The organism is Geobacillus proteiniphilus (assembly GCF_001908025.1).
GTDB classification, from domain to species: domain Bacteria; phylum Bacillota; class Bacilli; order Bacillales; family Anoxybacillaceae; genus Geobacillus; species Geobacillus proteiniphilus.
The window spans coordinates 1-57485 of sequence record NZ_MQMG01000005.1 but is presented as its reverse complement, the minus strand read 5'-3'; the positions used below and the strand labels follow the sequence as shown (position 1 = coordinate 57485).

Annotated in this window: 59 protein-coding genes, 2 pseudogenes and 1 riboswitch (1 of these 62 running past the window's edge); of the genes and pseudogenes, 54 read left to right on the top strand and 7 right to left on the bottom strand. The window is 52.4% G+C overall.

The genetic code is table 11. The features are described from left to right. The 12 genes and pseudogenes from flgL to BRO54_RS19290 form a co-directional block, all read left to right on the top strand. A protein-coding gene (gene flgL, locus BRO54_RS03230; protein WP_074043113.1) for a flagellar hook-associated protein FlgL crosses the window boundary here: on the top strand, positions 1–38 show its 3' end. It extends 856 nt beyond the left edge of the window; only the last 38 of its 894 coding nucleotides appear in the window; its start codon lies beyond the left edge, outside the window; the stop codon is at positions 36–38. A 123-nt stretch (positions 39–161) separates the two neighbouring features. Beyond that, on the top strand, positions 162–716 hold the full coding sequence (locus BRO54_RS03225; protein ID WP_074043112.1) for a DUF6470 family protein: 555 nt from the start codon (positions 162–164) through the stop codon (positions 714–716). A gap of 21 nt (positions 717–737) precedes the next feature. Beyond that, positions 738–1172 (top strand): flagellar assembly protein FliW, encoded by a 435-nt coding sequence (fliW, locus tag BRO54_RS03220; protein ID WP_074043111.1) that lies wholly within the window; start codon positions 738–740, stop codon positions 1170–1172. Positions 1173–1185: 13 nt separating this feature from the next. Further along, positions 1186–1425, top strand: a complete 240-nt coding sequence (gene csrA / locus BRO54_RS03215) for a carbon storage regulator CsrA (RefSeq protein WP_062898962.1) — start codon at positions 1186–1188, stop codon at positions 1423–1425. A gap of 189 nt (positions 1426–1614) precedes the next feature. Continuing rightward, positions 1615–2676, top strand: a complete 1062-nt coding sequence (locus BRO54_RS03210; RefSeq protein WP_074043110.1) for a flagellin N-terminal helical domain-containing protein — start codon at positions 1615–1617, stop codon at positions 2674–2676. A gap of 346 nt (positions 2677–3022) precedes the next feature. Further along, positions 3023–3136: a flagellin gene (locus tag BRO54_RS20380; protein WP_074043108.1), complete on the top strand. Its 114-nt coding sequence runs from the start codon at positions 3023–3025 to the stop codon at positions 3134–3136. Between the two features lie 412 nt (positions 3137–3548). Continuing rightward, the gene (darT, locus tag BRO54_RS03195) at positions 3549–4181 is read left to right on the top strand and encodes a type II toxin-antitoxin system toxin DNA ADP-ribosyl transferase DarT (protein ID WP_074043107.1); all 633 of its coding nucleotides are present in this window, start codon (positions 3549–3551) and stop codon (positions 4179–4181) included. After that, positions 4135–5241, top strand: a complete 1107-nt coding sequence (gene darG, locus BRO54_RS03190; protein WP_420809663.1) for a type II toxin-antitoxin system antitoxin DNA ADP-ribosyl glycohydrolase DarG — start codon at positions 4135–4137, stop codon at positions 5239–5241. Before darT ends, darG begins: the two co-directional genes overlap by 47 nt. Positions 5242–5440: 199 nt before the next feature. Further along, positions 5441–6096 (top strand): annotated as a pseudogene (locus BRO54_RS19115) (RNA-guided endonuclease TnpB family protein). Between the two features lie 165 nt (positions 6097–6261). Next, positions 6262–6609, top strand: coding sequence for a hypothetical protein (locus BRO54_RS03175; RefSeq protein WP_074043105.1), 348 nt, complete (start codon positions 6262–6264; stop codon positions 6607–6609). After that, positions 6606–7202, top strand: coding sequence for a hypothetical protein (locus tag BRO54_RS03170; RefSeq protein WP_074043104.1), 597 nt, complete (start codon positions 6606–6608; stop codon positions 7200–7202). The genes BRO54_RS03175 and BRO54_RS03170 overlap by 4 nt, the downstream gene beginning before the upstream one ends. After that, positions 7165–7539 (top strand): hypothetical protein, encoded by a 375-nt coding sequence (locus BRO54_RS19290; RefSeq protein ID WP_139268034.1) that lies wholly within the window; start codon positions 7165–7167, stop codon positions 7537–7539. The genes BRO54_RS03170 and BRO54_RS19290 overlap by 38 nt, the downstream gene beginning before the upstream one ends. Before the next feature lie 53 nt (positions 7540–7592). On the opposite strand, the gene BRO54_RS19990 is transcribed toward BRO54_RS19290, so the two are convergent. Continuing rightward, entirely contained in the window at positions 7593–8141 is a 549-nt protein-coding gene (locus tag BRO54_RS19990) for a hypothetical protein (protein ID WP_167367368.1), read from the bottom strand. A 166-nt stretch (positions 8142–8307) separates the two neighbouring features. On the opposite strand from BRO54_RS19990, the gene flaG reads away from it, so the two are divergent. The 6 genes from flaG (at position 8308) to BRO54_RS03135 (ending at position 11900) form a co-directional block, all read left to right on the top strand. After that, positions 8308–8667 (top strand): flagellar protein FlaG, encoded by a 360-nt coding sequence (gene flaG / locus BRO54_RS03160; protein ID WP_074043102.1) that lies wholly within the window; start codon positions 8308–8310, stop codon positions 8665–8667. Positions 8668–8682: 15 nt separating this feature from the next. Further along, positions 8683–10284, top strand: coding sequence for a flagellar hook-associated protein 2 (locus tag BRO54_RS03155; RefSeq protein ID WP_074043101.1), 1602 nt, complete (start codon positions 8683–8685; stop codon positions 10282–10284). Positions 10285–10485: 201 nt separating this feature from the next. Further along, positions 10486–10887, top strand: coding sequence for a flagellar export chaperone FliS (gene fliS / locus BRO54_RS03150; RefSeq protein ID WP_062898939.1), 402 nt, complete (start codon positions 10486–10488; stop codon positions 10885–10887). Beyond that, entirely contained in the window at positions 10887–11240 is a 354-nt protein-coding gene (fliT, locus tag BRO54_RS03145) for a flagellar protein FliT (protein ID WP_023633666.1), read from the top strand. The genes fliS and fliT overlap by 1 nt, the downstream gene beginning before the upstream one ends. Before the next feature lie 11 nt (positions 11241–11251). Then, positions 11252–11638: a DUF8042 domain-containing protein gene (locus BRO54_RS03140; protein ID WP_074043100.1), complete on the top strand. Its 387-nt coding sequence runs from the start codon at positions 11252–11254 to the stop codon at positions 11636–11638. Positions 11639–11678: 40 nt separating this feature from the next. Continuing rightward, entirely contained in the window at positions 11679–11900 is a 222-nt protein-coding gene (locus tag BRO54_RS03135) for a hypothetical protein (RefSeq protein ID WP_074043099.1), read from the top strand. A gap of 151 nt (positions 11901–12051) precedes the next feature. Here BRO54_RS03135 and BRO54_RS03130 read toward each other — a convergent pair whose 3' ends face one another. Beyond that, positions 12052–13131, bottom strand: a complete 1080-nt coding sequence (locus BRO54_RS03130) for an HD-GYP domain-containing protein (RefSeq protein WP_013524623.1) — start codon at positions 13129–13131, stop codon at positions 12052–12054. Between the two features lie 175 nt (positions 13132–13306). Between BRO54_RS03130 and hpf the strand changes: the two genes are divergently transcribed. From hpf to merR, 14 genes are all read left to right on the top strand, one after another. Further along, positions 13307–13855, top strand: a complete 549-nt coding sequence (gene hpf / locus BRO54_RS03125) for a ribosome hibernation-promoting factor, HPF/YfiA family (protein ID WP_074043098.1) — start codon at positions 13307–13309, stop codon at positions 13853–13855. 83 nt (positions 13856–13938) lie between these two features. Further along, on the top strand, positions 13939–14664 hold the full coding sequence (locus BRO54_RS03120; protein ID WP_074043097.1) for a tropomyosin: 726 nt from the start codon (positions 13939–13941) through the stop codon (positions 14662–14664). 108 nt (positions 14665–14772) lie between these two features. Next, positions 14773–17286, top strand: a complete 2514-nt coding sequence (gene secA / locus BRO54_RS03115; RefSeq protein WP_062898936.1) for a preprotein translocase subunit SecA — start codon at positions 14773–14775, stop codon at positions 17284–17286. A gap of 94 nt (positions 17287–17380) precedes the next feature. Beyond that, a protein-coding gene (gene prfB, locus BRO54_RS03110; protein ID WP_128733406.1) for a peptide chain release factor 2 occupies positions 17381–18485 on the top strand; the annotation gives its coding sequence in 2 pieces (ribosomal slippage) (positions 17381–17455 and positions 17457–18485; 1104 coding nt in all). 109 nt (positions 18486–18594) lie between these two features. Further along, on the top strand, positions 18595–18855 hold the full coding sequence (locus tag BRO54_RS03105) for a hypothetical protein (protein ID WP_079936571.1): 261 nt from the start codon (positions 18595–18597) through the stop codon (positions 18853–18855). Then, a complete protein-coding gene (locus tag BRO54_RS03100; protein ID WP_062898935.1) occupies positions 18824–19084 on the top strand; it encodes a type II toxin-antitoxin system RelE family toxin in 261 nt (86 codons plus the stop codon). Before BRO54_RS03105 ends, BRO54_RS03100 begins: the two co-directional genes overlap by 32 nt. Before the next feature lie 136 nt (positions 19085–19220). Then, a complete protein-coding gene (locus BRO54_RS03095) occupies positions 19221–20084 on the top strand; it encodes a YitT family protein (protein ID WP_062898934.1) in 864 nt (287 codons plus the stop codon). 61 nt (positions 20085–20145) lie between these two features. Continuing rightward, positions 20146–20481 (top strand): cytochrome c551, encoded by a 336-nt coding sequence (cccB, locus tag BRO54_RS03090; protein ID WP_062898933.1) that lies wholly within the window; start codon positions 20146–20148, stop codon positions 20479–20481. 496 nt (positions 20482–20977) lie between these two features. Then, positions 20978–21673 carry a cell division ATP-binding protein FtsE gene (gene ftsE / locus BRO54_RS03085; RefSeq protein ID WP_011232571.1) on the top strand — a complete coding sequence of 232 codons (696 nt, stop codon included), beginning with the start codon at positions 20978–20980 and terminating at the stop codon, positions 21671–21673. Continuing rightward, entirely contained in the window at positions 21654–22547 is an 894-nt protein-coding gene (gene ftsX / locus BRO54_RS03080) for a permease-like cell division protein FtsX (protein ID WP_074043096.1), read from the top strand. The genes ftsE and ftsX overlap by 20 nt, the downstream gene beginning before the upstream one ends. A gap of 29 nt (positions 22548–22576) precedes the next feature. After that, positions 22577–23875 carry a murein hydrolase activator EnvC family protein gene (locus BRO54_RS03075; protein ID WP_074043095.1) on the top strand — a complete coding sequence of 433 codons (1299 nt, stop codon included), beginning with the start codon at positions 22577–22579 and terminating at the stop codon, positions 23873–23875. Between the two features lie 445 nt (positions 23876–24320). Beyond that, positions 24321–24584: a transporter gene (locus BRO54_RS03065; protein WP_239691191.1), complete on the top strand. Its 264-nt coding sequence runs from the start codon at positions 24321–24323 to the stop codon at positions 24582–24584. A 71-nt stretch (positions 24585–24655) separates the two neighbouring features. Continuing rightward, positions 24656–26296, top strand: a complete 1641-nt coding sequence (merA, locus tag BRO54_RS03060) for a mercury(II) reductase (protein WP_062898930.1) — start codon at positions 24656–24658, stop codon at positions 26294–26296. A 204-nt stretch (positions 26297–26500) separates the two neighbouring features. Then, complete coding sequence (gene merR, locus BRO54_RS03055) at positions 26501–26929, top strand: Hg(II)-responsive transcriptional regulator (protein ID WP_074043092.1); 429 nt, start codon at positions 26501–26503, stop codon at positions 26927–26929. A 241-nt stretch (positions 26930–27170) separates the two neighbouring features. Here the strand turns inward: merR and BRO54_RS03050 are convergent, their stop codons facing one another. Beyond that, on the bottom strand, positions 27171–28031 hold the full coding sequence (locus BRO54_RS03050; protein ID WP_074043091.1) for a hypothetical protein: 861 nt from the start codon (positions 28029–28031) through the stop codon (positions 27171–27173). Positions 28032–28071: 40 nt separating this feature from the next. Next, positions 28072–28157, bottom strand: a riboswitch (cyclic di-GMP riboswitch). A 601-nt stretch (positions 28158–28758) separates the two neighbouring features. Here BRO54_RS03050 and BRO54_RS19275 point away from each other — a divergent pair. The 5 genes and pseudogenes from BRO54_RS19275 to BRO54_RS03025 all read left to right on the top strand — a co-directional run. After that, a pseudogene (locus tag BRO54_RS19275) lies at positions 28759–28848 on the top strand (pirin family protein); the annotation flags it as partial. Positions 28849–28992: 144 nt separating this feature from the next. After that, entirely contained in the window at positions 28993–29391 is a 399-nt protein-coding gene (gene tnpA, locus BRO54_RS03040; protein ID WP_074043146.1) for an IS200/IS605 family transposase, read from the top strand. A 4-nt stretch (positions 29392–29395) separates the two neighbouring features. Next, on the top strand, positions 29396–30451 hold the full coding sequence (locus BRO54_RS03035) for an RNA-guided endonuclease TnpB family protein (protein WP_062898927.1): 1056 nt from the start codon (positions 29396–29398) through the stop codon (positions 30449–30451). Positions 30452–30558: 107 nt separating this feature from the next. Continuing rightward, positions 30559–31236: a pirin family protein gene (locus BRO54_RS03030; protein WP_074043089.1), complete on the top strand. Its 678-nt coding sequence runs from the start codon at positions 30559–30561 to the stop codon at positions 31234–31236. Between the two features lie 399 nt (positions 31237–31635). Then, positions 31636–33084: a S41 family peptidase gene (locus BRO54_RS03025; protein ID WP_074043088.1), complete on the top strand. Its 1449-nt coding sequence runs from the start codon at positions 31636–31638 to the stop codon at positions 33082–33084. A 270-nt stretch (positions 33085–33354) separates the two neighbouring features. Here BRO54_RS03025 and BRO54_RS03020 read toward each other — a convergent pair whose 3' ends face one another. The 3 genes from BRO54_RS03020 to BRO54_RS03010 form a co-directional block, all read right to left on the bottom strand. Then, entirely contained in the window at positions 33355–34347 is a 993-nt protein-coding gene (locus tag BRO54_RS03020) for a glycosyltransferase family 2 protein (protein WP_074043087.1), read from the bottom strand. Between the two features lie 16 nt (positions 34348–34363). Then, a complete protein-coding gene (locus BRO54_RS03015) occupies positions 34364–36037 on the bottom strand; it encodes a DUF6044 family protein (RefSeq protein ID WP_074043086.1) in 1674 nt (557 codons plus the stop codon). 168 nt (positions 36038–36205) lie between these two features. Continuing rightward, complete coding sequence (locus tag BRO54_RS03010; RefSeq protein ID WP_074043085.1) at positions 36206–36724, bottom strand: MerR family transcriptional regulator; 519 nt, start codon at positions 36722–36724, stop codon at positions 36206–36208. A 218-nt stretch (positions 36725–36942) separates the two neighbouring features. Between BRO54_RS03010 and BRO54_RS03005 the strand changes: the two genes are divergently transcribed. The 12 genes from BRO54_RS03005 (at position 36943) to BRO54_RS02950 (ending at position 50431) form a co-directional block, all read left to right on the top strand. Next, entirely contained in the window at positions 36943–38115 is a 1173-nt protein-coding gene (locus BRO54_RS03005) for a PDZ domain-containing protein (RefSeq protein ID WP_062898923.1), read from the top strand. A 13-nt stretch (positions 38116–38128) separates the two neighbouring features. Further along, complete coding sequence (locus BRO54_RS03000; protein ID WP_062898922.1) at positions 38129–38353, top strand: CsbA family protein; 225 nt, start codon at positions 38129–38131, stop codon at positions 38351–38353. A 249-nt stretch (positions 38354–38602) separates the two neighbouring features. Continuing rightward, the gene (uvrB, locus tag BRO54_RS02995; protein ID WP_074043084.1) at positions 38603–40579 is read left to right on the top strand and encodes an excinuclease ABC subunit UvrB; all 1977 of its coding nucleotides are present in this window, start codon (positions 38603–38605) and stop codon (positions 40577–40579) included. 16 nt (positions 40580–40595) lie between these two features. After that, the gene (uvrA, locus tag BRO54_RS02990) at positions 40596–43454 is read left to right on the top strand and encodes an excinuclease ABC subunit UvrA (protein ID WP_074043145.1); all 2859 of its coding nucleotides are present in this window, start codon (positions 40596–40598) and stop codon (positions 43452–43454) included. A gap of 128 nt (positions 43455–43582) precedes the next feature. Further along, entirely contained in the window at positions 43583–43909 is a 327-nt protein-coding gene (locus tag BRO54_RS02985; protein WP_074043083.1) for a magnetosome magnetite crystal formation protein family, read from the top strand. Positions 43910–44020: 111 nt separating this feature from the next. Beyond that, a complete protein-coding gene (locus BRO54_RS02980) occupies positions 44021–44383 on the top strand; it encodes a phage holin family protein (RefSeq protein ID WP_011232553.1) in 363 nt (120 codons plus the stop codon). Between the two features lie 155 nt (positions 44384–44538). After that, entirely contained in the window at positions 44539–45474 is a 936-nt protein-coding gene (gene hprK, locus BRO54_RS02975; protein ID WP_033004901.1) for an HPr(Ser) kinase/phosphatase, read from the top strand. 68 nt (positions 45475–45542) lie between these two features. Continuing rightward, a complete protein-coding gene (gene lgt / locus BRO54_RS02970) occupies positions 45543–46355 on the top strand; it encodes a prolipoprotein diacylglyceryl transferase (RefSeq protein ID WP_074043082.1) in 813 nt (270 codons plus the stop codon). Between the two features lie 111 nt (positions 46356–46466). Then, positions 46467–47405: a nucleoside recognition domain-containing protein gene (locus BRO54_RS02965; protein WP_074043081.1), complete on the top strand. Its 939-nt coding sequence runs from the start codon at positions 46467–46469 to the stop codon at positions 47403–47405. Next, complete coding sequence (gene ppaX, locus BRO54_RS02960) at positions 47402–48046, top strand: pyrophosphatase PpaX (protein WP_074043080.1); 645 nt, start codon at positions 47402–47404, stop codon at positions 48044–48046. Before BRO54_RS02965 ends, ppaX begins: the two co-directional genes overlap by 4 nt. A 20-nt stretch (positions 48047–48066) precedes the next feature. Continuing rightward, complete coding sequence (locus BRO54_RS02955) at positions 48067–48564, top strand: acyltransferase (RefSeq protein WP_074043144.1); 498 nt, start codon at positions 48067–48069, stop codon at positions 48562–48564. Positions 48565–49732: 1168 nt separating this feature from the next. Further along, positions 49733–50431 (top strand): hypothetical protein, encoded by a 699-nt coding sequence (locus tag BRO54_RS02950; protein ID WP_074043079.1) that lies wholly within the window; start codon positions 49733–49735, stop codon positions 50429–50431. Positions 50432–51048: 617 nt separating this feature from the next. Here BRO54_RS02950 and BRO54_RS02940 read toward each other — a convergent pair. Continuing rightward, positions 51049–51681, bottom strand: a complete 633-nt coding sequence (locus BRO54_RS02940; protein ID WP_239691190.1) for a type II toxin-antitoxin system PemK/MazF family toxin — start codon at positions 51679–51681, stop codon at positions 51049–51051. 1182 nt (positions 51682–52863) lie between these two features. Between BRO54_RS02940 and BRO54_RS02925 the strand changes: the two genes are divergently transcribed. From BRO54_RS02925 to hisH, 5 genes are all read left to right on the top strand, one after another. Next, entirely contained in the window at positions 52864–54048 is a 1185-nt protein-coding gene (locus tag BRO54_RS02925) for an ATP phosphoribosyltransferase regulatory subunit (RefSeq protein ID WP_074043077.1), read from the top strand. A gap of 178 nt (positions 54049–54226) precedes the next feature. Continuing rightward, positions 54227–54850, top strand: a complete 624-nt coding sequence (gene hisG, locus BRO54_RS02920) for an ATP phosphoribosyltransferase (RefSeq protein ID WP_074043076.1) — start codon at positions 54227–54229, stop codon at positions 54848–54850. Positions 54851–55003: 153 nt separating this feature from the next. Beyond that, positions 55004–56278, top strand: a complete 1275-nt coding sequence (gene hisD, locus BRO54_RS02915; RefSeq protein WP_074043075.1) for a histidinol dehydrogenase — start codon at positions 55004–55006, stop codon at positions 56276–56278. Between the two features lie 3 nt (positions 56279–56281). Continuing rightward, on the top strand, positions 56282–56869 hold the full coding sequence (gene hisB, locus BRO54_RS02910) for an imidazoleglycerol-phosphate dehydratase HisB (RefSeq protein WP_074043143.1): 588 nt from the start codon (positions 56282–56284) through the stop codon (positions 56867–56869). Between the two features lie 181 nt (positions 56870–57050). Then, on the top strand, positions 57051–57485 hold a 435-nt coding region (gene hisH, locus BRO54_RS02905), incomplete at its 3' end, for an imidazole glycerol phosphate synthase subunit HisH (protein WP_074043142.1).

Below are 57485 nucleotides of genomic sequence, written 5' to 3'. Positions count from 1 at the left end.
GCGTCATCCAGCCGACATTGGTCGACTTTTTGCGCTAAGCTAGCTTTTTTCGCCGAATCAGCAGCTTCCAAGCAACGGTTCTCCGACTGAAAACGTTTGTGGCCGCTGTTTCTCTTTTCGCCCGCTCACGAGGCGAACCAGCCTTTGAAAGGAGGAAGGGCATGCGCATCCCGCAACTAAGGATGGAAGCGATGTACGCTCAGCTGGCGATCTCGACCGAACCCGTGCGGCTCGAGATCACCCAACCGCCCGCCGAGATGACGATCGAACAGCCGCCTGCCGACATGCGCATCGCTTCCGTTCCCGCGCGCTTGACGATCAACCAGTCGCAGGCGTGGGCGGCGGTGAACAACAAGCACGTGTTCCAATTGCTCGAAGACGCTGCCGATGACGGACGGCAAGCCGCGCTTGATTATATGGAACGCACGGCCGTTCAAGGCGACGAGCTTATGCGCATCGAAAACGGCGGCGATCCGCTCATCGAGCAAGCGGCGGCGAACAGTGAAGGCCCCCCGCTTGAGTTCAACATCGCCCTCGTCCCGCCGCCGTTTAGCGTCAAGATCGGCTACGAACCTGGGCGGCTTGACATTGACTGGCACATCCAAAAGCCGCGCATCGACGTGAGAGTGCATGAACCGATGATCCACTACAAGCGAGGAGCGGTTCGAATCGATCTCGCCCAGCGCCCGTCGCTTCACATTGACGTCGTCATTTGACGAAAATAGGAGGAACAAGGGATGAACATCGACACGAAATACCACGGAACGGTGGCGGTGAACGAGCAAGACATCGTCCACTTTCCCCACGGCCTGCCCGGATTCGCGGACGAGAAGCGGTTCGTCCTTCTTCCGCTCGCCGACACGCCGTTTGTCATCTTGCAGTCGGTCGAGACCCCTGCGCTCGGGTTTGTCTTGATCGAACCGTTTTCGTACTTTCCAACATACGAATTTGAACTGGATGAAGCGACGGTCGAACAACTTGACATCGAAAGCGAACGCGACGTCGCGGTGTACGTGATCCTCACCGTCGCCGACCCGTTTCACGAGACGACGGCGAACTTGCAGGCGCCCGTTGTCATCAACGCCCGCAAGCGGTTTGGCAAGCAAGTCATTTTGACGAACACACCGTACAAAACGAAACATCGCCTCTTCCCGGAAAAAGTGGCGACGTAAAGGAGGCGGCCCGATGCTTGTCTTAACGCGCAAAATCAAAGAAGCGATCCAAATCGGCGATGACATCGAAATCACCGTCCTCGCCATCCAAGGCGACCAAGTGAAACTCGGCATCAACGCGCCAAAACACATCGATATCCACCGCAAAGAAGTGTATCTTGCCATCCAAGCGGAAAACAACGCCGCCTCCCAAGCGTCCGAAACGTCGCTCGCCGAACTGACCGCTAAACTGAAACAATGGAACATCCCGTAAACGAATCAGGCGCCCAAGCGGCGCTTTTTTTGTCCCCATCGACAAAAAATTTAAATTTCCCTATTAAACTTCCAAAAAACGCGCCGATATAAAAAGTGAGCGCGGCTTGTGGCGAAAGGCGGCCGACTTTCGCCCCAGCCCGCCGTTCCACAAGGACGTGGAAAAAATCATTTCAAGGAGGAAGAGAACATGAGAATCAACCACAACATCGCGGCGTTGAATACGTATCGGCAACTGACGATCGGTCAAAGCGCCGCAGCGAAAAACATGGAAAAACTGTCTTCCGGTCTGCGCATCAACCGTGCGGGCGATGACGCGGCAGGCTTGGCCATCTCGGAAAAAATGCGAGGGCAAATTCGCGGGTTGGAGCAAGCGAGCCGTAATGCGCAGGACTCAATCTCGCTCATCCAGACAGCAGAAGGAGCGTTAAATGAAACGCATTCTATTCTTCAACGGATGCGGGAGTTGGCGGTTCAGGCAGCTAACGATACTAATACGGCTACGGATAGAAATGAAATTCAAAAAGAAATTAATCAGTTGGTGGATGAGATCGACCGTATTGCAAATACTACGGAGTTTAACACTCAAAAATTATTAGATGGAAGTAAAGTCGGATTAAGCGCTGCTGTAAATGGAACTGTTACTTTGCAAAATAATAGTTCTATAAGTGGTCTTACTGCTAATGTTAGCGATGCTACCTTACTTAATAAAACAGGGACTATTACGATTACTAGAACCACAAATGCTAATAATGACGCAACTGACTTTCAAATAAGCGACCCGTTAGGATTAGGTGGGATTTCCTTATCAGACACACAGACCTTAACTGGATTTGGAGACAATATATCGTTTAGCCAAGATTTGCTCAACATGAGAGTCGGAGAAAGTATTACTATCAGTGTTACGAAATATGAGGCCGCCCAAACAGATACCTCTAAAGCTATTTCTACTCAGATCGGGGCTAATAGCGGTCAAACGATGTCAATTGGTATTAATAGTATGAAAGCTGTGGATTTAGGTGTTAGAAATGGAACAACATTAGCAGCTATTGATGTAACAACAGCCGGCAAGGCTAATGCAGCGATTACTCAAATTAATAATGCAATTGAAAAAGTATCAGCAGAGCGTGCGAAACTAGGTGCTTTCCAAAACCGCCTAGAACACACGATCAATAACTTAGGCACATCTGCTGAAAACTTAACAGCTGCAGAATCCCGCATCCGCGACGTCGATTATGCCTTAGCCGCGTAAACGGCGACAGGCACAGTCGTCCTAGCTGGAAACGGCTAGGATCATCACCGGGTGAATTGCTGGGAAGCCCTGAGAGCCTTTGGCGCCACAACGGAGCTGGAAACGGCAGACGTGACGGCGGAAAAAGCCAAAGGATTGGGCAATCAGCAGCCAAGCTCCTGTCCCGAAAGGGTGGAGAAGGTTCAACGACTAGGGCATACCGCCTACGGCTTGTGCTATGGCGATGAAGCCCGTAGGGTGAAGAGGATCTCCATCGTCCTCGCTCATCCGAAGCGCCCGGCCCCTAACAGGTAAAGCTGAGGGTGAAGATGTAGTCTTGTCCCACGCCGAAAGGGTGGGTGGCACGATGGCCAAAGAAATGATGGAATTCACGAAAAACAACATCTTGGCGCAAGCGGCGCAAGCGATGTTGGCGCAAGCGAACCAACAGCCGCAAGGGGTATTGCAGTTGCTTCGTTAACATGCAGAGTGATACCGAGGGAGATTTTGTTCCCTCGGTATTTTCAAAAAATATTATAGAACATATGTTTGTGATTGTGCTATAATTAATTAAAAGAAGTGATTTACTGTGAGGTACCTTGTTGTGAATCTAAAAAGAGGAACATACCGTTCGCAAAAAAGTTTTTCAAACTTTTTATTTGTTCGAGGCAAGCGTGTGACTTCGTATTCGTCAAGATTTGGGATGACGTAGGGGTGGCCGAAGTATGGGCCTGAAAGCAAAGGCGTTCGGCTTTGGATAGGCTGATGAAACAATGGCTATTTTTCAGACGGAGACATAAAGCGTTAGCGTTTCAAATTGTATTACACTGTTGTATAGAAAACTTTAGCTTTTGAAAATATATCCGTCATAAAGGCCAGGTGTTCTTAGAAAAATGATCAGTAAAAAATGGCTGTATCATATCACCCACTATCGCAATCTTCATTCCATTTTTGCGCATGGCGGATTGCTGGCAAACAGCTTAGCCAAAACGAAAAACATACCTTATATAAATATAGCTCATGCCAGTATACAAAGCCATCGGTTGACCACCTTTGTTCCGCTGCCTCCGTATGGCACACTACATGATTATGTCCCCTTTTATTTTGCGCCCCGTTCTCCGATGTTATATGCTATAAACAAAGGACATGTCGAAGGGTATACAGGTGGGCAAGATGAGGTCGTCTATCTTTTGTCGAGGACGGACATCATTCATTCAAGCGGATTAAAGTATGTGTTTACCAATGGACATGCAATAATGGCTATGACCGATTTTTATAATGACTTAAAGGATTTGAATCAAATTGATTGGCACATTATGCGATCGATCTATTGGCGTGACACGGAAGATGATCCTGATCGCAAAAGGAGAAGGCAAGCGGAGTTTTTGGTATATGGGTTTGTTCCCATTCATCTCCTTGTAGCGGTTGCTGTAAAAAGCAGCGAATGGGAGTCGAAAGTCAAGCAAATCGTGTTGCAGTATGGTTATAAAGGTTCAGTTGTTATTCGGCCAGATTGGTATTTTTGAAAGGGTGAAGACGATGATCATCCTAAAGAAGGGAAACCTTTTGGACGATGAAGCCGAGGCGCTGGTGAATACAGTGAACTGTGTCGGTGTCATGGGCAAAGGGATTGCGTTGCAGTTTAAGCAAGCTTATCCGGAGATGTTTTCTGATTACGAAAAGGCATGCCGCCGAGGAGAAGTACGGCCGGGAAAGATGCATGTTGTGGAGACGGGGATGTTGTTGAACCCGAAGTATATTATCAATTTCCCGACAAAGCGGCATTGGAAGAGCCGCTCGCGCATGAAGGACATTGAGATTGGGCTTGCGGATTTAGTCGATGTGGTGAAAACGCTGCAAATCCGATCGATCGCTCTGCCTCCGCTTGGTTGCGGCAATGGCGGCCTTCGTTGGGAAGATGTGCGGCCCAAAATTGAGGAGGCGTTTGCCCCGCTAGAAGAAGTCATCGTGCATTTGTATGAACCGGTGGGCAGTCCTCGTCCGGAACAAATGAAAATTCGCACGAACCGGCCAAAAATGACGAGAGCTCGGGCGTTGCTCCTTCTGTTGATGAACGATTACTCGCTTCCTGGGTATCATCTGTCCTTATTGGAAGTGCAGAAGCTTGCTTATTTTCTTCAAGAAGTCGGCGAACCGCTGCGACTGCGGTTTGAGAAAGGGACGTATGGACCGTATGCCGACAATGTCAATCATGTATTGCTTCGCATGAACGGCCATTTCCTTACCGGCGTTGGCGACCGCAGCGGGAGGGCGGAAATTCGTGTATTGCCTCACGCGATCAAAGAGGCGGAGGCATTTCTGAACGGCGATCAAGAGGCGAAGGACCATTTGGAACGGGTTCGTGTTATCATTCGCGGCTTTGAGACGCCGTATGGCTTGGAGCTGCTGGCTACCGTGCATTGGGTGGTGAAAGAAAATCCGAATGGGAAGGACGATGTAGGTGCGATTGTCGATGCCATCGGCCGCTGGAATGAACGGAAAAGACGATTGTTTTCCAGAGATCATATCGTGAAAGCGTGGGAGCATTTGCGCCGGACGAACGCGTGGAGTAAATCAGGTTCGTGAATATGAACGGCTCCCGCTTCCACGCGTGAGCGGAAGTGGGGGATGAATCGGTATTCGCCATCGATTTCCCTCTTGCCTCCCACGAATCAAAGGTGTAAAATAGACAGAAATAGAACAAACGTTCCGTCAGGAAGGAGGGAAGGTCATGCACAAAGCCGATCGCTTTCGGTTGCATCCCACCCGAACATAAGCGGAGCTCATCAACCAAACGATCGGGTGTTGCTGGTTTGTGTACAATCACTTTTTGTCCGAATGGAATCAGGCGTATGAAACGACAGGGTCGGGGCTTGGCTATAACGAATGTTCCAAGCGGTTGATCGCGTTGAAGCAGACACTTCCGTGGCTGAAGGCGCCGGATTCCACTGCCTTTCAAAACGCGCTGCAGCCGTTGGACGAGGCGTGTGACCGATTCTTCGATGGAACGGCGAACGCTCCCCGCTTCAAAAGCAAAAAACACCCGAATCAATCGAGAACATGGCCAAATGTGAGAACGATTTCCTGCACAAATGGCCCACCCGCCTCATCCGCGAAAACCAAGTGGTGTGCGTGGAGGACTTGCGCGTGCGGAATAGGCAGAAGAATCGCAAGCTGGCCAAACGCATTTCCGATTCCACGTGGGGGCGCTTGCTCAACATGCTCGAGTATAAAGCGAAATGGTACGGACGGACGCTGGTCCGCGTCCACAGCATGTTTCCATCGAGTTCATTGTGCTCGTGCTGCGGGCATCGGCAGGTTGAGGTGAAATCGCTACATGTCCGCGAATGGGTGTGCTCAAATTTCTGAGCCGAACATGACCGGGATCATAACGCCGCCCGAACTATTTTGCAGGAAGGGCTTCGTTTGCTGTCTGAGTAAGACAGCTCAACCGCGGGACGCACGGGGATGGCTTGGTTGACAGCCTGCCGCAGGGCGGGTGTTCCCAAGAATCTCCTACCTCTAAGCGTTAACGTAGGTGGGAGAGCGTTCAATTCAAAACGTATGTCATAATGAAAATAAAGACTGTTGCGTGGAGGTTGTATAATGTCTGGAAAAGAAAAGGTCGTTCATTTTAAATACTTGTTTGCTGATGACTATAATCCTGTCTACGTCAATGGGGCGCACGGCGGAATTTCTCCGCAGGGGGAGATTGTTGTGAACTTTTATTTTGAACGCCGTCCCTTGCCTTACGAGGAAACATACGTGTTTGAAGGAACAGGACAGCCAGCAAGAAAGACGGATGTACGGCCTCCTGACCATGAAGAAAATATTATCCGCTATGTGTCAACTGGGGTTGTGATGAATTTGGAGACCGCGAAACTTTTTCACGAGTGGCTGGGTGAGCATATTATGATGTTGGAACAAATTCGGAACGAGGGGACACAGCAATGATTTTACGCGCAGAGAAGTCTTCATCTACTGGAATCGACGAGTATTTTCGTTTGCCGAAAACCCAAGCTGTCCGTGCCCGTTTCCCCGTTTCGGAACCATTGATTCGGGAAACAGTGGGTGAGGAACATGTTCGGTTGCCCCATGTTGAGGAAACAGCAACACCGATGAAAACGGTGATATGGCGAAATGAGCATTCTTTTGGACGGGTGACTCCCTTTATTTATGACCAAGTGCGAAAGGCAGAAAACATAGCCAAACTGCAAGCCATCAGAGAACTGGGGAACGATTGGAATGGAAATGGCGCGGATTCATTTTCCGATAAATTGATTGAGAAGGTCTTCAGTGTGATTCACACGATCATTAAGCAGCCGAAGCTGTTCCCCACAGCACGAGATAGCATTCAGCTTGAGTTTGAAAAAGAAAATGGAGATTACTTGGAGTTTGAACTTTTTGAAAACAAAATTGATGTTTTTGTGTCATATGCAGATGGACGTGAAATGGAAAAATCGATCCCATACGATGTGCGGGAGATAAATCGAATCATTGTTGACTTTTATGAAACCAGAGATCGGACGGGAAGAAAGGCTGTTTAGGGCTGTTTTTCCGAGCATTGTATGGGATGAGGAGCACAATCGTCCATCATCTGCTTTGTTCAAAGATAAGAGAGGGGTTTCTGTTGACCGAGACGGTGGATGCACGGAGGAAGAGGTCGTTTCTAGGTTTCAAGACCGTTTTGGTGTGGAAAAAGTAAAGGCTGTCGTCTATGTTGAAGCCGGTTTTTGTATGGATATCGGTGCCCATCTTGTTTATTGCCCGTCGCACCGAAATCCGTATCACGCCGAAATTCATGATTCTCCTAGTAAAACGATGTTATCAAACGCTAAAGCGAGAAAGCTGGCATTGCATTGTGCAGTTGTTTATCGCGCATAGATCTACAAGACTGGTGAAAACAAAATTTTTCTCCCCCGACAAAACCGTCCGTCTCAACGCGCAAGAACCTCTAATAAAGCGTCGGACAAAGAATCTTCATTTAGATCAATAAACCGGATGTTTGGCGGGGGAGTGGCGATTTTCCAGGCGTATTCGATGTCGTCTTTGTCACGGAGAAGGTCCGTCTTCTTGAATGCCTCAGCCGGCAAGTTGGGAAAAGAAACGGTGATGTTCGGTGACTGCGCCTGTTGATCGAATAGCAGAAATTTCACGGTTTCGTTTTTTCCGATCATATCAATTCGCCCGTTTGCGCCGATTACCTCCTTCCCGACCGGTTCGATCGTGACGATTTGGTCGGGAAAATGGAGTTGCCATTTTTCTGTCGTGTATTCCCCGAGAAGTTCTTCTTGTATTTTGATGTTTTCCCGCTTCACTGACAGCAACCCTTTTTCCTGCAATGGGGTAAGGAATGGTTCGATTTGCCTATAGAACGATTCGATTTCACGTAGCCATTGCTTTTTTAACTCCTCGCGATTGATTTGCTTTCGCTCCCTCTCTTCTTTCTTCTGTTTCAAAAACTGCTCTAAATGTTCCAACCCCAACGTACTCATCTCCTTTGCTTTTCGATACCTTTATTATACATCAATTTTTCCAAGAAGGACTCTTTCTCCGTTGCCCACCGCATTTCTCTCCTTTCCCCCCTTCACACTTCCCATGTTTCATCCGATATAAACAATAGAAAGCGTCCAAAGCAAAGGAGCGGGTTGTATGACGATTGAACGGGTGTCTTCTTCTTTTCCTTCTTATGAACCGACGCGAGCTGAGCAGGTGAATCCAAAAGTCGAAATCTTGCCGGCGCAGGCGCAAGTAGCAGAGGGGGCGTCTCCTAGTGAGAAGCTCCCGTCGGAGGAAACGCTTGAGAAAGTGGTCAACGGCTTGAATGAGCTGGTGCAGCCGAGCCATACGTCGGTTCGGTTTGAGCTGCACAAAGAGCTACATGAATATTACGTGCAAGTGATTGACGAGAAGACGCAGGAAGTGATCCGCGAAATTCCGCCGAAAAAGCTGTTGGATATGTACGCGGCGATGATGGAGTTTGTCGGGCTTTTGGTGGATAAAAAAATTTAACGGTGGTGAGTCGAAATGGCGAATACGTTGCGCATCAGCGGCCTCGCGAGCGGGATGGACATTGACAAAATCGTCAGCGATTTGATGAAAGCGGAGCGGATGCCGCTTGATAAATTGAAGCAGAAAAAGCAGCTGCTCGAGTGGCAGCGTGATGATTATCGAGAGATGAATAAGCTGCTCAGCGAGTTAGATACATCGATCTTTGATGGAATCTATCGGCAGGCGACGTTTACGAAGCAGACGGTTATCAGTTCGAATGAAGCGGCTGTTTCTGTTCGAAACATTAGCTCTACTTCCCAATTGACATCAACTATCAAAGTGACACAATTGGCAGAGAATGCTTATATGTATGGAGCTGTTGCCGTAGGCAATGCCAATTTCGATCCATCCCAAACGTTGCTTAGTCAAGATAGCAACATCACGAAAAATAACGGCTACACGTTGAGCAGCGGGACAAAGGAGATTCGCATTAAGGCGATTAAGAGCGATGGCACGATGCCGACCGAGTGGACAACGATTCAATTTGATCCGAGTGTTGATTCATTAAACTCGTTGATTAATAAAATTAATAGCTCTCAGGCCGGGGTAGTGGCTTTTTACGATAGCCGAACGGGCAGAGTGTCATTGACGGCGAAAAATACAGGCGATGCGTCAGAAGGCGCTGAAATTGTAATTGATGGTACAGCTGACAGGTTTTTGATTGACGTGTTAAAGCTACCTCAAGACAGTGATATTGCTGCTGCGACACAGGATCCGAGCAATAATACGATCATGTTGGGGAGAAAAGGAAAGAACGCTCAGTTTACAATTAACGGTTTACCAACGGAACGTCCAACGAATGTGTTTCAGATTAACGGGTATGAGTACACATTAAAGCAAACAACCGTAAGCGAAGTAACCGTGACTGCCTCGACGGACGTTGATGCCATTTTCAATTCGATCAAGTCATTCGTCGACAAATACAACGACACAATCGCCAAAATCAACGCCGAGCTGAAAGAAGAGCGCTACCGCGACTATCCGCCGCTTACCGACGAGCAAAAGGAAGCGATGACGGAAAAGCAAATTGAGCTGTGGGAAGAAAAGGCGCGGAGCGGGATGCTTCGCGGTGATTCGATTTTGTCCAGCGCCCTCAGCAAAATGCGGATGAATGTGTACACGAAAGTCGAAGGGGCGAACATCCCAAGCGGGTTCTCGCAGCTCGCGCAAATCGGGATTACGACGTCGTCGAATTACCTAGACGGTGGGAAGTTGATCATTGACGAAACGAAGCTGCGGGAGAAAATCAAGGAAAACCCCCAAGCGGTGTATCAGTTGTTTAACCAAGACGGCGCGACGGATGCGGAGAAAGGCATCGCCCGCCGCCTGCGCGATACGATCAAGGAAACGATCGGGAAAATCGAGCAAAAGGCGGGGAAAACCGTTTGGACGAACCAACAGTTTGCGATCGGGCGCGATTTAATCCAGATCAATGACCAAATTGACCGGTTTCAAGATCGGCTGAAACAGATTGAAGACCGCTACTACCGCCAATTCACAGCGATGGAAGAGGCGATTCAGCGCGCCAACCAACAAAGCATGTATTTGATGAATGCCTTTGGCGGCATGCAAAGATAACGATCAGCGGCTGTGGCATGCAGGCGTCCGTTGGCGCTTGGCCATCATCGGAAAGCGATCCGCTTCCTGATGATGGAGGTTTTAGGCTGAGACAACTGAAAAGGCGCGACGCCTCTTTAAGGGGGCGGTTTGGCTGAAAAAACGTTCTTGCCTCAGTCTTGAAACGTGTGCAGCACTTGACGTGGAAGAGGAGTGATCGGGATGGCAACGAACAATCCGTATCAACACTACCAAGCGAACGCCGTGCAGACGGCGTCGCCTGGGGAGTTGACATTGATGCTGTATAACGGCTGCTTGAAGTTTATCAAGCTCGCGCGCCAGGCGATCGAGACGGGCGATATCGCGGCGCGTAATGAAAACTTGTTGAAGGCGCAAAAGATCATTTTGGAATTGATGGCGACGCTGAAAATGGAATATGACGTCGCGAAATCGATGATGACCATGTATGACTACATCTACCGCCGCCTAGTCGAGGCGAATGTGAAAAACGATGCGGCGATTTTGGACGAGGTGGAAGGGTATGTCGTCGAGTTTCGCGATACGTGGAAGCAAGTGATTCAGCTGAACCGGCAGCGCCAATACGCGGAAGGCGGGCAGGCGTAATGGGCGTTGTGCACGATGTTTGGCGCGCAACGAAGGAGTTGCTTGAGGCGACGGCGCTGCCGTGGCCGTCCGAGGAGCGCGAAGAGCGGCTTGCGGCGGTCGATCGGCTGCTTCGGGAGCGTGAGGAGCTGCTTCGGAAGCTGCGGCCGCCATACAGCGAGGAAGAACAAGAGCTTGGCCGTGAGATTATCGTTTGGAATCAAGAGATTGAGGCACGGCTGCTTCGGGTGTGCGAAGAAATTCGCCGCGACTTGCGGATGACAGGGGCGAAGCGGCAGGCGAACGCCCGCTACGTTCACCCGTACGAGCAGCCGCTTTCGTTTGACGGGATGTTTTACGACAAACGGCGATAGGTGGAATGGATATGGCGAAATTGACGAGCGACGCGCTGGAGGTCATCCGCCAGTATGCCTCGTTGCTTGAGACGGTGGAGGAAGGGCTCGATTACGTGGAAGCGAGTTTTTCCGCCCCGCGGGGGATGCATGCGGATGTGTTGTTGGGAGACATTTTGCTGGCGCTTGGGAAAATCGGCGAGACGAACGTCTATTTAAGCCGGCTGTTTGCCGAGGAGAGCGATTTTGTCCGCCATCTCGAACGGTTTGCCGATGTGCTCGAGGCGGCGGAAGCGCTCGATGGAAAGTTTGCCGATGCGGCGGCGAAAGAGCGAATCGTGTGTGAGCGGCTGTCTCCCGCGTTTCAGGCGTGGAAGATGGCGGTAGCAAGCGGCTTGCGGCGGTATATCGTGCAGTGAGCGGCGGGGCGAATGGGCGGTGGCATCGGGTGATCGGCCTGTGAGGCATGAGGGACGAAAGCGGCGTTTATGTGGCGCCCAGCGGTGGAAAGGCTTTGAGTGCGCCGGCGTCTCGGGCGAGCAGCTGAGCCAGCTCGTTGTGCGGCGCGATGCCGCCCGTTCACGCTTGTCTTTTGGAATCGGCGGGTTCGCTGGCGAGGGATGGCGGGCGATTGGCTGGACGATAGAAATGGCTGGCCTCTTTCCTTCGGCGGGCGGATGATGTTGGGGCAACATACGAGAAAAGGGGCTGACCCAAAAGGGTAAATTTCCTTAAACAAAACACAACATATTGTTTCTTAGTGATAGTTTTATACCTATATACGGTAATGAGAAAGGGCGTCCCGATCCTTTTGGGACACCCTCTTTTCACTTCAGACGGCTTTCACGATCGTGATGTTCATCTCTTTCCGCAAGTCAATCTCATACGGGCTTTTCAGCTCCTCGCCTGCTGGGTTTTTGATGACGCGGACGATTGGGCGGAGCGGGAAGCCCGGAAACACTTGCGAGACGACGCCGACGTGCCCGGTGTTGAGCAAGACGGTCGTGGCGACCGGGTAGATGGCGATGTGAGAGAGAAACAGCTTGATCAGATCATAGTCTAAAATGCCGCCGGCGGCGGATAGGTATTCGGCTGCCTCGTGCGGCGAGTATTGTCTTCGGTGGTAGCGCGCCGATGTCAAGGCGTCAAAAACGTCGGCGATGGCGACGATGCGGGCGTATTCGTGAATTTCATCGCCCGATAAGGCGCGCGGGTAGCCGCTGCCGTCGCACCGCTCATGGTGCTGCAAGGCGCAGTGGGCGGAAAAGAGCGAAATGTTGCGCTGACGCCGCAACAGCTCGAAGCCGAGATACGTATGGCGGCGGACGATTTCCTTTTCCTCTTCCGTCAAGACTCCTTTTTTCCGCCAGAGCCCATCAGGAAGCTGCGTCATGCCGATGTCAAACAACAGCGCGCCGATGCCAAGGTCAAGCAGCTGCTGGGGGCGGTAGCCTTTGGCGATGCCGATGACACCCGCAATGGTGGCGACGTTGACTGAATGGTGGAAAAAGTATCCATTGGAAATGACCAAATCCGACAAGTTGATGAGCAAATCTTCTTGTTTTAGCAGATAATCCAAAATGTCTTTGAACACTTTTTCGTACTCTTTTCCCAAATCGAGGGAAGACACACGGCTGAGCAGCTTTTTTTGCTCAATCAAGGCCGTCATCGTCTCGTACACTTTTTTCACCGCCTGCTGGCGCACGGTCGGGCTGATGAGCGGGCGCGGGCGGATGTCATATGTTTGTTTGTCGTCAATATAAATGTATTGAACCCCTTTTTGTGCTAAAGAACGGATGTAGCCGCTTGTCAGCCGCACGCCGCGCGACAAAAGGACGCTGCCGTTGGCGGCGAACAAGTCGACAGCGAGCACGTCACCGCTTTTCGCATGGGAAATATGGACCTTTCGCATCGTTCACACACTCCGTACCTTCCACATCATAAGAAAAAACACCTATGCCTATCTTACCATATTTTCCTATGTTTTTCACAAAATCTTCAAAAATATTTTTGATTGAAACATGGATTGGATGGGTAATAAAAAAGTGTAGGGATTTACAGTTTTATAAGATAAGGAGTGGTCAGCGATGATGTATAACGTTCGCGGGGAAAACCTCGAAGTGACTCCAGCGTTGCGCGAGTACGTGGAGAAAAAAATCGGGAAACTGGAACGCTACTTTGATGGCACTGATGACGTGCATGTGCACGTCAATTTAAAAGTATACAACGATGGACAAGGGAAAATCGAGGTGACCATTCCGATTCCGCATTTGTTGCTGCGCGCTGAAGAGCGCCATGAAGATATGTATGCGGCCATCGATTTAGTAACCGATAAGCTCGAGCGGCAAATCCGCAAACATAAAACGAAAGTCAATCGGAAGCTGCGCGACCGCGAGAAAGAAGCGAAGCTGGCTGCCCCTGTCTCGATCGGCGCTTCCGCGGCGGAGAATGAAGAGGAGTTTGAAATCGTGCGCACGAAACACTTCAGCTTGAAGCCGATGGACAGCGAAGAAGCGATTTTGCAAATGAATTTGTTGGGGCACAACTTCTTCATTTTCACCAACGCGGAAACAAACCGGACGAACATCGTCTACCGCCGCAAAGACGGAAAATACGGATTGATCGAGGCGAATTGAGCAGCCTCCCTATGCGCATCCCCTGCTTTTTTTGGCAGGGGATGTTATAATATGCATGAGAAAAATCAAAATGGGGGAGAGCGATGGAGGAACTGTTGCGTCAAATCTTGTCCAAGTTGGACAACATGGAAAAAGGATTTTTGGCGTTCCAAGAAGAAACTCGCCAACGGTTTGAGCAGATGGATGGCCGTTTGACGGAGATGAACGGACGCCTCGTCGGCCTCGAACAGGAAATGGGCGCGGTGAAAGAGCGGTTAGACCGTGTGGAAACGCGATTGGGCGGCGTAGAGACCCGGTTGGACGGCGTGGAAACGCGGTTGGATGGCGTGGAGACCCGGTTGGACGGCGTGGAAACGCGGTTGGATGGCGTGGAGACCCGGTTGGACGGCGTGGAAACGCGGTTGGATGGCGTGGAAACGCGGTTGGATGGCGTGGAAACGCGGTTGGATGGCGTGGAAACGCGGTTGAATGGCGTGGAGACCCGGTTGGACGGCGTGGAAACGCGGTTAGATGGCGTGGAGACCCGATTGGACGGCGTGAAAACGCGGTTGAATGGTGTGGAGACCCGGTTGGACGGCGTGGAAACGCGGTTAGATGGCGTGGAGACCCGGTTGGATGGTGTGGAAACTGAATTGACGGAAGTGAAAGAGACGCTTCATCGGGTCGAAACGCAGCTTGTGGATGATGTGCAAATATTGTTTCGCAAAATTCATGAAAAAGTTGAGGAGAAAAGTTTTGAAATTTATGCGCTGAACCGGCGGCTTCACCATGCGGAAGCGGCGATTGAGCAGCTTCAGTCCAAGGCGTGATTCCCTCTTTTGGACATGCCCCTCTCTAAGCCTGTGCAACAGTTGTCACCTATCCCTGTAAATGATATGATGAATAAGTGAGTCCATGAAAAATAAGGAGCGTTTCCTATGCTTGGAGTCTTAAAAAAAGTATTTGACCCGAACAAGCGTCAGTTGGCAAGGCTCGAGAAAATTGCGGATCAAGTGGATGCGCTCGGTCCGGAGATGGCCCGACTGTCCGATGAACAGCTGCGGCAAAAAACCGAGGAATTCAAAGCCCGCTACCAACAAGGCGAATCGCTCGATGATTTGCTTGTTGAGGCGTTTGCCGTTGTGCGCGAAGGAGCGAAGCGCGTCCTTGGCTTGTACCCATATAAAGTGCAAATTATGGGCGGCGTCGTCTTGCATGAGGGCGACATCGCCGAGATGAAAACCGGGGAAGGGAAAACGTTGACGGCGACGATGCCCGTCTATTTGAACGCCTTGACGGGGCGCGGCGTGCATGTCGTGACGGTCAACGAATACTTGGCGACGCGCGATGCGACGGAAATGGGCAAACTGTATGAGTTTTTAGGCATGACCGTCGGCTTGAACTTAAGCGGCATGTCGCGCGAGGAGAAGCAGGCGGCGTACAACGCCGACATTACGTACGGGACGAACAACGAGTTTGGCTTTGACTATTTGCGCGACAACATGGTGCTCTATAAAGAGCACATTGTGCAGCGGCCGCTCTATTATGCGATCATCGACGAGGTCGACTCGATTTTAATCGATGAAGCGCGGACGCCGCTCATCATTTCCGGCACGGCGCAGAAGTCGACCAAGCTGTATGTGCAGGCGAATGCGTTTGTCCGCACGTTGCGCAAAGATGTCGATTACACATACGATGAAAAAACGAAAAGCGTCCAGCTGACGGAAGAAGGGATCAACAAAGCGGAGCGCGCGTTTGGCATCGACAACTTGTTCGATTTGAAACACGTCACGCTCAACCACCATATTCAGCTGGCGCTGCGGGCGCACGTGACGATGCAGCGCGATGTCGACTATGTCGTGCAAGACGGAAAAGTGATCATCGTCGACCCGTTCACCGGGCGCTTGATGCACGGCCGCCGTTACAGCGATGGGCTTCATCAAGCCATTGAGGCGAAAGAGGGGCTCGAGATTCAAAACGAGTCGATGACCTTAGCCACGATTACGTTCCAAAACTATTTCCGCATGTACGAAAAATTGGCGGGGATGACGGGGACGGCGAAAACGGAAGAGGAAGAGTTCCGCAACATTTACAACATGCGCGTCGTCGTCATTCCGACGAACCGCCCGGTCATCCGCGAAGACCGTCCGGATTTGATCTACCGGACGATGGAAGGGAAATTCCGCGCCGTGGTCGAGGACATCGCCGCCCGCCATGCGAAAGGGCAGCCCGTGCTCGTCGGCACGGTGGCGATCGAAACGTCCGAGATGTTGTCGGAGATGCTGAAAAAACGCGGCATCCCGCACAACGTGTTGAACGCGAAAAACCATGCGAAAGAGGCGGAAATCATCGCTCAAGCAGGGCAAAAAGGCGCGGTGACGATTGCGACGAACATGGCCGGGCGCGGGACGGACATTAAGCTTGGCGAAGGGGTCAAGGAGCTTGGCGGGCTCGCTGTCATCGGCACGGAGCGTCACGAAAGCCGGCGGATCGACAACCAGCTGCGCGGCCGTTCCGGGCGTCAAGGCGACCCTGGGGTGTCGCAGTTTTACTTGTCGCTTGAAGACGAATTGATGCGCCGTTTCGGCTCGGAAAGCTTAATGGCGATGATGGACCGCCTTGGAATGGACGACTCGCAGCCGATCCAAAGCAAAATGGTGACGAAAGCGGTCGAGTCGGCGCAAAAGCGGGTCGAAGGCAACAACTTCGACGCCCGCAAACAGCTGCTTCAATATGACGATGTCCTGCGCGAGCAGCGGGAAATCATTTACCGCCAGCGCTATGAAGTGCTCGATTCCGACAACTTGCGCGGCATTATCGAAAAGATGATCCAATCGGTGATCGAGCGCGTCGTCAACGCTCATACGCCGAAAGAAGAGGTTCCGGAAGAATGGAATTTGAAAGGGCTCGTTGAGTATCTCAACGCCCATCTGCTTCCGGAAGGGGATGTAACGGAAGCTGACTTGCGCGGCAAAGAGCCCGAAGAGATGATCGAGCTCATTTGGGCGAAAGTGAAGGCGCGCTATGATGAGAAAGAAGCGCAAATCCCGCCTGAACAAATGCGCGAGTTTGAACGCGTCGTCGTCTTGCGCGCTGTCGATATGAAATGGATGCACCATATCGACGCGATGGAGCAGCTTCGCCAAGGCATCCATTTGCGCGCCTACGGGCAAGTCGACCCGCTGCGCGAATATCAGATGGAAGGCTACGCCATGTTTGAGGAGATGATTGCGGCGATTGAAGAGGAAGTCGCCACCTATATTATGAAGGCGGAAATTCACCATAACCTTGAGCGCCAAGAGGTGGCCAAAGGCGAAGCGGTTCACCCGAAAGAAGACGGCGAAGAACCGAAGAGAAAACCGGTCCGCAAGGCGGTGCGCGTCGGCCGCAACGACCCGTGCCCGTGCGGGAGCGGGAAAAAATATAAACATTGTTGCGGAAGAACGGTGTGACCGTTTATAAATATAAAAGGGAAGCTCTGCCTCCCTTTTGAATGGCAGACATTCATCGTTGGCATACTATAATTTATTATGAGGTGAGGACAACATGATCGATTTGGTGGAAATCAAGCAAGAGCTTGAGAAAATGGCTAAGCGATTAGCGGAAATCAGGGGGTCTCTTTGACCTCGAAGCGAAGCAGGCGCGCATTCGCGAATTAGAAGAGCAAATGGCCGCGCCAAACTTTTGGGATGATCAAAAGGCGGCGCAGGCGGTCATTTCCGAAGCGAATGCGCTCAAAGATCTCGTCGAGGAATTTTCCTCGCTTGAAGAACGGTTTGACAACTTGGAAGTGACGTACGAATTGCTCAAGGAAGAGCCGGATGACGAGCTCCAAGCTGAGCTCGTCGAGGAAGCGAAAAAGCTGATGAAAGACTTCAGCGAGTTCGAGCTGCAGCTGTTGCTCAACGAGCCGTACGACCAAAACAACGCCATTTTGGAGCTCCACCCGGGCGCGGGCGGCACGGAATCGCAAGACTGGGCGTCGATGCTTTTGCGCATGTACACGCGCTGGGCGGAGAAAAAAGGGTTTAAAGTCGAGACGCTCGATTACCTCCCGGGCGAGGAAGCCGGGATTAAAAGCGTCACGCTACTCATTAAAGGGCACAACGCCTACGGCTACTTAAAGGCGGAAAAAGGGGTGCATCGGCTGGTTCGCATCTCACCGTTTGACGCCTCAGGCCGCCGCCATACGTCGTTCGTGTCGTGCGAGGTTGTGCCGGAAATGGATGATAACATTGAAATTGAGATCCGGCCGGAAGAGCTGAAAATCGACACGTACCGCTCAAGCGGCGCGGGCGGGCAGCACGTCAACACGACCGACTCGGCCGTGCGCATCACCCACTTGCCGACCGGGATCGTCGTCACGTGCCAATCAGAGCGGTCGCAAATCAAAAACCGCGAAAAAGCGATGAATATGTTGAAGGCGAAATTGTACCAAAAGAAACTCGAGGAGCAGCAAGCCGAACTCGCTGAGCTGCGCGGCGAGCAAAAAGAAATCGGCTGGGGCAACCAAATTCGTTCGTACGTCTTCCATCCGTATTCGCTTGTCAAAGACCATCGGACGAACGTCGAGGTCGGCAATGTGCAAGCGGTGATGGATGGGGAAATTGATGTGTTTATTGACGCGTATTTGCGTGCGAAGTTGAAGTAAAGGGCGATCATCGGATCGTCCTTTTTTCGCCCCAAAATCATGTTTTGGCCTTTTGACGCGTCTGTGCTTCCGTGGTACGCTGAAGGCAACGGAAGGAAAAAGGAGGGCGATGGCATTGGCTGTACGCAAACAATTGCTTTACGAATTGATTGATCGGCTGAACGAGGCTGATCATCAAACGGCGTACGATTTTTTGACGTACTTGCTTGATCGGTCCAGAAAGGAACGAATGGTATGGGAGCGGATTGACGAAACAGATGAAGAAGAAGCGTTGACGAAAGAAGAGCGCCAGCAGCTGCAAAGCGATGAAGGATATATCACCGGGGGAGAAGCCAAGCGTGAATTCGGGCTACAAGTTGATTTACCGTAGGGCCGCAGTCAAATTCATCGTTAGGCAAGAAAAAGAGGTTCAAGAACGGTTGGCCTCTGGGTTGCAAGGGTTGCTTGCGATCCCGCCGCAGGGGGATATTAAAAAGTTGAAGGGGCAGGATGGATTATATCGGATGCGAATCGGAACATATCGTGTGTTGTTTCGCATCGATCATGATGAACGAATCATCTATATTGAGGCGATCGGCAACCGCGGCGATGTGTATTGAGGCTTGTATTTTTTGGCTAGGGCGATCATCGGATCGTCCTTTTTTCCTTTAGCATAGCAGACCATTATCGCGTTAATCGGCTGTCATTTACTTGCCAAAACGGGCATGCTATACTCACAGAGGAAGGTGGGGAAGCATGCGGAAGCGAAGAGAGAAGACCATGCCTCCGGCGGTGGAGGCGGCTTTGGAGTATGCGTATGTTCTTATCGGCGCGGCGATCGTCGCTGTGGCGTTTAACGTGTTTTTGCTGCCAAACCGGATTGCCTCAGGCGGAGTGAGCGGCATCAGCACGATTATGCACGCGTTGTTTGGCATTGAGCCTGCCTACGTCCAATGGGCGCTCAACATTCCGCTCTTTATCGCTGGCGTTGTGCTTTTGGGCCGGCAGTTTGGCGTGAAAACGTTCGTCGGGACGGTGTTCTTGCCGCTTGTCGTCTATTTGACGAAAGGGATGGAGCCGGCGACGACGAATCCGCTTCTTGGCGCGATCTTTGGCGGCATCGGCGTCGGGCTTGGCCTCGGCGTTGTCTTCCGCGGCCGGGCGTCGACCGGCGGCACCGATTTGGCAGCGCAAATCATCCATAAATATACCGGGCTGTCGCTTGGCATGTGCGTCATTTTGATCGATGGCTTGATCGTTTTGACCGCGGCGTTTGTGTTTGATATTGAACGGGCGCTCTATGCGTTGATCGCGTTGTATGTGACAAGCAAAACGATCGATCTCGTCCAAGTCGGGCTTGGGTATTCGAAAATCGCTCTTATTATTACAAAGGAAGAAGAAAAAGTGCGCCGCGCCATTTTGCACGAAATCGACCGCGGAGTGACGCGCTTGCCGGCCTATGGCGGCTACACGGAACATGAACGGCCGATGTTGATGTGCGTCGTCGCACAATCGGAGTTCACGAAATTGAAACAATTGGTCCGAACCATTGATCCGACAGCGTTTGTCATTGTTGCGAACGCCGCTGAGGTGCTCGGCGAAGGATTTCAACGTACGTAAAACGGAAGAAATCGGTTATAATAAATGAGAACGAAATTTTTGTTTTTAGGGGGAGTTCGCCATGAAATGGAAATTAGCGACGATGTTCCTTGGCGTTTCGCTCGCGCTTGCCGCGTGCGGCGGTGGCGGGGACAATGCCGGGGAAAAAAACGGCGGCAGCAACGGCGGAGGGGATACTGCAGCGGCTGCCGAGCAAATTTTTAAACAAAACTGTGCGTCCTGTCATGGACAAGACTTGTCGGGCGGGGTCGGCCCGAACTTGCAAAAGGTTGGAAGCAAGTATTCCAAAGATGAAATTAAAAACATTATCGTCAACGGCCGCGGCGCGATGCCGGCAGGAATCATTAAAGGGGAAGACGCCGACAAAGTGGCGGAATGGCTGGCCGCGAAAAAATAATGGACGGATGTTTCTGACTCTTTGAAAGGAAAAGATCGTTCACTCAAGAAAGGTGCACCGCCTTGTTCGCTCAAGAACGAGGCGGTGTTTTCTGTTTTTGAACCTTTTGTCCTAGTTTCCCCAGGGTTCCTCCATTTGAAATATAAATGTAAAATTCGACAGCGGAAAATCATGCTATAATAATCCTTGCGGAATTTTGCAAGATTCATTCGAAACAGCTCGAGAAATGACAGCAAGCTATAAAGATGCAACGAGACCGTTTAACATATGCTTGACGGAAAAGTCGTTTATCCATTTTCGACTGTCGAGGGCAAGCCTGTGGCTTGCCCCCGTCACGCCAAGGCGTGGCGGGAGGCCGAACAACCGCTCGCTTCACAGCCCCATGCATGGGTCTGAAAGCAGCGTTGTTCGGTCGCTCGACAGTCGATCAAATGCTCGAAGCCGCAAATGTTAAAGCTTCAAGTTGCATCTATATAGTCGAAAATAGGTGATGATGATGATTGAAATGCAAGATGTGTACAAAACATATCCAAACGGCGTTGTGGCGCTGAACGGCATCAACGTCCGCATCAAGCAAGGAGAATTCGTCTACGTCGTTGGGCCCAGCGGAGCTGGGAAGTCGACGTTTATTAAAATGATGTATCGCGAGGAAAAGCCGACGAGCGGGACCATTATGGTCAACGGCGTCAACCTTGCCAAGCTCAAAGACAGCAAAGTCCCTCTTTTGCGCCGCCATATCGGCGTTGTGTTCCAAGATTTCAAGCTGCTTCCGAAGCTCAACGTTTACGAAAACGTTGCCTTTGCCTTGGAAGTCATTGAAGAATCGCCGAAAGTGATCCGCAAAAAAGTGATGGAAGTACTCGACCTAGTCGGCCTCAAGCATAAAATCCGCTCTTATCCGAACGAATTGTCCGGGGGCGAACAGCAGCGCGTCTCCATCGCCCGCTCAATCGTCAACTCCCCGAAAATCGTGATTGCCGACGAACCAACAGGAAACTTGGACCCGGAAACCTCATGGGGCATTGTGGAGCTGTTTGAAAAAATCAACGACCGGGGAACGACGATTGTGATGGCGACCCACAACAAAGAGATCGTCAACGCGACCCGGCGGCGCGTCATCGCCATCGAAAACGGGAAAATCGTCCGCGACGAGGCGAAGGGGGAATACGGCTATGACGCTTCATACGTTTAAGCGCCACGTCCGGGAGAGCATCAAAAGCCTTGGCCGCAACGGTTGGATGACGTTTGCGTCCGCGAGCGCCGTCACGGTGACGCTGTTGCTTGTCGGCGTCTTTTTTGCCGTCATGTTCAACATCAACCATTTTGCCAAAAAAGTCGAAAACGATGTGGAAATTCGCGTTCATATCGAGCTGACGGCCGACAGCCGGCAAAAAGACGCCTTGCGCCGGCAAATTGAAGCCATTCCAAATGTCAAGGAAGTCCGCTATTCATCGAAGGACGAAGAGCTGAAGCGGCTGATCAAAAGCATGGGGGACGAAGGTTCGTCGTTCCGCTTATTTGAGCAGGACAACCCGTTGAGCGACGTATACGTCGTGAAAGCGGCCCATCCGCAAGATACGGTGAAAGTCGCGAAGCAAATCGAAACATTGCCGTTCGTCCATAAAGTCAACTATGGCCAAGGGACGGTCGAGAAGCTGTTTGATGCGCTGAAAGTGGCGCGCAACGTCGGGCTCGTGCTCATTCTCGGATTGTTGTTTACGGCGATGTTTCTCATTTCCAACACGATCAAAATTACGATTTTCGCCCGCCGCCGCGAAATTGAAATTATGCGGCTCGTGGGCGCGACGAACGGGTTTATCCGCTGGCCGTTCTTTTTAGAAGGGTTATGGCTTGGAATGCTCGGCGCTCTCTTCCCGATCGCGGCGCTTTCGATCGTGTACTACAATGTGTATCAAGTGTATGAACAGCGGGTTTCCCTGCCGTTTTTTGAACTTCTTCCATTTTCTCCGTTCATGTGGCAGTTGAGCGCACTGTTGCTGGTGATCGGCGCCGGCATCGGCATTTGGGGAAGCGTTATGTCGGTGCGCAAGTTTTTGAAAGTGTAAAAAAAGATTCATAGGGAGAGGGGAAAGCGATGAAAAAGAAAAACATGATGGCGCTCGCCGTCGCCGCGGCGCTCGGCCTTGGCGTTCTGCCACCGGCGGCGAACGCCGTCAGCACTCGTGATATCGAACAAAAGCGAAGCGAAATCGACGCGCTTCGCTCGAAGCGGTCAGAGGTGCAAGAAAAGATCAGCGAGGCGCAAAAAAACATCGAAGCCCTTCAGTCGCAGCAAAAACAAGTCGCCAACGATATTGAAAAGCTGAACATTGCCATTGAGGAAACGAGCGGCAAAATCCGCAACGTCAGCGCAGATATTGACCAAACGGAGCAAGCCATTGACCAATTGAAACAAGAAATTGCCGAAATTCAAGAACGGATTGAAAAACGAAATGAAATTTTGAAAGAGCGGCTTCGTTCCTTGCAGGAAAACGGCGGGGCGATCAGCTACTTGGAAGTGCTGCTCGGCGCACAAAGCTTCAGCGACTTCATCGACCGGATGAGCGCCGTAACGACGATCATGGAAGCGGACCAACAAATCATCCGCGAGCAGGAAGCCGATAAAGCGTTAAAAGAGAAAAAGGAAGGCGAATTGACGGAGAAGCGGAACAAGCTGCAAGCGGATTTGCAAGAATTGAAGCAGCTGCAGGCCGAGCTGGCCGGCCAGCTGGAACAAAAAAATCGCCTGATGGCCGATTTGAAGCAAAAAGAGGAAGAAGAGCATGATCATAAGATGGCGCTCGAAGAAGAAAAAGAACTGATCGCCAAACAAGAAGCGGCCGTGAAAGAGCAGCTTGCCGAACTCGAACGGCAAAAACGGGCCGAAGAAGAAGCGAAACAGAGAGGACGTACATATGCTTCGCCAAACGGTGGAGGAGCGTCATCAGGAGAAGCGCCATCCGGCGGCAGCACGCCGCCTGTATCGAGCGGGGCGTTCACTCGCCCGGCCAATGGACCGATCACCTCGGGCTTTGGCTACCGGTTTGGCGGCACGGACTTCCATCCGGGGGTCGACATCGGCAAGCGAGCTCCCGTTGTGCCGGTTGTCGCTGCAGCGGACGGCATTGTGTTCCGCTCCTACTATTCTAGCAGCTACGGCAACGTCATTTTCATCAGTCATGTGATTAATGGGCAAACATATACGACCGTGTACGCCCATTTGGAAGCGCGTCTTGTTGGCGAAGGGCAGCACGTTCAAAAAGGGCAAGTGATCGGCTATATGGGCAATACAGGGAATTCGACCGGTCCGCATCTTCATTTTGAACTGCACCGCGGCGGCTGGAACGAGGCGAAAACGAATGCGGTCAATCCGCTTGACTATATTCCTTTCTAATTCCGAACCGTATGTGGCATTGCGCAACTTGTCTGTCTTTTGGCGGGACAAGTTGCGTATTTTTTTGATTCATTCGACATCATCGGACAGGGAATCTCCATCCCCCCTTCCAATCTGATTCCAACTGCATGATTGGTTGCTATCTCCAGCGTCCGTCTGTCTTCAAAGCCATGATGCGCGAATGCGAACAGCGCTTTTTGGCGCACGGAGAGATCACAGCTACTTACCATTGCCTATTGATCCGTATGACCCGCTGTTAAGGCGGGGATTTTTTATGGTTTTGGGCATTGCTTGGCCAATCATCAAGAGAATGGTTTTGCCGCATAACATTCTCCCACTTGACTCTGTACCTTAGTCTATCGTTTATAATGTTGAGCAAAGACGGGAACCCCCCGTCATCGCAAGGAGGGAGAACGATGGAAATGGTCAAAAATCGTTTTGGGCCGTGCTGACACTGCTCAGCTGCCCGTGTCATCTGGCGGTTATTCTGCCGTTGTTGGCCGGAACATCGGTCGGTGCGTATTTGATCCGACACCAAAGCCTTGCCATCGGCCTTTTTACGGTTTTGTTTTTCTTTTCGCTGATGATGATAGTTGCAAAGCGAAAGCCAATGCGATCAGGTGAAACGGAAAGCTGTGACCCAGAGAAAACGGGAAACGGCCATGGGGCGTGCTGTGCCCCCTTCCGAACGAATCATGAGGACGAGTGATATAGGTTTCGTGATCGAGGATCTGAACAAAATAGGAAAGAGACATTTGTTGATAAGGAGTGTTTTTTGCCATGAAAACATATCGAATGACCGTCCAAGGCATGACATGCGCCGGCTGTGAACAACATGTCGCCGCAGCGCTGAGCGCGATTGGGGCCAAGCTGATGGATGTCAGCTTCCGGCGCGGTGAAGTGGTATTCGCGCTGCCTGAGGGCACGGACGTTGACATGGCGAGACAAGCGGTCAAAAACGCCCATTACGAGCCGGGGGATATCGAGGAGATCACCGCGCCAGCCAGCCCTGTCATCGCTGGCGAGGGAGAGTATGACTACATCATCATCGGTTCCGGCGGGGCGGCGTTTTCCTCGGCGATCGAAGCGGTGAAATACGGGGCGAAAGTGGCGATGGTCGAGCGCGGCACGGTCGGGGGGACGTGCGTCAATATCGGCTGCGTGCCGTCGAAGACGCTGCTTCGGGCCGGAGAAATCTATGCGTTGACGCGAAATCATCCGTTTCTCGGCCTGCATACATCCGCTGGTCCGGTTGATTTGGCGCCGTTAGTGAAGCAAAAAAATGAACTGGTCGAGCAGCTTCGCCAAGCGAAATATGCGGACTTGATCGGAGAGTATGGGTTCGATTTCATCCAAGGGGAAGCCCGATTTGTTGGGCGCCAAACGATTGAAGTGAACGGCCAAACGCTGTCGGCGAAACGGTTTTTGATCGCGACAGGCGCTTCCCCGGCCGTGCCGGATATTCCGGGGCTTCATGATGTCGACTACTTGACCAGCACGACCTTGCTTGAACTGAAAAAAGTGCCGAAGCGGCTCGCGGTCATTGGCGCTGGCTACATCGGGATGGAGTTGGGACAGCTGTTCCATCATCTCGGCTCCGAGGTGACGTTGATGCAGCGAAGCCCGCGCCTGTTGAAAGAATATGAGCCGGAAATTTCCGAAGCGGTGACGCGGGCCCTCGCGGAACAAGGCATCCGCGTCATCACCGGCGCTTCGTTTGAACGGGTCGAACAAGACGGGAATACGAAAAAAGTGTATGTGAATGTAGACGGCCGCACCCGGGTCATCGAAGCGGACGAATTGCTCGTGGCTGCCGGGAGAACGCCGAATACGGCGGCGTTGAACTTGCCGGCAGCCGGCGTGGAAGTCGGGGAGCGCGGGGAAATTTTGATCGACGAATACACACGGACGACGAACCCGTCGATTTATGCGGCAGGCGATGTCACGCTCGGCCCGCAGTTCGTCTATGTCGCGGCCTATCAGGGAGCCGTTGCCGCGGCCAATGCCGTCGGCGGGCTGAACAAGCGCTGGGATACGGCCGTCGTTCCGGCGGTGACGTTCACCCATCCGGCCATCGCCACCGTCGGTTTGACCGAGCAGCGGGCGAAAGAAAACGGGTATGACGTGAAAACGTCCGTCCTGCCGCTTGAGGCGGTGCCGCGCGCCATCGTCAACCGGGAAACGACGGGGGTGTTTAAACTTGTCGCTGAGGCCCATACGGGCAAGCTGCTAGGCGCCCACATCGTCGCGGACAATGCCGGCGAGGTCATTTACGCCGCAGCGTTGGCGATTCAATTCGGATTAACGATCGACGACCTTCGCCGAACGTTGGCCCCGTATTTAACGATGGCGGAGGGGCTGAAGCTGGCGGCGCTTACGTTTGACCGAGACGTTTCGAAACTGTCGTGCTGCGCGGGATGAAGCCTTCGAACGGGGGCCGCCGTTTCGCGGAGTGTTACGAAGGGGTTGGAACCGATTGTTGTTGCGGTTGCGACTAAGCTTAATGGGGAGCGGTCCGTTTGGCGGAACGCCTCCTCAAGCATGGAAGAAATGCGGGCTAAACTTCAATATTGACTTGACCCTGTACTATAGTGCGGGGGTTATACTTTTTGATGAGGTGATTATGTGATACATTACCGCATCGGCGAGCTGGCAGAAAAATGCAATGTTAATAAAGAAACGATCCGGTATTACGAACGGAAGGGGCTTATTCCAGAAACGGAGCGGACAGAAGGCGGATATCGCCTGTATACGGAGGAAACGGTCAGGCGAATTCAGTTTATTAAGCGGCTGCAAGGGCTCGGATTCACCTTGGCGGAAATTGATAAACTGCTTGGCGTTGTCGATCGGGATCGCGATCGATGCAAAGACATGTACCGCTTTGTTACGCAAAAGATCGAGGAGATTCAAGCCAACATTCGCGATTTAAAGCGGATCGAAGCGATGCTCCAGCAGTTAAAGGAATGTTGCCCTCATGAAGACAATTTATATAACTGCCCGATTATTGACCTATTGCTGGAAGAACCCTCGGATGAGGGAAGGCATGGAGAATGAGAGACTGTTTACTTGCTAAAAGAAAGAGGAGATAGGCAACGGCTTTGTTATTGATCGGTTCGGGTGTTTATTTTACTATGGAATTTTAGCCGCAACAGTCCCGTGCGTCCTTCACTGGCAACGGGGGAAGAAAAAAGGACGATAAGGAAATAGGTGGTGGGAAGCTCCAACAAAAATACGGCTGCCCTCATTAGCCGGTTTCCCGGCCTTTCGGGCAGCTGCTTGTCTGCTTAGGACGCGATTATTCGCTGATGTTGCCATCATCGTCGCCTACATTACCGCCATCGTAGTCATCATCGTCTTGGTCGTGATTTTGATCATGACCGTCTTGATCATGGCCTTGGTCATCGTCATCTTGATCATCGCCGGGTTGCCCAGCATTTTCTCCTTTGTCCTCATCTTGCTTGACGGAAAGTTTCCGCGCCCGGCCGCTTCCGTATTTCCACTCGAGTTCAAGGCGGAACGGGGTATCAAGGGAAAAGAGAGTTTGGATTTTGGCGATTACTTCATCGTTTGACAGCGACGGTGATGCTTGCAAGTCGTTAATGAGCGACTGGACATCATTTGTTGTCACTTCACCCGTCTGGTCTTTAATGTGCAAATGGGAATGGCGTTCAGACCAATGATAGTCGATTTTAATCGTTTGGTTAGCCGCGGTTTTCATTTGTAGCTCAAGTTTTTGGACGACGTTAGCCAGTTGGGCTTTTCCTTTCTTCTCTGCTCCGTCCTTGACATGATCGTTGTCGCTGTCGGCATCTTCCGGTTTAGTGCCGAGCGCTACCTCGGCGCTGTTTGTCAGCCCATCGCGGTCGGTGTCTTCGTCCCCATCTAATATTTTATCTTTGTCCGTATCTGTTTTCGTCGGATTCAGACGGAGGTTGTATTCCACTCGGTTGGTTAAGCCGTCGCGGTCTTTGTCCTGGTTGGCGACGTTTTTCCCTAGACCGAGTTTGTACTTCAGTTCCCAATCATCCGGGATGCCGTCTTTGTTTTTATCGGCCCATTTTGGCTTGGATTGTTGTTTCCCCTTGGCTTCGGCTGTTGCCCACCCTGATGAAAACAGCAATGTAGCAACGAGGCACCCAACTAGCATTCGCTTCATGCTTTTCTTCTCCCTTCATCAATTATGGATTGAAGATACGTTCGGCAGCTGGCTGGCATAGCGTCTTTCGCCGTAGCCCCTGTAGCTTTGCGCCACGCTGTTTCCAACGCTTTGCCTTTTCGCCGTATCTCCTCGCAGGAGACTCGCAGGAGAAGATGCGGCGGTAATCTATCTTCACTATAAGTTGTCCTACGATCTGAGGTAAATCATCCATTTGTCCTATTTTTCATCCGTTCCAAAGTTGACTGGCAAAACGGTTTTTTATATAATAATCTCGAATTCGAGATTTTAGAACCAATCAAATTGATGTAGAACTTCATGCTGGCTAGCCCTCCAAGGAGGCCGGTGAGAAACGTCCATTTCCCCTAATATCGATGATTCTTGAGTGGAGGGAAGAGCAACATTTATATATAAGGCTTCTCCGTTTGAGAAGCGACATGATTGAACCGCATTTCCTGTTGAATCACGAGCATTCTAGAAGGCTGGTGAAAAACAACCGATTCGCTCGGTTTGTGAGAAATCGTAAGGAAGGAAGTTATGGTGTTGCAAGGTTTTTCAATTTGAGAAACACTGTTGGAGAGCAGCCTTTCCTCTTAAATCACCAACCTTCTAGATTTTTCATGATGCGCATCGTATATATCACATGACTATGATCGCTATGGCGATCGCCGTATCAAAGCAGCATGCTCTTGGTGCTCTATTTCGATAAATGAAGGAGAGGAACAAGATGATCCGCATCGACCGGGCGTCGTCCCGATATCATGCCGATTATGGCTGGCTGAAAACATACCATAGCTTTTCGTTTGGCGAGTATTACAGAAAAAGCCGGCTGAAAGCTCACGGTTTTCATCGTGGGATGAAAGACGGTGTTGCTCGGTAATCCCTTAATGGGATGGCTTAGAGCAACCATTTTTATTTTCAATTGTTGCGGTATAATAGCGAAACTGATACAATGAATAATATGAAACAAGAATATCGAACAACAAAAACAACTGTATCTCTTATCAATTATCATTTTGTTTTCTGTCCAAGGTATCGAAGGAAAGTGCTGGTAGGCAAAGTGGGAGAACGATTCAAGCAGTTAGTAGAAGAAATTTGCCGAGAGAATGATTGGATCATCCTTGCGATGGAAGTGATGCCTGATCATTGTCATTTGTTCTTGAATTGTCTCCCTTCTGATTCTCCATCAGACATTATGGCAAAAGTGAAAGGAGTGACTTCCCGACGATTAAGGGAAGAATTTCAACACTTGTCTCATCTGCAGAGTCTTTGGACACGCTCTTTCTTCGTTAGTACAGCAGGGAATGTATCAAGTGAAATCATCAAACGCTATGTGGAATCTCAAAAGAAAAGGGGGTGAATCCATGCCGACGATCACACTAAGGCTGGAACTGCACAAACCAACGAAAGTCAAACAGGAAATGTATGAACGGATGACAGAAGTGAACACAGAGTTTGCGAATTGGCTGTTGGATCATCCAGAACTGAATCAAGCGACGAGTAAAATTTTTAAAGAGTTTTCGTCACAACGATTTCCTTCTGCCATTGCCTGCCAGACCATTCGAGATGTAAAGTCTCAAAGGAAACATCAGAAGGCAAAGAAATTTCGCAAACAGTGGTGTTGCTTTAACAATCAAAATTGGAAAGTCGAACGAAAGGGAGAGTTCTACACTGTTTCGTTTCCCACCCTAGAGAAACGAGTGGGTGTCCCGGTTGTTACACGACCCTATCAGGAAGCATGGCTGAATCGGCTGCTCGATGGAACCGCCAAACAAGGGGCAGCCAAGCTCTACAAAAAGAAAAAGAAATGGTTTCTTGCATTGTCCATCACATTTGAGGAAGAGCCATGTAAAGGCGAAAAGATCATGGGTGTTGATTTAGGACTCCGCTATATTGCGGTGGCCAGTATAGGAACGAAATCGTTGTTTTTCAAAGGGAATCAATGCGCCTTCATTCGCAGACGATATGCGGCTCTGCGGCGCAAATTGCAAAAAGCCAAGAAACTTCGTGCGGTGCGAAAAATCGGAAACAAAGAATCCCGTTGGATGAAGGATGTCAACCACAAAATTAGCCGTCAAATTGTCAATTTTGCGCTCGCCAACGGTGTTGGCGTGATTCGCATGGAAGATTTGACGGGCATTCGAAAACGGGCAACATCCATGAAAGAAGCGGGGCGGAATCTTCATTCATGGGCGTTTCATCAGCTGCAAACGATGATTGCTTACAAAGCCGAAATGTCGGGCATTCGGGTCGAGTGGGTGAATCCGACCTACACAAGCCAAACTTGTCGTTGTGGCTATCGAGATAAAGGAAACAGAAACGGCATCCACTTCCAATGCCAAAAATGCGGATATACGATTCATGTCGATCTGAATGGCGCCATCAACATCGCCAAAGCGATTTCAGGTTGGAGCGCCTAACCTAGCGCACTGGTCACAGGTGCGCCGCCCATTGGGGTACATCCTAACCCGATGGGATGGGGTGATGGCACACCCCTGAACTTGGGCGTTGTCCGAACCCGAAAGGGATGAGGGCGTTAACGACCCAAGAATCCTACGCCTTTAGGCGTGTGGAGTGTCAAGATCCGAACAACATCCAGTTTGGCCCGCTAAGGGTGTTAAACGACGATTTCGTTGCGCCGCTCTCCGGTTTTGGCGCTCACCCGCACCGGGAGATGGAAATTGTGTCGATCGTGCTTAAAGGCTATTTGCAACATGAAGACAGCACCGGACATAAGGCGGTGACAACGTTCGGCGGCGTGCAGCGGATGTCGGCCGGGACCGGCATCGTCCATTCGGAAGTGAACCCGTCGGCGACGGAAGAGGTGAACTTTTTGCAACTTTGGTTTTTGCCGGAACAATACGGATTGCCGCCGTCGTACGAGCGGACCGAGTTTCCGGTCGACAAGATGAAAAACGCCTTGCTGCCGATTGTCACGAAACACCCGTCTTCCCCGGGGATCGCTCACATTCATCAAGATTTGACGATTTACCTTTCCGATTTGGAAACCGGACATGAGCTGACGTTTACCCAGCCGGAAGGGCGGAACATCTTTGTCTTTGTCATTGAGGGGGATTTGACGTTAAACGGCGAGGCCCATCTCGAGCGGCGCGATGCGGCTCGCATCACGGAAACGCCGGTTCTTCGCCTCTCAACGAACGAAGGATCGCGGTTGATGCTCATCGACTTGCCAAAAGAGGGGTGAAAGCGTTTCGTTTTTGTGCGGCTCATTGGTTTGGCTTCCATTCTAGATCGTGCCAAGAAGACGAATCAAGAAGAGGCATCGTTCGCCGCCAAGGGCGAGGGGTGCCTCTTTTTTCCGCTCTGTATGAGTTGAGAAATCAACAAGGAGCGTGTAAACTAGTAAAGGATAGACAACGCACTAGCATACTCGGTACAAGCCTAACATATGATGAAGATAAAGGCATGGCACGGCGTGAGGCGGTGCTTTTCCTTTTCCTTTTCATTTTTGTAGAAGCCGCCGGCGTTTAGGCGGAGAAGACAGAGGTGAAAGCGTAAATTTCTTTCACCGAAGGGGAAGCCCCCTTCTCCAGCCGCAGGCAAGCGGAGGGGAAGGTCAAGCATAGGGTGAGGAGGAAGCAACGTGAAAAAATCGACGACGGCCGCATTGATGGCCATATCGATGCTCATTGGGGCGGGGGGGACGTACGCTGGCCTCCAGCTGGCGGATCGCCCTGCAGAAGGCTCGCTTTCGACGATTGTTGCCAATGAACCATCCCAATCAGCGAATGAAAGCGAAGACATGAAAAAAATCCGCCAAGCTTATGAGCTCATTAAGAATCGGTACGTGGAGAAAGTGGATGAAGAAAAACTGACGGAAGGCGCCATTCAAGGGATGATCAACACGCTCGATGATCCGTATTCCGTCTACATGGATGCGGAAACGACGGAGCAGTTCAACGAATCGCTCGACTCGTCGTTTGAGGGGATCGGCGCCGAAGTGAGCATGATCGACGGCAAGGTGACGATCGTTGCTCCGATCAAAAACTCGCCGGCAGAAAAAGCGGGGCTGAAGCCGAACGACCAAATTTTGCGCGTCAACGGAGAAAGCCTGGAAGGGCTTGATTTATATGAAGCGGTATTGAAAATCCGCGGCAAAAAAGGAACAACGGTGGAGCTTGACATTTTGCGCCCCGGCGTCAAAAACGTGATGAAAGTCAAAGTCGTCCGCGACGAAATACCGATTCAGACGGTGTATGAGTCGATCAAAACGTACAACGGCAAAAAGGCGGGCTATTTGCAAATTACGTCGTTTTCGGAAAATACGGCCGCTGATTTTAAAAAGAAATTGGCGAAGCTTGAAGCCGAACATATTGATGGCTTGATCATCGATGTGCGCGGCAACCCGGGCGGCTATTTGCAAAGCGTTGAGGAAATTTTGAAACAGCTCATCCCGAAAGGAAAACCATACGTGCAAATTGAAGAACGCGATGGCGATCGGCAAAAGTTTTATTCCGATTTAACGGCGAAAAAACCATACCCGATCGTTGTGCTCATCGACAAAGGAAGCGCATCCGCGTCGGAAATTTTGGCGGGAGCGATGAAGGAAGCGGGCGGCTACAAGCTGGTCGGCGAGGCAACGTTCGGCAAAGGAACAGTGCAGCAGGCGATTCCGATGGGCGACGGCAGCAACATCAAATTGACGCTGTACAAATGGCTGACGCCGGACGGGCATTGGATTCATAAAAAAGGGATCAAGCCGGATGTCGCGGTGGCGCAGCCGGATTATTTCCACGTCGCTCCGCTTCATGTGGAAAAACCGCTTCGGTATGACATGAACGACGAGCAAATCGCCAATGCGCAAAAAATGCTCAAAGGGCTTGGCTTCAACCCGGGCCGCACGGACGGCTACTTCAGCAAAGAAACCGAACAAGCCGTCCAAGCGTTCCAAAAAGCGAATCAGCTGCCGGTTACCGGACGCATCGATGAGACGACGGCGGATGTGCTGCAAACAAAAATCATGGAAGCCGTCCGCGATCCGAAGCATGATGTGCAACTGAAAAAAGCGCTTGGCGTGTTGTTTCCGTCGTAAGCGAGCCGAGGACGATTGATATAAGAAAGGGGCTGACCCAAAAGGTCAAAACCCCTTAAACAAAACACAACATATTGTTTCTTAGTGATAGCTTTATGCCTATATACGGTAATAAGAAAGGGTGTCCCGATCCTTTTGGGGCACCCTTTCTTTTTAACATCTCGAATCGAAGGAGGCTGCTGTTGCCAGGCCGCAAGTGAAAGCAGGGGATGTTCAAGCGGATCCGATTGATCCGTCCGACCTTTTCGGTTTTGGATCACCTATGCCTTCCTACAAGCGGGCCGGCGTTTTCTCCCTTTCTGACGGAAGCGGCAGCTGCACGGTTTTTTCGATCGCAAACCGCGGCCGCCGTTTCACCTCTTGATAAATTTTGCCGATGTATTCACCGATGAGGCCGAGGCTCATGAGCACCAGCCCGCCGATGAACCAAACGGAAATCATGAGCGACGTCCAGCCCGATTCGGCGTGTCCAAGCCATTTGACGATCAGGGCGTACAGCCCGGCCGCACCGCTGATGAGAAAGGCCAAAAAACCGATGAGCGTAATGGCGCGAATCGGTGCGACGCTCAAGGACGTGATGCCGTCAAAGGCGAAGGCGAGCATCTTTTTGAGCGGGTATTTCGACTGTCCAGCCCACCGCTCATGCCGGTCGTAAAAGACGCACGTCGAGCGGAAGCCGACGAGCGGAATCAACCCGCGCAAAAAGAGATTGACTTCCGTGTAACGGCTCAGTTCATCGAGCGCCCGCTTGCTCATCAGACGGAAATCGGCGTGGTTGTAAATCAGCTTAATTCCGAGCGCCTGCATGAACCGATAAAAGGCTTGGGCGGTCGTACGCTTGAACCACGTGTCTGTCTTTCGGCTCCGCCGCACGCCATACACGATGTCATACCCTTCGCGGTATTTTTGCACAAATTCGCGGATCGCCTCCACATCGTCTTGCAAATCGGCGTCAATGGACACGGCACAATCGGCGTACGCGCGAACGGTTTCGAGCCCAGCGAGCAGCGCCCGCTGATGGCCGACGTTGCGAGCGAGTTTCACACCGGAGACAAACGGGTTGCGCTCGCTTTCTTCTTCAATGAGCGCCCATGTCCGGTCGCGGCTGCCGTCGTCGACAAAAACGATATGGCTGCCGATGGCGACCGCTCCTTCTTCGAGCAGCTGCTCAAGCAAAGCGGTCAGCCGCCGGACCGTTTCCGGCAACACTTCTTCTTCGTTGTAGCATGGGACGACGATGGCTAACAATGGTTTGTCCACCATGTTTCTTGCCTCCCTTTCACTCCACTTCGTATACATAAATTTTCCAGACTGACTGTCGATCGGTGAACGCCTGCAAGAAGCGGAGATGGATGTCGCGGGCGTTCATGATCGGGACGGAGGAAAAAATGTACTTGCCGCCAAGCTGTTTGAACGCCTTTGTGTCGATCTCGAAATGACGAATGACTTTATGCGAGCGTTTCGTGAACATGTAATGTTTCCCGAGCTCTGCCGAAAACAAATAGACACGGTTGCCCCAATGGTCGAAATAGTCTTTCAGCACAGGGCTTTTGTCCAATTCTTTGGCAATGATGCGGCGAAACTTCCGCTTATACGATAACGGGTAAAAATTGTTGTACGTATCGAGCGTATAAAACCCGTTATATTGGGCGATGGCCGGGTGAATCCCAACGCTGGCGACGCGGTAGGACGATACAGGCTTGCCGATGTATTGCTTGATTTCTGTAAATAAATGTTCTGAATAAAACTGCTCGAACGACGGCGTGCCAGCGAGGCGATAGCGGATTTCCTCGTTGAACCCGCCAAGCAAAAGCAGCTGCAGCGCCAAAGCGGTCGGCACGAGGCGCCGCCATGCCGCCCGGTCCTTGGCTAGGATTTGCAAGGCCAAGGCAAAATCGACGTAAATGACCATCGGCCGCAAAAAATGGAAGCGGGCGAAATTGAACGTATTCAAAAGCGAAATCCGTTCTTTCAGCGGCTGCCACCCTTTGTAAAACCAAAACGCATACCAAGCCGATAAGGCGATGTTCAACCAAAACAGCAAAAGGAAGCGCCGCTCCAATGGCCCGCGCTGACGGCGGCGCAAAACGAGAAAAAACGCCGCCCAAAGCACCGGCAAGATGATCGGTCCATGAACGGTCATCACATGCGTATGGCCGAGCACATAGTTTTTCAACGTTAAACGAAGGCAGTGGACGAAGCTGAGCCGCGAGGAGAGGAACTCGTTCCGGCTCGTCGGTTCGCCGCTGAAGACAAGCGAGTACACGAGGCGGTACTCGATGGCCAAAAACAAGCTTGTCATCAGGGCGATCGCGGCGAAAAACCGCTTGTTCCACTGCTTGCGGACAACGCCGTCGAACAGCCACACCGCCGCCATCGCGGCGAGGAAAAAGAAAAATCCGAGCACAAAGCTGGCGTAAAACGGAAGCAAGATGATCGCAAGCCATTCTTTCCATGTCGCTTCTCCGTTGCGGATCGACAGAAACGCCCAAAGCGCCAGCGGCATGCCGAGCGTGCTTAACATGCCGGACGGCCAAAACGGCGTCAGCGCAAAAGCAAGCGCCGCCCCGACGCGAATGAGCCATGATTCCGGTGAAGGCAAAAAGTGGCGCCTGAGCAGCCAATACATGCCCAAAAAGGCGAATACCCTCGTGATCGTCTGGCTGAGTGCGTACGCCACCATGGAGGGAAACAAAGCGTGCAGCCAAACGATGCCGCTGAATTCGGTGCCGAAGGCGTTGCGCGGCAACCCGTTGATCACTTGCGGGATGACGGCATCGATTGGGCCAAATAGTTGGCCGCTGCGAACGAGCACGCGATACCAGGCGATGTTCGAATCCATATTGTCGTGCACGCGAATATGGGCGTGTTCGCCTAAAATGTACAGCGGAGAAAGGTATAGAGCCAATACGATGAACGCGATGGCGACCGCTTTTCGTTCCTTTTGTTCCATCTCGCGCGCCCTCCTTTCCCGTACGGGAAGATTGCACAACATGATCCATTATAAACCGCTGCGATTAAAAAAGAATAAAAAAATCGTAAAGAAGTGGTGAAGGGGAGAAAAAAAGGGGAAAGAAGCAACCAAAAAAACACCCTGCGTCAAGCAGGGGGGATGGAACCGTTAGGCAAACAACCTCATCACCCGCCCAAGGCCGCGCCGTTTCTGTTTCGGCTCTTCCGGCGGTTCATGGGGAGCAGGGGGACGGGTATTCAGCTGCTGTTCAAGGCGGGCGACAAGCTGCTCCAACGCAGTGAGGCGGGCGGCGATTTCTTCCATTTCTTGGCGGTGATGCAACAGTTGAATGGAGACGACGTCATCTGCTTTTTGCTCCAGTTGCTGTTCGAGCTGGTCCAAGCGCGAGGAGACGCGGGCGATTTCGGGTTCGATCGATCCAAATAAGGCGTCAATGGGAACGTTGTTCCGCGGCGGCGTCGGAGGGCGTTTCGGCGTCGGAGGCGCTTCCATGGCGGCGCCTTGTTCAAATTTGACCCGTTCGAGCAAGGCGACTGTTTTTTCATCAAACAAGTAGTGGCCGGCCTCGTTTTTCCGCAGCGTAATGTCGTATTTGCGCACCCAGCGCTGGATCGTTTTCGGCGATACACCAAGGCGAGCAGCGACGTCGGACGTTTTCAATTCCATCGTTTCACTCCTCCTTGTTTCGTCTTGTTTATACTTTTTCCTCTGCATCTTTGAAAATCCTTCCCGGCCGACAAAACTAGTGTTGATTCGGCAAAGAAAGTGGAAAACAGCGAAGATTCGCCATTGGCGAAAAAAGATGGCTGTGGGCATGGGAATTGGCCATGCCATTTGGTAGAATAGAAGATAAAGAATGATGAACGACGCAAGGGGTGAAGCGGATGGCAACATGGTGGCTGGAATGGCTTGAGGGCGTCGCGTCGGTTTGGCGGCAGCCGCTTCTTTATTATGGCGCCGCGCTCGCTTTGGCCGTCGGTTGGCGGCGGGTGAAGCGGGAGCGCCGCGATTTTCATGTGCGCGTCTACAGCCTATGGCAAGAGTGGCGCGGGCTTTGGACGAAGGGATGGATGGCTGGAGCGGTGTTGTCGGCGGCGGCCGTCGGCATCGGGATCGCGGTGCCGCAGGAAGCGGTTTGGACGGTGACGGTGCTGACGGTGCTCTTTAGTTTGACGATGGAAGCGCGTTTGTTGTCGCCTGCTTATACGGTTGGCGGCGCGCTTCTCGTGTTCGGTTTGGCGGAACGAAGCGGGATGTTGGCCGGCTGGCTGCCGGAGGGCATGGCGGCGGCGCCGGCTTTGGCGGTGTGGCTTGCGTTGCTGCTGCTTTCGGAAGGATGGCTTATCATCCGCACGCGAAACGAGGCGGCCTCGCCGCAGCTTGCGAAAAGCAAGCGGGGGATGACGGTCGGCCTGCAATGGGCGCAGCGCCTTTGGTTTGTGCCGGTTGTGCTGCCAGTATCAGGCGGCGCGCTGCCGCCGGCTTCCTGGTGGCCGCTCGTTTCGACGGGAGACGGCTATTCGTTTTGGCTCGTGCCGTTTCTTCTCGGCTTTTCCCAGCGCCGGCAGCACATGCTGCCGGCGGAAGCGGCGCGCGCGGAGGGGCGGCTTGTTGTTCGGCTGGCGTTCGTTGTCGCCCTATTGGCCGCTTCCGGCATATGGTATCCACCGCTGGCGGTTGCGGCGGGGGCTATGGCCATCATCGGCCGCGAATGGATCGCGCTTTCCGGGCATCGCGCCGACCGCGCCCGCCCGCCCCGCTTTGCCCGCCATCCGCACGGCTTGGTGATTGTCGGCGTGCTTCCCGGCTCGAAAGCGGAAAAAATGGGGCTAGGCATCGGGGAAGTCATCATCAAAACAAACGGCGTCCCGGTGCGGAGTGAAACCGAGTTTTACGAGGCGCTCCAGCGCAACCGCGCGTTCTGCAAGTTGGATGTCGTCGGACATAACGGCGAAGTCCGCTTCGTCCAAGGGGCGCTCTATGAGGATGAGCATCATGAACTCGGGCTGCTGTTCGTCCGTGATCGGCACGCATCAGCGTCTGAAGCTGTTTCGTAAAGGAGAATGGACCATGTGGTTTTTGGCGGCACTCATCATTCCGTGCCTATTGGTGCTGTTGTTTGCGCGGGTGACGTACAATCGGTACATCGCTGTGCTGTTGACCGTTGCGCTGCTTGTCGCTTCCTACTTTAAAGGCTATACGGACGAGCTGCATGAAATCGTTGCTGACATCGCATCGACGATCGCCGGCTTTCTTTGGGCCGGCCGCATGCTCGACCATCTGAAGCAAAAATGAAGCGGCGCTGTCGGTTCAACCGTCTGTTTTTGGAAAAAGGCATCGCCGGCTGAACCTCGGATTGTCGAAATGGAACGGAGCGAAGACGCGGACCTTGGGCATGAATGGGTCCGCTTTTTCGCGTTTTTCGGTGCGAAGCGATGGAAAACGCTGAGTGGATTGGTACGAATATGAGTTCGCATTTTTGATGCATTGATCATAGCGATGTGATACAATGGGGAAAGATGGTATGGAGAAGGGGGAGCGACGGTGGAGGACCGTTTTCAATTAGTATCGTCTTACCAACCGCAAGGCGATCAGCCCCAGGCGATTGCCAAGCTCGTTGACGGCCTGCGCCGCGGGGTGAAGCATCAAACGCTGCTTGGGGCGACGGGGACGGGCAAAACGTTTACGATCTCGAACGTGATCGCCCAAGTAAACAAACCGACGCTCGTCATCGCCCACAACAAAACGCTCGCTGGCCAATTGTACAGCGAGCTGAAAGAGTTTTTCCCGCACAACGCCGTCGAATATTTTGTCAGCTATTACGATTACTATCAGCCGGAAGCGTACGTGCCGCAGACGGATACGTACATTGAAAAAGACGCGAAAATCAACGATGAAATCGACAAATTGCGGCACTCGGCGACATCAGCCTTGTTTGAGCGCCGGGACGTGATTATCGTTGCCAGCGTGTCGTGCATTTACGGTTTAGGGTCGCCGGAAGAGTACCGCGAACTGGTCGTATCGCTGCGCGTTGGGATGGAGATCGAGCGCAACGCGTTGCTTCGGCGGCTTGTCGACATCCAATACGACCGCAATGACATCGATTTTCGGCGCGGCACGTTCCGCGTCCGCGGCGATGTTGTCGAAATTTTCCCCGCGTCGCGCGATGAGCATTGCATTCGCGTTGAGTTTTTCGGCGATGAAATCGAGCGCATCCGCGAGGTGGACGCCTTAACCGGCGAGGTGCTCGGCGAGCGCGAGCATGTCGCCATTTTCCCGGCGTCCCACTTCGTGACGCGCGAGGAGAAAATGCGGCTGGCCATTCAAAACATCGAACAAGAGCTTGAGGAGCGGCTGGCCGAACTGCGCGCGCAAGGGAAACTTCTCGAGGCGCAGCGGCTTGAGCAGCGGACGCGCTATGACCTTGAAATGATGCGCGAGATGGGCTTTTGTTCCGGCATCGAAAACTACTCGCGCCATTTGGCGCTGCGGCCCCCGGGCTCGACGCCGTATACATTGCTTGACTATTTTCCGGACGATTTTTTGATCATCATTGATGAGTCGCACGTCACCTTGCCGCAGCTGCGCGGCATGTACAACGGCGACCGGGCGCGCAAGCAAGTGCTCGTCGACCACGGCTTCCGCCTGCCGTCGGCGCTTGACAACCGGCCGCTCACGTTTGAAGAGTTCGAGCAAAAAATCAATCAAATTATTTACGTCTCGGCTACGCCAGGGCCGTACGAGCTCGAGCACAGCCCGGGCGTTGTCGAACAAATCATCCGTCCGACGGGGCTTCTCGACCCAACGATCGACGTCCGCCCGACAAGGGGGCAAATCGACGATTTGATCGGCGAAATTCGCGAGCGCGTCGAGCGAAACGAGCGGACGTTGGTGACGACGCTGACGAAAAAAATGGCGGAAGATTTGACCGATTATTTGAAAGAAGCGGGGATCAAGGTGGCGTATTTGCATTCGGAAATTAAGACGCTCGAGCGCATTGAAATTATCCGCGATTTGCGGCTCGGCAAATACGATGTGCTGGTCGGCATCAACTTGCTTCGCGAGGGGCTCGACATTCCGGAAGTGTCGCTTGTCGCCATTTTGGATGCCGACAAAGAAGGATTTTTGCGCTCGGAGCGCTCGCTCATTCAGACGATCGGCCGGGCGGCGCGCAACGCGAACGGCCATGTGATCATGTACGCCGATACGATCACGAAATCGATGGAAATCGCCATTCAAGAGACGAAGCGGCGCCGCGCGATTCAAGAAGAGTACAACCGAAAGCACGGCATCGTGCCGCGCACCGTTCAAAAGGACATTCGTGATGTCATCCGCGCGACGTACGCGGCGGAGGAGACGGGAACGTACGAAGCGAAGCCGGCGGCGACGATGACGAAACAGGAACGGGAAGAGCTGATTCAAAAGCTCGAAGCGGAAATGAAAGAGGCGGCCAAAGCGCTCGACTTCGAGCGGGCCGCCCAGCTGCGCGATATCATTTTCGAATTGAAAGCGGAAGGGTGATGGCCGGGTGAACGGAATGGATAAAATTATCGTCAAAGGGGCGCGCGCCCACAACTTGAAAAACATTGACGTCGAAATCCCGCGCGGCAAGCTCGTCGTCTTGACCGGGCTGTCCGGGTCGGGGAAGTCGTCGTTGGCGTTTGATACGATTTACGCGGAAGGCCAGCGGCGCTATGTTGAATCGCTGTCGGCTTATGCCCGCCAGTTTTTAGGGCAGATGGAAAAACCGGACGTCGATGCGATTGAAGGATTGTCGCCGGCCATTTCGATCGATCAAAAAACGACGAGCCGCAACCCGCGCTCAACCGTCGGCACGGTGACGGAAATTTACGATTATTTGCGGCTGCTATTCGCCCGCATCGGCCGTCCGTTCTGCCCGACGCACGGCATTGAAATCCAATCGCAGACGATCGAGCAAATGGTCGACCGGCTGCTCTCTTACCCGGAGCGGACGAAAATGCAAATTCTCGCCCCAATCGTCTCGGGGAGAAAAGGAACGCACGCCAAGACGCTCGAAGACATCCGCAAGCAAGGGTATGTGCGCGTCCGCATTGACGGCGAGATGCGCGAGTTGACCGAAGACATTGAGCTCGAAAAAAACAAAAAACATTCGATTGATGTCGTCGTCGACCGCATCATCATCAAAGACGGCATCGCCGCCAGGCTTGCCGATTCGCTTGAGACGGCGCTGAAGCTCGCTGACGGCAAAGTCGTCGTCGATGTGATTGGCGAGGGGGAGCTGCTGTTCAGCGAAAAGCATGCCTGCCCGTACTGCGGCTTTTCGATCGGGGAGCTTGAACCGCGTCTGTTTTCGTTCAACAGTCCGTTCGGCGCCTGCCCGGACTGCGACGGGCTCGGGGCGAAGCTCGAAGTGGATCCGGATTTGGTCATCCCGAACGATGAGCTGACGTTAAAAGAACACGCCATCGCTCCGTGGGAGCCGCAAAGCTCGCAATATTACCCGCAGCTGCTCGAAGCCGTGTGCCGCCATTACGGCATCCCGATGGACGTGCCGGTCAGAGACTTGCCGAAAGAGCAGCTGGATAAAATTTTGTACGGCAGCGGCGGTGAGCCGATTTATTTCCGCTATACGAACGATTTTGGTCAAGTGCGCGAACAATACATCGCGTTTGAAGGCGTCATTCCGAACGTCGAGCGTCGCTATCGCGAGACGAGCTCGGACTACATCCGCGAGCAGATGGAAAAGTATATGGCGGAACAACCATGTCCGACATGCCAAGGACACCGGTTGAAAAAAGAAAGCCTCGCCGTCCTTGTCGGCGGCAAACATATCGGCGAAGTGGCGGCCATGTCGGTGACTGAGGCGCTCGCCTTTTTTGACGGGCTCGAGTTGACCGAAAAAGAGGCGCAAATCGCCCGCCTTATTTTGCGCGAAATTCGCGACCGGCTCGGCTTTTTGCAAAACGTCGGCCTCGACTATTTGACGCTCAGCCGCTCGGCAGGAACGCTCTCCGGCGGCGAGGCGCAGCGCATCCGCTTGGCGACGCAGATCGGCTCGCGGCTGACGGGGGTGTTGTACGTGCTCGACGAGCCGTCGATCGGGCTTCATCAGCGCGACAACGACCGGCTGATCGCGACGTTGAAAAGCATGCGCGACCTCGGCAATACGCTCATTGTGGTGGAGCACGACGAGGATACCATGCTGGCCGCGGACTATTTGATTGACATTGGTCCGGGGGCGGGCATCCACGGCGGCGAGGTCGTCGCCGCCGGCACGCCGGAAGAAGTGATGAACGACCCGAACTCGCTCACCGGCCAGTATTTATCGGGGAAAAAATTCATCCCGATTCCGGCCGAGCGTCGCCGTCCGGACGGACGTTGGCTTGAGGTGGTCGGCGCGCGCGAGCATAACTTAAAAAATGTATCCGTCAAAATTCCGCTCGGCACGTTTGTCGCCGTCACCGGGGTGTCGGGCTCGGGCAAAAGCACACTCGTCAACGAAGTGCTGTATAAGGCGCTGGCGCAAAAGTTGCACCGGGCGAAGGCGAAGCCGGGCGAGCACCGCGACATTCGTGGGCTTGAGCATCTCGATAAAGTCATTGACATCGACCAGTCGCCGATCGGCCGCACGCCAAGATCGAACCCGGCGACGTACACCGGGGTGTTTGATGATATCCGCGAGGTGTTTGCGGCGACGAACGAAGCGAAAGTGCGCGGCTACAAAAAAGGGCGGTTCAGCTTCAATGTCAAAGGTGGACGCTGCGAGGCGTGCCATGGCGATGGCATCATCAAAATTGAAATGCACTTTTTGCCGGACGTGTACGTCCCGTGCGAAGTGTGCCACGGCAAACGGTACAACCGCGAGACGCTCGAGGTGACGTACAAAGGGAAAAACATCGCCGAGGTGCTGGACATGACGGTCGAAGATGCGCTCGACTTTTTCGCTTCGATCCCGAAAATCAAACGCAAGCTCGAGACGCTCTATGACGTCGGCCTCGGCTATATGAAGCTCGGCCAGCCGGCGACGACGCTCTCGGGCGGCGAGGCGCAGCGCGTCAAGCTCGCCGCCGAATTGCACCGCCGCTCAAACGGCCGGACGCTCTACATTTTGGACGAGCCGACGACCGGGCTTCATGTCGATGACATCGCCCGGCTGCTTCACGTGCTCCACCGGCTCGTCGACAACGGCGATACCGTGCTTGTCATTGAACATAACTTGGACGTCATTAAAACGGCCGATTACATCATTGACTTAGGTCCGGAAGGCGGCGACCGCGGCGGGCAAATTGTCGCCGTCGGCACGCCGGAAGAGGTGGCGGAGGTGGAAGCGTCCTACACCGGGCGCTACTTGAAACCGATTCTCGAGCGCGACCGGGCGCGCATGCAGGAGCGATATGAAGCGGCAAAGGTGTAAAGGCCTTTGCGGCTTTATCCGCCGCTTGGGGCACCGGCGGCCGCCGCCTTTTTTTGCCGTCGGCAGGAAACTTTTCCTAGCGGCCGTCGTATATACAGGTAAAGGAAACTTGGAAAGGGGATTGCCGATTGTCGACGAACAAAGTGTTGTCCGCGCTTTGTTATTTCAGCGTCTTTTTTGCGCCGTTCATTTTGCCGATCGTCGTCTATTTTGTTGTCGAAGATCTTGAAGTCAAACACCATGCCAAGCGGTCGCTCGTGTCGCATTTGATTCCGGCCATCACGATTCTCTTGTTCATTGCGTTGGCCGCGTCGCCGGTGCTGTTCGGCCATTGGGGCGAGGAATCGCTTCTTTTTGGCGGCGGGCTCGTATGGCTTGGTTTTCTCGTTGCTGGGGCGGTGAACCTCGTTGTTGTGATTTGGAATGTCATTAAGGGGATTCAAGTGTTAAAATAGAAAACAACAGCACCGCTGAAAGAAAACGATGACTGATTGCCATCGGTTCGAGGCAAGATATGTCGAGGATGGCGTTTCAAGGCGGAAGATTACAGAAAAGATGGTGATGTGATGCTCAATTGGCTGATCGGTGTGTTTATCAATACCGTGCTGCTGATGGCGATTGACGGCTATTTTGACGATATTCACTTCAGCGGCATCGGCGCCGCGTTTCTAGCGAGCGTGATTTTGGCGGTGCTCAACGCCGTCGTTCGCCCAGTGCTCATCTTGTTGACGCTGCCGGTGACGGTGTTGACGCTCGGTTTGTTTTTGTTTGTCATTAACGCCATCACGCTCATGATGACCGCAGGACTGATGGGCGATGCGTTTCAAATCGGCGGCTTTGGCACGGCGCTGCTCGCCTCGATCGTCTTGTCGTTTTTCCACCTGCTCGTGCAAAAAGCGATTATCGAGCCGTTGCGCAACCGGTCGTAACGGGGGCGGCATGATTGGTTTGTTTCGATGGGTTCTGCTTGATCGGGACGGGGTGAGCCGTCCCTGTTTTGTTTCCCCCGAATGTTTTCCATTCAACGGCGGAACGAAACGTGTTACAATGGAAAAAGATGAAGAAAGGGGAGAAAGGGCCACGTATGCCAAAAGTGCGGACGAAAGACATCATTGAACAGTTCCAGCTCGAGCTCGTCAGCGGCGCGGAGGGCATTTACCGCCCGATTACGACGAGCGACTTGTCGCGGCCTGGGATTGAAATGGCCGGCTATTTCGCCTATTACCCGGCGGAGCGCCTGCAGCTGCTCGGACGGACGGAGCTGTCGTTTTACGAAACGTTGACGCCGGAAGAAAAAAAGTCGCGGATGGAGCGGCTTTGCACCGACATTACGCCAGGGATCATCGTCTCGCGCGGATTGGAAGTGCCGCCGGAGCTGATCGAAGCGTCTGAGCGCCAGTCGGTGCCGGTCATGCGCTCGACGATGAAAACGACCCGCTTGTCAAGCCGATTGACGAACTATTTGGAAAGCAAGCTCGCCCCCACCACCGCGGTGCACGGGGTGCTTGTCGATGTGTACGGCGTCGGGGTGTTGATCACTGGCAAAAGCGGCGTCGGCAAAAGCGAAACAGCGCTGGAGCTCGTCAAACGCGGCCATCGGTTGGTCGCCGACGACTGTGTGGAAATCCGCCAAGAAGATGAAGATACGCTCGTCGGCAGCGCGCCGGAGCTGATCGAGCATCTGCTTGAGATTCGCGGCCTCGGCATTATTAATATGATGACGCTGTTCGGCGCAGGGGCAGTGCGGACGCATAAGCGCATTTCGCTCGTCGTCGACTTGGAGCTTTGGGATCCGGAGAAGCAGTACGACCGGCTCGGGTTGGAAGAAGAGAAAGTGAAAATTTTGGATACCGAATTGCCGAAATTAACGATTCCGGTCCGCCCAGGGCGCAACTTGGCGGTCATCGTCGAAGTGGCGGCGATGAACTTCCGGCTGAAGCGGATGGGCGTCAACGCGGCTGAGGAGTTTTCGGCGCGACTGAGCGACGCCATCGAAGACGGCGCGCACGATTACGATTGATGGGCAGTCGTGTTTCTGTAGTCGGAGGAATGGGTTCGGTTTTGCATGAAGCATAGGAGGTGGAAACGATGGAATCGACGATTCAGCCGCTCGACCGCGTGTTTTTGCACCTTGGCCCCATTACGATTTATTGGTATGGGGTCATTATCGGCACCGGTGTGTTGATTGGGCTATGGCTGGCGACGCGCGAAGGGGTGCGGCGCGGCTTGCCGAAAGAGACGTTTGTCGATCTCGTGTTATTTGCCGTGCCGATCGCCATTGTCTGCGCGCGAGCGTACTACGTGCTGTTTGAATGGCACTATTATTCAAAGCATTTGTCCGAGATTCCAAAAGTTTGGCAAGGCGGCCTCGCCATTCACGGCGGTTTGATCGGGGCGGTGGCGACGGGCGCGGTGTTCGCCCGCACGCGCGGGCTGTCGTTTTGGAAGCTCGCCGATATTGCCGCGCCAAGCATCATTTTAGGCCAGGCAATCGGGCGCTGGGGCAATTTTATGAACCAAGAGGCGCACGGCGGCCCGGTGTCGCGCCAGTTTCTTGAAAATTTGCATTTGCCGGATTGGATCATCAACCAAATGTACATTGACGGGCGCTATTGGCATCCGACGTTTTTGTACGAATCGCTTTGGAATTTGGCCGGTTTTTGTCTTTTGCTTTGGCTGCGGCGTGTGAACTTGCGGCGCGGCGAGCTGTTTTTGTCGTATTTGATTTGGTATTCCGTCGGCCGCTTTTGGATTGAAGGGATGCGCACCGACAGCTTGATGCTGGCCGGCAGTCTGCGAGCGGCGCAAGTGATGTCCGTGACGCTCATTGTTTTGTCCGTAGCGCTTTGGATCGTGCGCCGGGCGAAAGGCTGGGCGGACGCGCGGTATCAAGATGAATAGTGGCTTAGGTTGGTTCGAGACAAATGAGAAAAAGGATGCTGTGTGTGGTATCAAGAGAATCATTGCTCGGCCGCACCGCGGTATGAAGGCAAGCAAAGGAGAGAGGAGAACATGGCAGGAACGTTGCAGCGCGGCGTGCTCGCCGGGCTGAAGACGTCATGGGCGCTTGGCAAAATCATTTTTCCGGTGACGCTTCTTTTGGCGCTGTTGCAGCCGACGCCGCTGTTTTCGTGGCTCATTGACTTTGTCACCCCGTTCATGAAATGGTTCGGCTTATCAGGCGATGCGGCCGTGCCGCTTGTGCTCGGCAACTTGCTCGGGCTGTATGCGGCGATCGGGGCGATGCTGACGATCGAGTTTACAGTGAAAGAAGTGCTCATTCTAGCTGTCATGCTTTCCTTTTCTCATAACTTGATCGTCGAGTCATCCGTCGCTTCGCGCACCGGGATGAGCGTCTGGCTCATGATCGTCGTGCGCGTCGGACTGGCCGTTGTGTCGGGACTGTTGATCGCCCATCTATGGGACGGGGGGCAGGAGATCGCCCAATATGGGTTTGTCACGCACGAAGCCGCTCCTCCGTCCGGCTGGGGGGCGGTTGCTTTAGCCGCGCTGAAAAAGGCGATCACCGGCATTGTGCAACTCGTGATCATCGTCATTCCGCTCATGACGGTCATTCAAATTTTAAAAGAACGCCACTGGATCGAGACGGTTTCACGCTGGATGGCGCCGGCGACCAAGATGCTTGGCATGAGCCCGAACACATCGCTCACGCTCGCGGCCGGCTTTGTGTTCGGCCTCGCTTATGGGGCGGGGGTGATGATTCAGGCGGCGAAAGAAGACGGCGTCTCGAAGCGCGATTTGACGCTGGCGTTCATTTTTCTCGTGTCATGCCACGCAGTCGTCGAAGATACGCTCATTTTCGTCCCGCTTGGCATTCCCGTATGGCCGCTGCTTTTGATCCGTTTGATTACGGCGGTGCTGTTGACCATGGCGGTGGCGTTCGTTTGGCGCCGCTTTGAACATCCGACTAGAAAGGAAGCCGCTTCATGACGATTCGCACCATTTTGTTTGACCTTGACGGCACATTGATTGATACGAACGAACTCATCATCCAGTCGTTTTTGCATACGCTGGAAACATACTACCCGGGCCGCTACAAGCGCCAGGACGTTCTGCCGTTTATCGGCCCGTCGCTGTATGAGACGTTCAGCTCGCTTGATCCAGAACGAGCCGAAGAGATGGTGGCGGCGTACCGTGCGTTCAACCATGCCCGCCATGACGAATTGATCCGCGAGTTTGACACGGTGTATGAAACGATCGAAACGCTCCACCGCCACGGCTTCCGCCTCGGCGTCGTGACGACGAAAATGCATGACACTGCCCTGATGGGGTTAAGAAAAACGCGGCTTGAACCGTTTTTCTCGTGCGTCATCGGCCTAGATGATGTCACGCGGCCAAAGCCGGACCCCGAGCCCATTTATAAAGCGCTCGAGGCGTTGCAGTCAACGCCTTCGGAAGCGCTCATGGTCGGGGACAACTACCACGACATTTTGGCTGGCAAAAACGCCGGCGTAAAAACGGCCGGCGTCGCCTGGGCGATTAAAGGCCGCGGCCATTTGGAACAATATGAACCGGACTATATGCTGGAAAAAATGAGCGATTTGTTGGCCATTGTTGGCATTAACGAATGAAAGGGGGAGCCGTTCTCCCGGTGAGACGAACGACAAAATACCCTGTCCAAGGAGCGAACTCGCTCTGGCAATTGTACCGCACCGTATCGTTTTGGAAAGTGCTGAAAAACGTCATCATCATTCAAATCGGGCGCTACACGCCGTTTTTGCCGCTGAAAAACTGGCTGTACCGCACGTTTCTCGGCATGAAAATCGGCGAGCAAACGGCGCTCGCCTTTATGGTCATGCCGGATATTCTCTTCCCGGAAAAAATCCGCATCGGCCGCAACTGCGTCATCGGCTACAACACGACGATTCTCGCCCACGAATATTTAGTGGACGAATACCGCCTCGGCGATGTGGTGATCGGCGATGAGGTGATGATCGGCGCGAACTCGACCATTTTGCCCGGTGTGGTGATCGGCGACCGCGCCGTGGTCGCCGCCGGCACCGTCGTCCATAAAGATGTCCCGCCCGGGGCGATGGTCGCCGGCTGCCCGATGCGCATCGTTCGCACGAACGAACCGCCTTCCAATTGAATGGGGGCGGGTTTTTGTTTGGAAAAATGAGGGGTCAGACAAAGTTATGGAAAGTGTTGACATATTATTCTTTTTTTTTTACAATTCAAATAGATATTATGTTTAAACTCACATTTCGCACCCTGAATAAAAATTCGAAATAAGCCCGATTTGACCGAATAAAAATTAATTATTTTACAATTTTTGTATAAAAAATTATTTTTATGCGAATATCCGGGTTGTTTTTTTGTATATTATGCAAAGGTTGCGAAATATGAGTTTAAAGTAAATGAATGGATTGAAAGGATGTGAGGATATGAGGTGAGCGGCTTTCATTCATTGGAGAAAAAGCGGATTCTTCCCATGATGATATGTTCTGACCCCATCATGATTTTGCCTCCTAGAAGACCGGTGATTTAACGAAAAAGGTGGATCATCCCAACTCTCTTTCAATTAGAGAAACATCCCACATGAGCAAATTTTGCTCTTCATCTGAGCAGGAAAATGGCCCATCAAGGTTCGCGCATTTTCACGGAAAGGAGATATGCGATGGTAAAAAACATAGTGGTTTTTATGTTTTTGTTTTTATTTGGACTATCTAATCTTTTTTGCACCCCAATAGTATCTGCTAGTGATGGGAATATTACTACTGTTTCTACTCCGGAAAGTTCGCACGTATCTTCTGTGACCACAGTGTACGAATTGATCCCAGTGTTTATAACTCAGTCGTCCAATGCAAATATTTCTAACAAGGCGAGTTCATATGGAAGTGCGACCGTTACTTGTAGAGACGGAGGTCATGGGGTTGCTGTTTGTAATACAAAATATACGTTGGTTAACGATGTGATTAGCTCCATATCCACAACAGTTTATATTTATAAACCTGGTGGAATATATGTAGATAGTGAGAGAGAGACTTTATTTACTGGGGGACATATAGTCAAGTGGAAATGTATGTGGGACCAGGTACTTATTATTCCGAATTATGGGGGACTGTGTATGGACTAAAAGGAGCATACAGAGTTACCAACCTTGCATCTAGGACTTTCATTATAAAATAATTTTAGGAACTTGAATAAATGATTTTGTCTAAAACTATGAACGATCTTTGATTTTTTAGAATTAAATATGGGGTATCTTGAGTCTAGCCTTTAAAGGATCTATATTTCGTAAAAAGGATGTAAATATTATGATGAAGTGGTATCAACGTTCGTTTTTCCAACCACCGCAAATCGACCCGAACCGAAACGAAGAGTCATTTCGACTGCAGCCGATCGAGTTGGACAGTGATAAGCCTCCCTTTTCTACGCTTGCCCAGTTTTTCCTTGCCGAGCATGTGCTGTATGATGTGCCTGAATTGGTCACGGTTATCCCCATTCCAAACCGAGAGATGGAGGACATTGCTTTCCGTGAGATTGCGGTTCATTTTCATAACGTTTCTGGCGTATATATCGACGATCAACTCCATCGCTTGCAGCTCCGACATATAAGAAAGGATTCGAAACACCGTTTCCAAACAATGTTAAAAAGAGGGATGATTGCCACCATGGTGAGGCAGCTCTATTTCCTTGGACAACCGGAATTGCTGGAACATCGATATGTCCATTTGCACAGGAGAAACCAGGTCCACTATGAAGTACGAAGGAGCGAAATCAAGCCGCTGACGCACATCGATCCCGACACCATGCGCTGCATTTCGTTCATTCAACATACGTTTGGCCAAACAGAAGGTGTGTTCACGGTATTTCCACAAGGTTGGACGTTCAGAGATGAGTTAAAAGACTTGGAAGCGATCCGTCTTTTGAGCCACATGTTTGATTCGTTGTTCATCACGGTCGATGCTGATGACCATCGAGTTTTGTACATGCAAGTGGTTTCTTGCCGTTAGCGGCATTCTTGGCACCGTCGTCCATCAAGACGTCCCGCCCGGAGCGATGGCCGCCGGCTGCCCGATGCGCATTGTCCGCACGAACAAACCGCCTTCCGATTGAACGGGGGCGGGTTTTTGTTTGGAAAAATGAGGGGCCAGAAAAAGTGAGGGAATTGTTTACCTGAGTTCGACGATCACTAGGCAAACAAAATTCCTCCCATCCCCATCACCTTCGCTTTCGTCCATTTGGCCTTCGGATCCTATTCGTTGTGAGCAAGCTGGAGATACGCTACGGTCGTTCCGTCTTTGTTTTTGCGTGTGGCTCGTCGCATGTACATGCCTATATGATAAACGATATTGGGCTTTTCATGTCTAACCTGTTTAGGTGAGAATGGGAATAACAACTTTCGGTGAAGGTGGATAAGAGAGAGTTCACAAGATGCAAAGTCAGCGAAACACGTAAAAAGCCGCCCCGTAAATGGGGCGGCTTTTCCTTTTGGACCGCGCATGCGGCGGTCAGTTGAAAAATATTTTTGGCCGCACTTGAGTTCAAGGAACTCAAAGGGCATTATTTATCGTATGCTTGTTTTCCGAATCTCATGCAAAGAAAATAATAAAGCATTTTGACAGAAGTGTCAAGAACGGTTTTCTGGATCTTTTCTAAGTTTAGTGTACATCCTACGGATTTTTTCGTCAATCAAGTCCATTTGTTCGCTTGTTAATTTGAAAACGCCGTCTTTTGCTTTTTTGGGTTTGAAAATGCGAATTTTGCTTATAGGGCGCATTTGGTTTGGAATGGCCACTGCCTTTTTTTCGTTCAGTCCCTCAATCGTACCTAAAAAGACCGAGTCTTTATGTACATCCTGTTCTGTTTCGTTTTCGTCTAACGAAGATAAAGGAACGACGTTGACGACGGGATTGTTTTTTGAACTATCGCGAATGACAACAGCATAGTGCATGCCGCCGAATTCAGCGCCAACATTAAAGCCAAAATGCGCTAAAACGATTTCTGACCGCTTATAAGCTCTTAGGTAAGATGGGTCAAATGTTTCTTCCCAGACGAGATATTTGTTTTGTGTTTCAAGCCACTCAATAAATATTCTTCCCCGCTTTTCGTCCATATTCTCAATGATTTTTTGCAGTTCCATTAGCTGTCTATTCATTGCTCTTACCAAATCTTTATTCTCATGCAACTTTTTTAACATGGTTTCTCTCCTCTCTCCGTTAAAACGATCATTGAGACTTTGTATCTCTAACCGCAATTCCATCCCCCATCAATCCGCAAACCTTTATAAAGTCGACAGCCCTTAACGAGTTGTTATTAATAGATGAACGAAATGTCACAAATGCTTGGCGATCGCAGCCATGTTGTTTATGTCGGATTCGGCTATCATGATTTTTAAAGTATGCTTAAGTTCCATGACATCTAGAAATTTTTTTCAATATTTTCACTTACCAACAATTATAGCACTGAAACATCGAATTCATTAAAGAGACAAAATATTCATTATTGAGCACCATCTGTTGTGGGATCGACAACAGTCCGCACGAATGAACCGCCTTCCAATTGAATGGGGGCAGGGTTTTGTTTGGAAAAATGAAGATTTCCAGAAAAAGTGATAAAAAGATTGGGACACAAAGAACATTTATAATGCGACTGATGAAGATCGTCTGTCGGGCGTAGGTTTTCTATATGATTTAACCAGTACGGCGTATGACGCGAAAGGAACGACGTATGTGTATTTAATTGGCAATGACGAGTCAAAAATCAAATCAACAACTTATTCTGCCTTTAAGGCTTGGTACGGGCATGACACATGGGCTGCGGATCTAGGAATCTCTATTGGGCTGCCAAGGGGTGCGGAGATCGCTGCAAATGTTAGTTTCGGCAATGAAGAGTATACGACGGCGTCTACATCCATTTATAATCCTAGCTTAAGCTATTAACTAGGGTGGTCATTCTATGAACAAATTACGCGGCTTTGTTACTATACTGGTTTTTAAGTGTGAGCATAATGATAGGAACGAACAAAACAGTGGCAGCAAATGTATTTCCTGCGTTTTATCCTTTAGAAGTGGATTTAAGCACTAATCAACTGACTTACAATAGAAACAAGGTTGTGCGTTGGGTCGTGAATATAGCTGGCGGCTCATCTTACCGACCAAATTTTACTGCCCATTTTACCGATACAAAAGGGAATAGCTACTGGATTGAAAATCTAAATAAGTACTCTACTTTGTTAGGGATTTATTCCATTAGTGTGGATAATCGCCTATGCGACATGGAACGAAATGGACAAGCGCTTCCTTTTTTGAAGCGATCTTGTCCGTTTTGTTATTTGTGAAGCATTCCCCCCTTGACGCTGTGGCCGCAAAGGAGTAAACTACTAATAACTTCACTTCTCTACCATATTAGCAAACTAAAGCATTTTGATAAAGGGCGTGGGGACATGGCAAAAAAGCTGTTCATGTTTGAAAAACCGTTAGGCATGCGCGATACGCTGCCGTTTTTATATGAGTTGAAAAAACAAGTGCGCTCGGTGATGGCGGAAGAAATTGAGCGCTGGGGGTACGAGTTTATCGAAACGCCGACGTTGGAATATTATGAAACGGTCGGGGCGGCGTCGGCGATTGCCGATCATCGGCTGTTTAAGCTCCTCGATCAGCAAGGGCATACGCTCGTGCTCCGACCTGATATGACGGCGCCGATCGCCCGGGTGGCGGCGTCGCGGTTGTATGAAGACGGCAATCCGCTCCGGTTGGCGTACAACGCCAATGTGTTCCGCGCCCAGCAGCGCGAAGGGGGGCGGCCGGCGGAGTTCGAACAGATTGGCGTCGAGCTGATCGGCGACGGCACGGTGACCGCCGACGCCGAGGTCATTAGCTTAATGGTGGCGTTGTTGAAGCGCGTAGGGCTGGGCCGGTTTTCCGTGGCGGTCGGTCATATTGGGTATGTGAACGCACTGTTTTTGGAGATTTTAGGGAATGAAGAGCGGGCGAGCGCGCTCCGCCGCTTTTTGTATGAAAAAAATTACGTCGGCTACCGCGAACATGTGAAGTCGTGGCCGCTTTCGTCGATCGATCAAAAGCGGCTGTTGGATTTGCTTGCGTTGCGCGGCGGAACGGAAGTGATGGAAAAGGCGAAAACGCTCGTCACAAGCGACGAAGGACGGCGGGCGGCCGATGAGCTGGAGGCGCTCATGGCGGCGCTTAGGACGTACGGGGTGGCCGAAGCGGTGAAGCTCGATATGGCGCTCGTGAGCCATATGAGCTATTACACCGGCATTTTATTTGAAGTGTACGCCGAGCAAGTGGGATTCCCGATCGGCAACGGCGGCCGGTATGATGATTTGCTTGGGAAGTTTTCCCGCCCGGCGCCGGCGACAGGGTTTGGCTTGCGCGTCGACCGTTTGATCGAGGCGATCGGGGAAACGGATGTGCGCGGCGACATCGAATGCATCGTGTTCAGCCAAGAGCGGCTGGCGGAAGCGGTGGAATTGGCCGAAGCGAAACGGGCGGAAGGCAAGCGCGTCGTCTTGCAGCATATCGCCGGCATTCGCGATATTGACGCCTACAGCCAGCGCTATCGGTCGATCGTGTATTTGCTTGGCCGCAGCGGGCGCGATGGGCAGTGAACATAACAGAGAAGGGGCCGCCGGTTGGTCATCGACGCTGTTGAAAACGGCAGCGATTGGCGGGACAGAGCGGATGCGAAGAACGGACGGGAGAGGCTGCCCATGGCGGTGGAGAGCATGCGGTGTACTCGAGGCCCAGCGCCGCATTTGACATGATGAGGAGCAAGGAGGAAGAATGATGCTGACGATTGCCATGCCAAAAGGGCGCATTTTTGACGAAGCGCTCGAACTTCTCCGCCAGGCCGATTACCAGCTGCCGCCGGAATTTACCGAGTCGCGCAAGCTCGTGATCGAGGTGGCGGAGGAACAGATGCGCTTTATTTTGGCGAAACCGATGGATGTCGTCACCTATGTCGAGCATGGGGTCGCGGATTTGGGCATTGCCGGCAAGGACGTGCTGATGGAAGAAGAACGGGATGTGTATGAACTGCTCGATTTGCAAATCAGCCGCTGCCATTTGGCGGTCGCCGGGCTGCCCGGCGCCAAGATGAACGAAATCGCACCAAGGGTGGCGACGAAATACCCGAACATCGCGTCAACGTATTTTCGCGAGCAAGGCGAGCAAGTCGAAATCATCCGCCTGAACGGATCCATTGAACTCGCCCCGCTGATCGGCCTTGCCGACCGGATCGTGGACATCGTTTCCACGGGGCGGACGTTGAAAGAAAACGGGCTTGTCGAGCTTGAACGGATCGCCGAGGTGACGTCGCGCCTGATCGTCAACCCGGCGAGCTACCGGCTAAACGGCGGGGACATTGAACGGTTGGTCGACCGATTGGCGGCGGTCATTCCCCAGCCGTAGGAAAAAAGGTGTGACAGAGCGGAAATGGGCGGTTTCCGAAGAATGGGTTGGTGGAGATTCGGGAATGGCGGAGCGGCGTTGACAACGCCGTTGGAAAATAGCAGGTTGCCAATGGACGAAAACCGATGGACGTCACAGAAAGGGGAGCGAACGATGAAAATCGAACGGATCCGAGGCGGCGTTTCGCTGCGGCGCACGATTGAAAGCGGAACGGAGGAGCAGCGGCGCGCGGTGCTTGATATCATCGCCAACGTGCGCGCCCGCGGCGATGCGGCGCTCAAAGAATATACAGAACGGTTTGACGGCGTCCGCTTGGATTCGCTCAAGGTGACGGAAGAGGAAATGAAGCGCGCGCATGCGGTGATGAGCGCGGAGATGCTTGAGATCATTCGCCAAGCGGCGGCGAACATTCGCGACTACCATGAGCGGCAAAAACGCGAATCATGGTTGATGACGAAAGAAGACGGCACGATTCTCGGGCAAAAAGTGACGCCGCTCGATGCGGTCGGATTGTACGTGCCAGGCGGGACGGCCGCTTATCCGTCGTCTGTGCTTATGAACGTCATTCCCGCACAAGTGGCGGGGGTGAAACGGATTGTCATCACCTCGCCGCCAAACAAAGACGGCACGCTCCCGGTTGGGGTGCTGGCCGCCGCCTATGAACTCGGCGTGACGGAAATTTACAAAGTCGGCGGCGCGCAGGCGATCGCCGCGCTTGCTTACGGGACGGAAACGATTCGGCCGGTTGATAAAATTTTCGGGCCGGGCAATATTTATGTGGCATTGGCGAAGCGGGAAGTGTTCGGGCATGTGGCGATCGACATGATCGCTGGGCCGAGCGAAATTGTTGTGCTCGCCGATGAAACGGCCCGACCGGATGAGATTGCGGCGGATTTGTTGTCGCAAGCCGAGCATGACGTGCGGGCGTCGGCCATTTTGGTGACGCCGTCGATGAAATTGGCGATGGCGGTGGCGAGCGAAGTCGAACGGCAGCTTGAAACGCTGCCGCGCCGCGACATTGCCCAAGCGGCGCTTGAGAACTATGGCGCCATTTACGTCACCGAGACGCTTGAGGAAGCGGTGGATGTTGTGAACGAACTGGCGCCGGAGCATTTGGAAGTGATGACGGCAGAACCGCTCGCGCTGCTCGGCCGGCTCCGCCATGCGGGAGCGATGTTTTTCGGCCGCTTCAGCTCCGAGCCGGTCGGCGACTATTTCGCCGGGCCGAACCACGTGCTGCCGACGAACGGTACGGCAAGGTTTTCAAGCGGTCTCGGCGTCGATGAGTTTGTGAAAAAATCAAGCGTGATCGTTTACAGTGAAGCCGCATTGAAACAACATGGAGAAAAAATCGCCGCCTTTGCCCGCCTCGAGGGGCTGGAAGCGCACGCGCGCGCCATTGAGGTGCGGCTCGAGAAAGGGGAATGAATGATGGCAAGGGAAGCGACGATCGCGAGAACGACGAACGAGACGAGCATTCAATTATCGCTTTCGTTGGATGGCGAAGGGAAGGCGGAACTGGAAACGGGCGTGCCGTTTTTAACCCATATGCTCGATTTGTTCGCCAAGCACGGCCAGTTCGATTTGCGCATTGAGGCCAAAGGCGACACGCATATTGACGACCACCATACGACTGAAGACATCGGCATTTGCCTCGGACAGGCGATCAAGGAAGCGCTTGGCGACAAAAAAGGGATCAAGCGGTATGGCAATGCGTTTGTGCCGATGGATGACGCCTTGGCGCAAGTTGTGATCGACTTGAGCAATCGCCCGCATTTTGAGTTTCGCGGCGAGTTTCCGGCAGCGAAAGTCGGCGCGTTTGATGTCGAGCTCGTGCATGAGTTTTTGTGGAAACTGGCGCTTGAGGCGCGGATGAACTTGCATGTCATCGTCCATTACGGGCGCAATACGCACCATATGATCGAAGCGGTGTTTAAGGCGCTCGGGCGGGCGTTGGATGAAGCAACGATGATCGACCCGCGCGTCAAAGGTGTTCCGTCGACAAAAGGGATGCTGTAGCCGATCTAGTGCGGCGCCCCCGTGGGGAAAGAGTTCCGCGGGCAAAGGGAATGCGGCCGGGCGCCAAGGAGAGGCCCGCGCGTGAAAGGAGCGCCGTTCATAAAAGGCATGCCGTCATCAAGTTGTTCGGTGAATGATGGAAAACGATCGATTGGCATGGATCAGCGAAGAAAGGAATGGGATGACGATGATCGGGATCATCGACTATGGCATGGGCAACTTATACAGCGTCAGCAAAGCGCTCGAGCGGCTCGGCTGTCCGTATGTCCTAAGCGGCGACAAAGAGGAGCTGGAGCAGGCGCGCGGGCTGATTTTGCCCGGTGTCGGCTCGTTTCGCGATGCGATGCACATTTTAAATGAGACAGGCCTAGCCGCTTTCATCCGTTCGGCGGCTGAAAACGGCACGCCGCTGCTCGGCATTTGTTTAGGGATGCAGCTATTGTTTGACGAAAGCGAGGAAAATGGGCCGACAAAAGGGCTTGGCTTGCTTCGCGGCCGCGTCGTCCGCTTTCCGGGCGTCACGAAAACCGGCGAGCCATATAAAGTGCCGCACATGGGCTGGAACCGGCTCCGTTTCCATCGTCCGTCGCCGCTCCTTAATGGCGTCGAGGAAGGG

Bases quoted from the DNA above. Each gene is read 5' to 3' on its own strand.
- BRO54_RS03225 (WP_074043112.1), top strand. From the start codon at position 162: ATGCGCATCCCGCAACTAAGGATGGAAGCGATGTACGCTCAGCTGGCG.
- fliW (WP_074043111.1), top strand. From the start codon at position 738: ATGAACATCGACACGAAATACCACGGAACGGTGGCGGTGAACGAGCAA.
- csrA (WP_062898962.1), top strand. From the start codon at position 1,186: ATGCTTGTCTTAACGCGCAAAATCAAAGAAGCGATCCAAATCGGCGAT.
- BRO54_RS03210 (WP_074043110.1), top strand. From the start codon at position 1,615: ATGAGAATCAACCACAACATCGCGGCGTTGAATACGTATCGGCAACTG.
- BRO54_RS20380 (WP_074043108.1), top strand. From the start codon at position 3,023: ATGGCCAAAGAAATGATGGAATTCACGAAAAACAACATCTTGGCGCAA.
- darT (WP_074043107.1), top strand. From the start codon at position 3,549: ATGATCAGTAAAAAATGGCTGTATCATATCACCCACTATCGCAATCTT.
- darG (WP_420809663.1), top strand. From the start codon at position 4,135: ATGGTTATAAAGGTTCAGTTGTTATTCGGCCAGATTGGTATTTTTGAA.
- BRO54_RS03175 (WP_074043105.1), top strand. From the start codon at position 6,262: ATGTCTGGAAAAGAAAAGGTCGTTCATTTTAAATACTTGTTTGCTGAT.
- BRO54_RS03170 (WP_074043104.1), top strand. From the start codon at position 6,606: ATGATTTTACGCGCAGAGAAGTCTTCATCTACTGGAATCGACGAGTAT.
- BRO54_RS19290 (WP_139268034.1), top strand. From the start codon at position 7,165: ATGAAACCAGAGATCGGACGGGAAGAAAGGCTGTTTAGGGCTGTTTTT.
- flaG (WP_074043102.1), top strand. From the start codon at position 8,308: ATGACGATTGAACGGGTGTCTTCTTCTTTTCCTTCTTATGAACCGACG.
- BRO54_RS03155 (WP_074043101.1), top strand. From the start codon at position 8,683: ATGGCGAATACGTTGCGCATCAGCGGCCTCGCGAGCGGGATGGACATT.
- fliS (WP_062898939.1), top strand. From the start codon at position 10,486: ATGGCAACGAACAATCCGTATCAACACTACCAAGCGAACGCCGTGCAG.
- fliT (WP_023633666.1), top strand. From the start codon at position 10,887: ATGGGCGTTGTGCACGATGTTTGGCGCGCAACGAAGGAGTTGCTTGAG.
- BRO54_RS03140 (WP_074043100.1), top strand. From the start codon at position 11,252: ATGGCGAAATTGACGAGCGACGCGCTGGAGGTCATCCGCCAGTATGCC.
- BRO54_RS03130 (WP_013524623.1), bottom strand. From the start codon at position 13,131: ATGCGAAAGGTCCATATTTCCCATGCGAAAAGCGGTGACGTGCTCGCT.
- hpf (WP_074043098.1), top strand. From the start codon at position 13,307: ATGATGTATAACGTTCGCGGGGAAAACCTCGAAGTGACTCCAGCGTTG.
- BRO54_RS03120 (WP_074043097.1), top strand. From the start codon at position 13,939: ATGGAGGAACTGTTGCGTCAAATCTTGTCCAAGTTGGACAACATGGAA.
- secA (WP_062898936.1), top strand. From the start codon at position 14,773: ATGCTTGGAGTCTTAAAAAAAGTATTTGACCCGAACAAGCGTCAGTTG.
- BRO54_RS03105 (WP_079936571.1), top strand. From the start codon at position 18,595: ATGGCATTGGCTGTACGCAAACAATTGCTTTACGAATTGATTGATCGG.
- BRO54_RS03095 (WP_062898934.1), top strand. From the start codon at position 19,221: ATGCGGAAGCGAAGAGAGAAGACCATGCCTCCGGCGGTGGAGGCGGCT.
- cccB (WP_062898933.1), top strand. From the start codon at position 20,146: ATGAAATGGAAATTAGCGACGATGTTCCTTGGCGTTTCGCTCGCGCTT.
- ftsE (WP_011232571.1), top strand. From the start codon at position 20,978: ATGATTGAAATGCAAGATGTGTACAAAACATATCCAAACGGCGTTGTG.
- ftsX (WP_074043096.1), top strand. From the start codon at position 21,654: ATGACGCTTCATACGTTTAAGCGCCACGTCCGGGAGAGCATCAAAAGC.
- BRO54_RS03075 (WP_074043095.1), top strand. From the start codon at position 22,577: ATGAAAAAGAAAAACATGATGGCGCTCGCCGTCGCCGCGGCGCTCGGC.
- merA (WP_062898930.1), top strand. From the start codon at position 24,656: ATGAAAACATATCGAATGACCGTCCAAGGCATGACATGCGCCGGCTGT.
- BRO54_RS03050 (WP_074043091.1), bottom strand. From the start codon at position 28,031: ATGAAGCGAATGCTAGTTGGGTGCCTCGTTGCTACATTGCTGTTTTCA.
- tnpA (WP_074043146.1), top strand. From the start codon at position 28,993: ATGAAACAAGAATATCGAACAACAAAAACAACTGTATCTCTTATCAAT.
- BRO54_RS03035 (WP_062898927.1), top strand. From the start codon at position 29,396: ATGCCGACGATCACACTAAGGCTGGAACTGCACAAACCAACGAAAGTC.
- BRO54_RS03030 (WP_074043089.1), top strand. From the start codon at position 30,559: ATGAGGGCGTTAACGACCCAAGAATCCTACGCCTTTAGGCGTGTGGAG.
- BRO54_RS03020 (WP_074043087.1), bottom strand. From the start codon at position 34,347: ATGGTGGACAAACCATTGTTAGCCATCGTCGTCCCATGCTACAACGAA.
- BRO54_RS03015 (WP_074043086.1), bottom strand. From the start codon at position 36,037: ATGGAACAAAAGGAACGAAAAGCGGTCGCCATCGCGTTCATCGTATTG.
- BRO54_RS03010 (WP_074043085.1), bottom strand. From the start codon at position 36,724: ATGGAATTGAAAACGTCCGACGTCGCTGCTCGCCTTGGTGTATCGCCG.
- BRO54_RS03005 (WP_062898923.1), top strand. From the start codon at position 36,943: ATGGCAACATGGTGGCTGGAATGGCTTGAGGGCGTCGCGTCGGTTTGG.
- BRO54_RS03000 (WP_062898922.1), top strand. From the start codon at position 38,129: ATGTGGTTTTTGGCGGCACTCATCATTCCGTGCCTATTGGTGCTGTTG.
- uvrA (WP_074043145.1), top strand. From the start codon at position 40,596: ATGGATAAAATTATCGTCAAAGGGGCGCGCGCCCACAACTTGAAAAAC.
- BRO54_RS02980 (WP_011232553.1), top strand. From the start codon at position 44,021: ATGCTCAATTGGCTGATCGGTGTGTTTATCAATACCGTGCTGCTGATG.
- hprK (WP_033004901.1), top strand. From the start codon at position 44,539: ATGCCAAAAGTGCGGACGAAAGACATCATTGAACAGTTCCAGCTCGAG.
- lgt (WP_074043082.1), top strand. From the start codon at position 45,543: ATGGAATCGACGATTCAGCCGCTCGACCGCGTGTTTTTGCACCTTGGC.
- BRO54_RS02965 (WP_074043081.1), top strand. From the start codon at position 46,467: ATGGCAGGAACGTTGCAGCGCGGCGTGCTCGCCGGGCTGAAGACGTCA.
- ppaX (WP_074043080.1), top strand. From the start codon at position 47,402: ATGACGATTCGCACCATTTTGTTTGACCTTGACGGCACATTGATTGAT.
- BRO54_RS02950 (WP_074043079.1), top strand. From the start codon at position 49,733: ATGATGAAGTGGTATCAACGTTCGTTTTTCCAACCACCGCAAATCGAC.
- BRO54_RS02940 (WP_239691190.1), bottom strand. From the start codon at position 51,681: ATGGAATTGCGGTTAGAGATACAAAGTCTCAATGATCGTTTTAACGGA.
- BRO54_RS02925 (WP_074043077.1), top strand. From the start codon at position 52,864: ATGGCAAAAAAGCTGTTCATGTTTGAAAAACCGTTAGGCATGCGCGAT.
- hisG (WP_074043076.1), top strand. From the start codon at position 54,227: ATGCTGACGATTGCCATGCCAAAAGGGCGCATTTTTGACGAAGCGCTC.
- hisD (WP_074043075.1), top strand. From the start codon at position 55,004: ATGAAAATCGAACGGATCCGAGGCGGCGTTTCGCTGCGGCGCACGATT.
- hisB (WP_074043143.1), top strand. From the start codon at position 56,282: ATGGCAAGGGAAGCGACGATCGCGAGAACGACGAACGAGACGAGCATT.